General features: G+C 72.3%; 52 protein-coding genes and 1 pseudogene. 33 read left to right on the top strand and 20 right to left on the bottom strand.

Going from position 1 to position 57671, the window contains the following annotated elements; translation table 11 throughout:
• Positions 1 to 421: 421 nt before the first annotated feature.
• From ABT025_RS23485 to ABT025_RS23465, 5 genes and pseudogenes are all read left to right on the top strand, one after another.
• Positions 422 to 811, top strand: a pseudogene (locus ABT025_RS23485) (DNA primase); the annotation flags it as partial.
• A gap of 58 nt (positions 812 to 869) precedes the next feature.
• Positions 870 to 1136, top strand: a complete 267-nt coding sequence (locus ABT025_RS23480; protein WP_350997781.1) for a hypothetical protein — start codon at positions 870 to 872, stop codon at positions 1134 to 1136.
• 107 nt (positions 1137 to 1243) lie between these two features.
• On the top strand, positions 1244 to 2521 hold the full coding sequence (gene pcaDC, locus ABT025_RS23475) for a bifunctional 3-oxoadipate enol-lactonase/4-carboxymuconolactone decarboxylase PcaDC (protein ID WP_350997778.1): 1278 nt from the start codon (positions 1244 to 1246) through the stop codon (positions 2519 to 2521).
• A 13-nt stretch (positions 2522 to 2534) separates the two neighbouring features.
• Positions 2535 to 3197, top strand: coding sequence for an MBL fold metallo-hydrolase (locus ABT025_RS23470; protein ID WP_350997735.1), 663 nt, complete (start codon positions 2535 to 2537; stop codon positions 3195 to 3197).
• 48 nt (positions 3198 to 3245) lie between these two features.
• The gene (locus ABT025_RS23465; RefSeq protein WP_350997732.1) at positions 3246 to 4025 is read left to right on the top strand and encodes an exodeoxyribonuclease III; all 780 of its coding nucleotides are present in this window, start codon (positions 3246 to 3248) and stop codon (positions 4023 to 4025) included.
• A gap of 13 nt (positions 4026 to 4038) precedes the next feature.
• Here ABT025_RS23465 and ABT025_RS23460 read toward each other — a convergent pair whose 3' ends face one another.
• Complete coding sequence (locus tag ABT025_RS23460; RefSeq protein ID WP_350997730.1) at positions 4039 to 5226, bottom strand: Cmx/CmrA family chloramphenicol efflux MFS transporter; 1188 nt, start codon at positions 5224 to 5226, stop codon at positions 4039 to 4041.
• Between the two features lie 565 nt (positions 5227 to 5791).
• Here ABT025_RS23460 and ABT025_RS23455 point away from each other — a divergent pair.
• The 5 genes from ABT025_RS23455 (at position 5792) to ABT025_RS23435 (ending at position 9566) form a co-directional block, all read left to right on the top strand.
• Entirely contained in the window at positions 5792 to 6232 is a 441-nt protein-coding gene (locus ABT025_RS23455; RefSeq protein WP_350997727.1) for a DUF6278 family protein, read from the top strand.
• A gap of 133 nt (positions 6233 to 6365) precedes the next feature.
• The gene (locus ABT025_RS23450) at positions 6366 to 7109 is read left to right on the top strand and encodes an amino acid ABC transporter ATP-binding protein (RefSeq protein ID WP_350997721.1); all 744 of its coding nucleotides are present in this window, start codon (positions 6366 to 6368) and stop codon (positions 7107 to 7109) included.
• Between the two features lie 14 nt (positions 7110 to 7123).
• Positions 7124 to 8035: a glutamate ABC transporter substrate-binding protein gene (locus tag ABT025_RS23445; protein ID WP_350997716.1), complete on the top strand. Its 912-nt coding sequence runs from the start codon at positions 7124 to 7126 to the stop codon at positions 8033 to 8035.
• Between the two features lie 17 nt (positions 8036 to 8052).
• The gene (locus ABT025_RS23440) at positions 8053 to 8697 is read left to right on the top strand and encodes an amino acid ABC transporter permease (RefSeq protein WP_350997713.1); all 645 of its coding nucleotides are present in this window, start codon (positions 8053 to 8055) and stop codon (positions 8695 to 8697) included.
• Entirely contained in the window at positions 8694 to 9566 is an 873-nt protein-coding gene (locus tag ABT025_RS23435) for an amino acid ABC transporter permease (protein WP_350997710.1), read from the top strand. Before ABT025_RS23440 ends, ABT025_RS23435 begins: the two co-directional genes overlap by 4 nt.
• A 139-nt stretch (positions 9567 to 9705) precedes the next feature.
• On the opposite strand, the gene ABT025_RS23430 is transcribed toward ABT025_RS23435, so the two are convergent.
• Entirely contained in the window at positions 9706 to 10929 is a 1224-nt protein-coding gene (locus ABT025_RS23430) for a L,D-transpeptidase (protein WP_350997775.1), read from the bottom strand.
• A 243-nt stretch (positions 10930 to 11172) separates the two neighbouring features.
• Between ABT025_RS23430 and ABT025_RS23425 the strand changes: the two genes are divergently transcribed.
• From ABT025_RS23425 to ABT025_RS23410, 4 genes are all read left to right on the top strand, one after another.
• The gene (locus ABT025_RS23425; protein WP_350997707.1) at positions 11173 to 12336 is read left to right on the top strand and encodes a lipid II:glycine glycyltransferase FemX; all 1164 of its coding nucleotides are present in this window, start codon (positions 11173 to 11175) and stop codon (positions 12334 to 12336) included.
• Positions 12333 to 14024: a murein biosynthesis integral membrane protein MurJ gene (murJ, locus tag ABT025_RS23420; RefSeq protein ID WP_502972004.1), complete on the top strand. Its 1692-nt coding sequence runs from the start codon at positions 12333 to 12335 to the stop codon at positions 14022 to 14024. The genes ABT025_RS23425 and murJ overlap by 4 nt, the downstream gene beginning before the upstream one ends.
• 273 nt (positions 14025 to 14297) lie before the next feature.
• Complete coding sequence (locus ABT025_RS23415; RefSeq protein WP_350997769.1) at positions 14298 to 14792, top strand: hypothetical protein; 495 nt, start codon at positions 14298 to 14300, stop codon at positions 14790 to 14792.
• A 302-nt stretch (positions 14793 to 15094) separates the two neighbouring features.
• Complete coding sequence (locus tag ABT025_RS23410; RefSeq protein WP_350997704.1) at positions 15095 to 16531, top strand: FAD-dependent oxidoreductase; 1437 nt, start codon at positions 15095 to 15097, stop codon at positions 16529 to 16531.
• A gap of 32 nt (positions 16532 to 16563) precedes the next feature.
• On the opposite strand, the gene ABT025_RS23405 is transcribed toward ABT025_RS23410, so the two are convergent.
• Positions 16564 to 17385: an NAD-binding protein gene (locus ABT025_RS23405; RefSeq protein WP_350997702.1), complete on the bottom strand. Its 822-nt coding sequence runs from the start codon at positions 17383 to 17385 to the stop codon at positions 16564 to 16566.
• Between the two features lie 224 nt (positions 17386 to 17609).
• Here ABT025_RS23405 and ABT025_RS23400 point away from each other — a divergent pair, with 224 nt between their 5' ends.
• Positions 17610 to 19223, top strand: a complete 1614-nt coding sequence (locus ABT025_RS23400; RefSeq protein ID WP_350997700.1) for a class I adenylate-forming enzyme family protein — start codon at positions 17610 to 17612, stop codon at positions 19221 to 19223.
• 21 nt (positions 19224 to 19244) lie between these two features.
• Entirely contained in the window at positions 19245 to 20087 is an 843-nt protein-coding gene (locus tag ABT025_RS23395) for a DUF4437 domain-containing protein (protein ID WP_350997698.1), read from the top strand.
• Between the two features lie 149 nt (positions 20088 to 20236).
• Here the strand turns inward: ABT025_RS23395 and ABT025_RS23390 are convergent, their stop codons facing one another.
• On the bottom strand, positions 20237 to 21685 hold the full coding sequence (locus ABT025_RS23390; protein WP_350997695.1) for a dihydroorotase: 1449 nt from the start codon (positions 21683 to 21685) through the stop codon (positions 20237 to 20239).
• Between the two features lie 148 nt (positions 21686 to 21833).
• Between ABT025_RS23390 and ABT025_RS23385 the strand changes: the two genes are divergently transcribed.
• From ABT025_RS23385 to ABT025_RS23375, 3 genes are all read left to right on the top strand, one after another.
• Positions 21834 to 23054 (top strand): CaiB/BaiF CoA transferase family protein, encoded by a 1221-nt coding sequence (locus ABT025_RS23385; protein ID WP_502972008.1) that lies wholly within the window; start codon positions 21834 to 21836, stop codon positions 23052 to 23054.
• Positions 23055 to 23170: 116 nt separating this feature from the next.
• Positions 23171 to 24013: a cyclase family protein gene (locus ABT025_RS23380; RefSeq protein ID WP_219569843.1), complete on the top strand. Its 843-nt coding sequence runs from the start codon at positions 23171 to 23173 to the stop codon at positions 24011 to 24013.
• Positions 24010 to 25527, top strand: a complete 1518-nt coding sequence (locus tag ABT025_RS23375) for an MmgE/PrpD family protein (protein WP_350997688.1) — start codon at positions 24010 to 24012, stop codon at positions 25525 to 25527. Before ABT025_RS23380 ends, ABT025_RS23375 begins: the two co-directional genes overlap by 4 nt.
• Positions 25528 to 25560: 33 nt before the next feature.
• On the opposite strand, the gene ABT025_RS23370 is transcribed toward ABT025_RS23375, so the two are convergent.
• The 11 genes from ABT025_RS23370 to ABT025_RS23320 form a co-directional block, all read right to left on the bottom strand.
• Positions 25561 to 26412 (bottom strand): HpcH/HpaI aldolase/citrate lyase family protein, encoded by an 852-nt coding sequence (locus ABT025_RS23370; protein ID WP_350997685.1) that lies wholly within the window; start codon positions 26410 to 26412, stop codon positions 25561 to 25563.
• Between the two features lie 4 nt (positions 26413 to 26416).
• On the bottom strand, positions 26417 to 27580 hold the full coding sequence (locus tag ABT025_RS23365) for an acyl-CoA dehydrogenase family protein (RefSeq protein ID WP_350997683.1): 1164 nt from the start codon (positions 27578 to 27580) through the stop codon (positions 26417 to 26419).
• 3 nt (positions 27581 to 27583) lie between these two features.
• Positions 27584 to 28033, bottom strand: a complete 450-nt coding sequence (locus tag ABT025_RS23360; RefSeq protein ID WP_350997680.1) for a Zn-ribbon domain-containing OB-fold protein — start codon at positions 28031 to 28033, stop codon at positions 27584 to 27586.
• Positions 28030 to 29178: an acetyl-CoA acetyltransferase gene (locus ABT025_RS23355; RefSeq protein WP_350997677.1), complete on the bottom strand. Its 1149-nt coding sequence runs from the start codon at positions 29176 to 29178 to the stop codon at positions 28030 to 28032. The genes ABT025_RS23360 and ABT025_RS23355 overlap by 4 nt, the downstream gene beginning before the upstream one ends.
• Positions 29175 to 29621: a MaoC/PaaZ C-terminal domain-containing protein gene (locus ABT025_RS23350; RefSeq protein ID WP_306106010.1), complete on the bottom strand. Its 447-nt coding sequence runs from the start codon at positions 29619 to 29621 to the stop codon at positions 29175 to 29177. The genes ABT025_RS23355 and ABT025_RS23350 overlap by 4 nt, the downstream gene beginning before the upstream one ends.
• On the bottom strand, positions 29618 to 30160 hold the full coding sequence (locus ABT025_RS23345) for an FAS1-like dehydratase domain-containing protein (protein ID WP_219569838.1): 543 nt from the start codon (positions 30158 to 30160) through the stop codon (positions 29618 to 29620). Before ABT025_RS23345 ends, ABT025_RS23350 begins: the two co-directional genes overlap by 4 nt.
• Positions 30157 to 31206 carry a RidA family protein gene (locus ABT025_RS23340; RefSeq protein WP_350997673.1) on the bottom strand — a complete coding sequence of 350 codons (1050 nt, stop codon included), beginning with the start codon at positions 31204 to 31206 and terminating at the stop codon, positions 30157 to 30159. The genes ABT025_RS23345 and ABT025_RS23340 overlap by 4 nt, the downstream gene beginning before the upstream one ends.
• Positions 31207 to 31244: 38 nt before the next feature.
• Positions 31245 to 32744 carry an MmgE/PrpD family protein gene (locus tag ABT025_RS23335; RefSeq protein WP_350997670.1) on the bottom strand — a complete coding sequence of 500 codons (1500 nt, stop codon included), beginning with the start codon at positions 32742 to 32744 and terminating at the stop codon, positions 31245 to 31247.
• A gap of 88 nt (positions 32745 to 32832) precedes the next feature.
• Complete coding sequence (locus ABT025_RS23330) at positions 32833 to 34059, bottom strand: CaiB/BaiF CoA transferase family protein (protein WP_350997667.1); 1227 nt, start codon at positions 34057 to 34059, stop codon at positions 32833 to 32835.
• Positions 34056 to 35096 carry an LLM class flavin-dependent oxidoreductase gene (locus tag ABT025_RS23325; RefSeq protein WP_350997664.1) on the bottom strand — a complete coding sequence of 347 codons (1041 nt, stop codon included), beginning with the start codon at positions 35094 to 35096 and terminating at the stop codon, positions 34056 to 34058. The genes ABT025_RS23330 and ABT025_RS23325 overlap by 4 nt, the downstream gene beginning before the upstream one ends.
• Positions 35093 to 35689, bottom strand: coding sequence for a MaoC family dehydratase (locus ABT025_RS23320; protein WP_350997661.1), 597 nt, complete (start codon positions 35687 to 35689; stop codon positions 35093 to 35095). Before ABT025_RS23320 ends, ABT025_RS23325 begins: the two co-directional genes overlap by 4 nt.
• Before the next feature lie 460 nt (positions 35690 to 36149).
• Between ABT025_RS23320 and ABT025_RS23315 the strand changes: the two genes are divergently transcribed.
• From ABT025_RS23315 to ABT025_RS23290, 6 genes are all read left to right on the top strand, one after another.
• A complete protein-coding gene (locus ABT025_RS23315; protein WP_350997658.1) occupies positions 36150 to 37763 on the top strand; it encodes a hypothetical protein in 1614 nt (537 codons plus the stop codon).
• A 155-nt stretch (positions 37764 to 37918) separates the two neighbouring features.
• The gene (locus ABT025_RS23310) at positions 37919 to 38935 is read left to right on the top strand and encodes a WxL protein peptidoglycan domain-containing protein (RefSeq protein WP_350997655.1); all 1017 of its coding nucleotides are present in this window, start codon (positions 37919 to 37921) and stop codon (positions 38933 to 38935) included.
• On the top strand, positions 38932 to 40119 hold the full coding sequence (locus ABT025_RS23305; protein WP_350997652.1) for a COG1361 family protein: 1188 nt from the start codon (positions 38932 to 38934) through the stop codon (positions 40117 to 40119). The genes ABT025_RS23310 and ABT025_RS23305 overlap by 4 nt, the downstream gene beginning before the upstream one ends.
• Positions 40116 to 41990 carry a hypothetical protein gene (locus ABT025_RS23300; protein ID WP_350997649.1) on the top strand — a complete coding sequence of 625 codons (1875 nt, stop codon included), beginning with the start codon at positions 40116 to 40118 and terminating at the stop codon, positions 41988 to 41990. The genes ABT025_RS23305 and ABT025_RS23300 overlap by 4 nt, the downstream gene beginning before the upstream one ends.
• Positions 41987 to 42646, top strand: a complete 660-nt coding sequence (locus ABT025_RS23295; protein ID WP_350997647.1) for a neocarzinostatin apoprotein domain-containing protein — start codon at positions 41987 to 41989, stop codon at positions 42644 to 42646. The genes ABT025_RS23300 and ABT025_RS23295 overlap by 4 nt, the downstream gene beginning before the upstream one ends.
• Positions 42646 to 43377 (top strand): hypothetical protein, encoded by a 732-nt coding sequence (locus ABT025_RS23290; protein WP_350997644.1) that lies wholly within the window; start codon positions 42646 to 42648, stop codon positions 43375 to 43377. The genes ABT025_RS23295 and ABT025_RS23290 overlap by 1 nt, the downstream gene beginning before the upstream one ends.
• 77 nt (positions 43378 to 43454) lie before the next feature.
• Here ABT025_RS23290 and ABT025_RS23285 read toward each other — a convergent pair whose 3' ends face one another.
• Positions 43455 to 44096: an isochorismatase family protein gene (locus tag ABT025_RS23285; RefSeq protein ID WP_350997641.1), complete on the bottom strand. Its 642-nt coding sequence runs from the start codon at positions 44094 to 44096 to the stop codon at positions 43455 to 43457.
• Between the two features lies 1 nt (position 44097).
• Positions 44098 to 45291, bottom strand: coding sequence for a CaiB/BaiF CoA transferase family protein (locus ABT025_RS23280; protein WP_350997639.1), 1194 nt, complete (start codon positions 45289 to 45291; stop codon positions 44098 to 44100).
• A 64-nt stretch (positions 45292 to 45355) separates the two neighbouring features.
• Between ABT025_RS23280 and ABT025_RS23275 the strand changes: the two genes are divergently transcribed.
• Together ABT025_RS23275 and ABT025_RS23270 are read left to right on the top strand one after the other, a co-directional pair.
• A complete protein-coding gene (locus tag ABT025_RS23275) occupies positions 45356 to 46297 on the top strand; it encodes a hydroxymethylglutaryl-CoA lyase (RefSeq protein WP_350997636.1) in 942 nt (313 codons plus the stop codon).
• A 71-nt stretch (positions 46298 to 46368) separates the two neighbouring features.
• On the top strand, positions 46369 to 47061 hold the full coding sequence (locus ABT025_RS23270) for a hypothetical protein (RefSeq protein ID WP_350997633.1): 693 nt from the start codon (positions 46369 to 46371) through the stop codon (positions 47059 to 47061).
• Between the two features lie 46 nt (positions 47062 to 47107).
• On the opposite strand, the gene ABT025_RS23265 is transcribed toward ABT025_RS23270, so the two are convergent.
• Entirely contained in the window at positions 47108 to 47893 is a 786-nt protein-coding gene (locus tag ABT025_RS23265; RefSeq protein WP_350997631.1) for an IclR family transcriptional regulator, read from the bottom strand.
• A 239-nt stretch (positions 47894 to 48132) separates the two neighbouring features.
• Between ABT025_RS23265 and ABT025_RS23260 the strand changes: the two genes are divergently transcribed.
• From ABT025_RS23260 to ABT025_RS23240, 5 genes are all read left to right on the top strand, one after another.
• Positions 48133 to 49410: a flavin reductase gene (locus tag ABT025_RS23260; RefSeq protein WP_350997628.1), complete on the top strand. Its 1278-nt coding sequence runs from the start codon at positions 48133 to 48135 to the stop codon at positions 49408 to 49410.
• Positions 49411 to 49581: 171 nt separating this feature from the next.
• Positions 49582 to 50865: an acyl-CoA dehydrogenase family protein gene (locus ABT025_RS23255; protein ID WP_219573256.1), complete on the top strand. Its 1284-nt coding sequence runs from the start codon at positions 49582 to 49584 to the stop codon at positions 50863 to 50865.
• Complete coding sequence (locus ABT025_RS23250; RefSeq protein ID WP_350997624.1) at positions 50862 to 52367, top strand: aldehyde dehydrogenase family protein; 1506 nt, start codon at positions 50862 to 50864, stop codon at positions 52365 to 52367. The genes ABT025_RS23255 and ABT025_RS23250 overlap by 4 nt, the downstream gene beginning before the upstream one ends.
• Entirely contained in the window at positions 52364 to 53587 is a 1224-nt protein-coding gene (locus ABT025_RS23245) for an FAD-dependent oxidoreductase (protein WP_350997621.1), read from the top strand. The genes ABT025_RS23250 and ABT025_RS23245 overlap by 4 nt, the downstream gene beginning before the upstream one ends.
• Before the next feature lie 31 nt (positions 53588 to 53618).
• The gene (locus ABT025_RS23240; RefSeq protein WP_350997618.1) at positions 53619 to 55076 is read left to right on the top strand and encodes an aldehyde dehydrogenase family protein; all 1458 of its coding nucleotides are present in this window, start codon (positions 53619 to 53621) and stop codon (positions 55074 to 55076) included.
• 55 nt (positions 55077 to 55131) lie between these two features.
• Here ABT025_RS23240 and ABT025_RS23235 read toward each other — a convergent pair whose 3' ends face one another.
• Complete coding sequence (locus ABT025_RS23235) at positions 55132 to 56058, bottom strand: alpha/beta hydrolase family protein (protein WP_350997615.1); 927 nt, start codon at positions 56056 to 56058, stop codon at positions 55132 to 55134.
• Positions 56059 to 56331: 273 nt separating this feature from the next.
• Between ABT025_RS23235 and ABT025_RS23230 the strand changes: the two genes are divergently transcribed.
• A complete protein-coding gene (locus ABT025_RS23230) occupies positions 56332 to 57327 on the top strand; it encodes an alpha/beta hydrolase (protein WP_330828028.1) in 996 nt (331 codons plus the stop codon).
• A gap of 58 nt (positions 57328 to 57385) precedes the next feature.
• Here ABT025_RS23230 and ABT025_RS23225 read toward each other — a convergent pair.
• Positions 57386 to 57671: Dabb family protein (locus tag ABT025_RS23225; RefSeq protein WP_350997611.1), on the bottom strand; the 286-nt coding region annotated here is incomplete at its 5' end.

Raw genomic sequence — 57671 nt, 5'->3', positions numbered from 1 at the left:
TGACGCGGCGATACGGAGCAGGGGAGTGCCATCCGGCCAACAAGCGTTTCCAGGGCACAAGATGGCCGATTCGAGAGCGGGCTACGGACGGTGACGCGATCTGCGGCTCAGGACATGTGACCGCAGCCACATGGTCTGGGCTTCCTTGCCGCCGCAGCCTGTCCGGAACGCGGCGACGCGAACGACCGAGGCGGCCCAGCCCGTAGACAGGTGCACCCGTACCGGAAAGACCTGTGGGAAGCGCCCCACGAAGACCGCGTCGCCCCGTGATCGATGACCCGCCCGACTGGGACAGCACGGACGCCCCGACTGGACGCCGGTACGCCAACCAGACGGCAGGACGGCGCATTGAGCCGGACGCGTGTGCTGCAGCAGGTGCGGGCCGAGCTTGTTGGTGGGTGCGGGATCGGATCACGGTGTCATGGGTCAGCAGTGTGGTGACGGTTCTGGTGCGGGCGTGGTCCCTCCTGCCCGGAAAGCGACCCGGGAGGTCAGGGAACCGGCGCCCCCTGCTCCTGGTGCCCCGCCGGCCGGGCGGCCTCCCCGCGACCTCACCGACTGTGCCAGCGCGGAGCTGTTCGCCTTCCTGTACTCGGGACAGTTCCGCTACGTCGCAGGAAACGGCTGGTACGGCTGGGACTCAGGCCGGTGGAAGCTGCGTGGCGGAGAAACCGCCGCCACCTGGGCAGCCGGAGGCATGGCCGACCAGATGCCCACCTACGACCCCACCGGCCGCTTCTCCCAGCAGGAGGTGACCCGTCACCGCCGCTACTCGTCATCCACCGCTGGGGTGAAGGCGATGCCGCACCAGGCCGCAGCCGCCCCACCCCCTCCCTCGACGCGGAGGAACTCGACGGAGACGCCTACAACTGTGCATGCCGAACGGGATCGTCGACCTGCGCACCGGCGAGGTCCGCGCGGCCGACCCTCTGCGCGACTTCAACTCCTGCAGCACCGGCATCGGCCCGCGGGCCATACCCACCCCGCGCTTCTTCCGCTTCCTCACCGACACCTTCGACGACGACGTGCTCGTGCGTCGTGCTTCACCTGTCCGGCCAACCATGGGGTGCCGGATTGCTTGCTGGCACCATGGGTGGGGCACACCGACGTCAAGACCACCAAGCGTTGGTACGTGAAGCCGGACGTAGAGGATCTTCGTGGAGCCGCTACGTCATGGGGCGGTCTTCACGGTGCTCAGGAGGGGGGTGTGAGAGATGGCTGTGAGACGTGGGAGCGTAGGACTGTGAGCCAGACAGACAACAGAACGTTGAAGTACCAGGTAGACGGGCCGGAGGACGCGCCTGTGCTGGTGCTCGGACCAAGCCTCGGTACCACATGGCACATGTGGGACCGGCAGATACCCGAGCTCACTCAGCACTGGAGAGTCTTCCGCTACGACCTCCCGGGACACGGCGGCGCGCCCGCGCACCCCGCCACCGCCGTCGGGGAGCTCACCGACCGGCTGGTGGCCACCCTCGACAGCCTCGGGGTCCAGCGCTTCGGGTACGCGGGCTGCTCCATCGGCGGCGCGATCGGCGCCGACCTCGCGCTGCGGCATCCGCAGCGGGTCGCCACGCTGGCGCTGGTCGCCTCCTCGCCCCGGTTCGGCAGCGCCGACGAATTCCGCCAGCGCGGGGTGATCGTCCGCACCAACGGGCTGGAGCCGATGGCCCGCACCGCGCCGGAGCGCTGGTTCACGCCGGGCTTCGCCGCCGCTCAGCCGGCCATCGTCGAGTGGGCCGTCCAGATGGTGCGTACCACCGACCCCGGCTGCTACATCGCGGCCTGCGAGGCACTCGCCGCCTTCGACATCCGGACCGATCTCGGCCGGATCGGCGCTCCCACACTCGTCCTGGTCGGTGCGGAGGACCAGGTCACAGGTCCCGGCGATGCCCGGACCCTGGTCGCGGGCATACCCGACGCACGGCTGGCTCTCGTCCCGGGCGCCTCCCACCTGGCCCCGGTCGAGCAGCCGGGAGCCGTCACCGACCTTCTGCTCACTCACTTCTCCACGGCCTGGCAGGACACCCAGGCCGCCATTCCCGTGCCCTCGTTCGTACCCAGGCTCTCCGCCCCCGTGCTGCCCGTCGCGGAGCTCACCGCCGGCACCGCGCAGCCCGAGGCGGAAGCCGGTGGGCGCCCCGATCCGTACGGGCCGGGGATGAGGATTCGCCGTGAGGTGCTCGGTGACGCCCACGTCGACGGAGTCATGGCCGCCGCCGACGACTTCACCGGCGACTTCCAGGAGCTCGTCACCCGCTACGCCTGGGGTGAGGTCTGGAACCGGGAGGGGCTCGACCGGCGCACCCGCAGCAGTGTCACGCTCACCGCTCTGGTCGCCTCCGGACACCTGGAAGGCCTGGCAGCACACGTCAGCGCCGCCCTGCGCAACGGCCTCACCCCGGTGGAGATCAGGGAGGTTCTGCTGCAGACCGCCGTGTACTGCGGGATCCCCGCCGCGAGTGCCGCATTCACGATCGCCCAGTCCGTGATTCAGGCCGAAACGACACCGCCCGCGTAGCAGGATGGGCCGTATGAACGTCCAGAATCCCGAGCCGCTCGCGCTCACGCTGACCAAGCAGTCCCATTCCTGCATCCGGCTGGAGAAGGACGGGCGCACGCTCGTCATCGACCCGGGCGGGTTCTCCGAGCAGGACGCCGCGATCGGCGCCGAGGCGATCCTGGTGACGCACGAGCATCCCGACCACTTCGACGAGGAGCGGCTGCGGGCCGGTCTGGAGGCCGATCCGGCGGCCGAGATCTGGACGCTGCGCAGCGTGGCCGAGAAGCTTGCGGCGGCGTTCCTTGGACGCGTCCACACCGTCGGGAACGGCGACACCTTCTCGGCCGCCGGGTTCGACATCCAGGTGCACGGCGAGCTCCATGCCGTGATCCACCCGGATCTCCCGAGGGTCACGAACGTCGGCTTCCTGGTGGACGGATCCGTCTTCCACCCGGGCGACGCCCTCACCGTGCCCGAGCGGCCGGTCGACACGCTGATGGTCCCGGTGATGGCCCCCTGGAACAAGATCTCCGAGGTCATCGACTACGTGCGCGAGGTCAAGCCGCGTCGCGCCATCGACATCCACGACGCGCTGCTCACCGATCTGGCCCGCCCGATCTACGACACCCACCTCGGCAACCTGGGCGGTGCCGACCATGCCCGGCTGACCCCGGGAGAGTCGACCGGCGTGTGACGGGCGCCGCCCCGGCCGCTGTCAGTGGGAGCCGCTAGGTTTACGTACATGCGCATCGCCACCTGGAACGTCAATTCGATCACCGCCCGCCTGCCGAGGCTGCTGGCCTGGCTGGAGAGCACCGGCACCGACGTGCTGTGCATCCAGGAGACCAAGTGCACGGCCGAGCAGTTTCCGGCCGAAGCGCTCCGTGAGCTCGGCTACGAGTCCGCGGTCAACGCCACGGGCCGGTGGAACGGGGTGGCGCTGGTCTCGCGAGTCGGCCTGGCCGACGTCGTGACGGGGCTGCCCGGCGGCCCCGAGTACGACGGCGTGCAGGAGCCCCGGGCGATCAGCGCCACCTGCGGCCCGGTGCGTCTCTTGTCGGTGTACGTGCCCAACGGCCGCGAGGTCGAGCACGAGCACTACGCGTACAAGCTGCGCTGGTTCGAGGCGCTGCAGAAGGCGGTGGCGGCGGACGCCGCGGGGGCGCGGCCGTTCGCCGTCCTCGGTGACTTCAACGTGGCCCCGACCGACGAGGACGTCTGGGACCCGGCCCTCTTCGAGGGGGCCACGCATGTCACCCCCGCCGAGCGGGCCGCCCTCGCCACCCTGCGCGAGGAGGGCCTTGCCGATGTCATGCCCCGCCCCTTGAAGTACGACCGTCCCTACACCTTCTGGGACTACCGTGAGCTGCGCTTCCCGAAGAACAAGGGCATGCGCATCGACCTCGTCTACGGCAACGCCCCGTTCACCGCCGCCGTCAAGGACAGCTACGTGGACCGCGAGGAGCGCAAGGGCAAGGGCGCCTCCGACCATGCCCCGGTGGTCGTCGACCTCGAACTCTGAGTACGGACACCGCTCAGGCGCCCGCGCGGGGTGCCTGAGCGGTACGGTCCACGGTCCCCAGCAGCCGGCCCCTCGAAGCGGCTGCTGCCGTCCCGAGCGCCAGGACCATGAGCGTCGCGCTCACCCACAACGGCGACCGGAAGCCGAACCCCGCGCCGATCGCCAGTCCGCCGAGCCACGGCCCGACCGCGGCGCCCACGTTGAACGCCGCGGTGGCGAACGAACCGGCCAGCGTCGGCGCACCGTCCGCAAGACGGAACACGTGCGAGATCATCGCGGTCCCGGTGCCGAACGCGAGCATGCCCTGGACGAGGACGAGGGCAACCACCGCCACCGGGCTGCCGGCGCCGGCGGCGAACAGGGCCCAGCCGACGGCCAGCGCTGCCAGGCCGGCCGCGGTCAGCGCGACCGGACGCGAGTCGATGATCCGGCCGCAGACGGCGACCCCGATGAACGAGCCGACACCGAACAGCGCGAGCAGTGCGGGCACCCACGCGGCACCGACTCCGGCGACGTGCCGGGCGACCGGTTCGAAGTAGGAGAACGCGCAGAAGGTCGCTCCCTGGACGAGCGCGCTCGTCAGCAGGGTCAGGAGCAGCCGGGACCCTGCCAGGGTCCGCAGTTCGGCGTACGCGCTCGGCAGGACGACCGCGGGCCGTCCCGCCGGAATCGTCGCCGCGATCACGGCGATGGCCGGCAGCGCGACGAGGGCCACGGCCCAGAACGCCGCACGCCATCCCCACTGCCCGCCCAGCCACGCCCCGGCGGGCACTCCGGCCACACAGGCGACGGTGACACCACCGACCACCACGGACGTGGCCCGCGCCCTTGCCGCGGGTCCGGCGAGGGCGACCGCGGTGACCAGGGCGACGGCCCAGAAGCCGGCATTGGCCACCGCCGCGACGAAACGTGTCGCCAGCAGCACCCCGTAACTGGAGGTGACCGCGCCCACGGCGTGCACGGCGGCGAAGACGCAGAGGAAGGACAACAGGGCGCGACGGCGCGGCCAGTTGCGGCCCAGGAGGGCCATCGCGGGTGCCCCGAGCACCATGCCTACGGCAAACGCCGAGGTGAGCAGAGCCGCGTCGGGAATGGAGACACCCAGGTCCTCGGAGATGCCCGACAGCAGACCGGACAGCATGAACTCGGAAGTGCCCTGGGCGAATACGGCGAGCCCGAGAGCGTAGACGGAAAACGGCATGAAGAACCCCATGGACGGCTGATGGACAGAACCGGTCGGGGATGCGGGCCGCACCCGCTCGTGACGACGAGCGGCAACACGGCAGATCAGCACAACGGCCACAACGGCCGGACGGCTACAGCGCTCACGGCCGTGACACGGCACAGCGGCGAAAGAACCGTGGAGCACGGACCGTGGCGGACGGCCGTGGAGTTCCGGTTGTGGAGTGCCGGGCAGAGCTGCGCCCGTGCGCGGTGCCCGGCGCGACCCGCATCGCATGGGTCCGGGGGCGGCAGTGCGGCAGCCCTGACGCACGAAGTCGGTCAGGCGCGGACGCGGGAAGCCACCGGGGACCGGTGGCTAGCGTCTGTCGGACTCGGGGCTGCTCATGAGGGGGAAACTACCAGCCCGCGGCCCGGCTTCTCCACCCCGTTCCCCCGGTCGCATCGCGGCCTCCGGTTCGTGCGTTGACCGGGCGGGAGCGCGTCCGGGTGAAGCAAGAGGCGTATGCGTGGTGGTCAGCACTCGAACGAAAGGCCGCGCGCCCTGTGGTGCGGATGCGGGCGGGGATGGGACCCTGACTGGTATGAACATCCCTTTCTTGGACAACTGGCGTAAGCGTCACGACGGAACGCGGAGGGCGGGGCTCGCGACCGCCGTCGAGGCCGATCCGGAAGGCGTGGCCGAAATGCTCGCCGAATGTGAGCTGCTCCGCGTCCGGGTGGGGGAGAGAGGCCTCGAACTCGACGACAGCCCGGCCTCGTTGGCGGCGCTCGATCAGTTGCCGCCGCGCTGGCGCGACGATCCGGAGGAGTTGCCCTGGCTGGGCAATGACGCGGGGCTCTACCTGGGCACGGTCCTGGTGCGCAACGTCGCCGGTGCGCTCTGGCACATCTGGCCGAGCGGGCAGCCCGTGGTGCGGCTCGCTTCGGGGCGTGAGATCGATGTGGTCGAGGCCGGCCTGGACTGGGCGATGACGGGCAGCCCCGAGCTCTCGCAGGTCTACTCGGAGTCGGCCGAGGGGTGACGTGGGGCCGCGCGCACCGCGCGACGAGATAAAACGCCTTATGCCCCATTTACGCGTGTCGGGTGTGAAGTCCCTTTCCGGGGTGGATAGTTTGCGCTGACCTCGACATAGCGATAAGTGGGTAGGGCAGCGTATGGCCGTCGATCCGTTGATCGAGCTGCGTGACGTCAATAAGTTCTACGGAAAGTTGCACGTACTGCAGGACATCAATCTCACCGTCGGCCGCGGGGAGGTGGTGGTGGTCATCGGCCCCTCCGGCTCCGGGAAGTCAACCCTCTGCCGGACCATCAACCGGCTTGAGACGATCGAGTCCGGCCACATCTCCATCGACGGCAGACCCCTTCCCGAGGAGGGCAAGGGTCTGGCGCAGCTGAGGGCCGAAGTCGGCATGGTCTTCCAGTCGTTCAATCTGTTCGCGCACAAGACCGTGCTGGCCAACGTCTCGCTGGCACAGCTGAAGGTCCGCAAGCGGAAGAAGGGCGAGGCGGACCGGCGGTCCCGGGAGCTTCTGGAGCGTGTGGGGCTCGTCGGCCAGGCCGACAAGTTCCCCGCTCAGCTCTCCGGCGGCCAGCAGCAGCGCGTGGCCATCGCCCGCGCCCTCGCCATGGACCCCAAGGCGCTCCTGTTCGACGAGCCCACCTCGGCCCTCGACCCGGAGATGATCAATGAGGTGCTGGAGGTGATGCAGCAGCTGGCCCGCGAGGGGATGACCATGGTCGTCGTCACCCACGAGATGGGCTTCGCCCGCTCCGCGGCCAACCGGGTCGTCTTCATGGCCGACGGCCGCATCGTCGAGGACCGCACCCCGGAGGACTTCTTCACCGCTCCCGAGAGCGACCGGGCCAAGGACTTCCTGTCCAAGATCCTCAAGCACTGACGGGAGGCCCTGTGTTGCGTACGAGAAAAGTACTGGCCGCCTGTGCCGGCCTCCTGCTGGCCGTCCTCGCCGCGGCCTGCGGCAAGGACGGCAGCCCTCCGGTGAAGGGACCGCAGCCCGAGGCGCTGCCGGTCTACAAGGTGGACACGTCCTTCCGCCTGCCTGACTCCAAGACCTGGACCAACGCGAAGAAGCGCGGATATCTGCGGGTGGGGGCCAAGGAGGATCAGCCCTATCTCGGCGAGAAGGACCCGGCCACAGGCATCTACTCCGGGTTCGACATCGAGATCGCCCGGATGATGGCCGCCTCGCTGGGCTTCGACCCGAAGACGATCAGGTTCAAGACCATCGCCTCCGCCAACCGCGAGACCGCCCTGCAGAACGGGCAGATCGACTACTACGTCGGCACCTACACCATCAACGACATGCGCAAGAAGCTCGTCGGATTCGCCGGCCCCTACTACATGGCCGGTCAGGGGCTGCTGGTCCGCACGGACGAGAACGACATCCACGGGCCGCAGGACCTGGCCGGCAAGACGGTCTGTTCGGCTGCCGGTTCGACCCCGTACCAGCGGATCGCCGCCGACTTCCCGAAGGCGAAGCTGGTCGCCTACGACACGTACTCGATCTGCGTCGACAACCTGCTGACGTACCAGGTCGACGTCGTCACCACCGACGACGCGATCCTGCTGGGATTCGCCGCGAAGGCACCGGACGAGATGAAGGTCGTGGGCAAGCCCTTCTCCGAGGAGCCGTACGGCATCGGGGTTCCGCGCAGCGACAACGTGCTGCGGTTCGCGCTCAACGACGCGCTGGAGGCCAACGAGAAGAACGGCAACTGGAAGAAGGCCTTCGAGGCGACGCTCGGGCTCTCCGGGGTGCCCGCGCCGAAGCCGCCGCCCATCGACAACTACCCGGCGACCTGAGGGGACGGCCGCGACACATGGACGTACTCACCGACAACTTCTCGCTCTACGGCAAGGGGTTCCTCGGGACCGTCGAGCTGACCTTCTACGCCTCGATCCTGGCCCTGGTCCTCGGTTTCGTCATGGCCTCCTGCCGGGTGGCGCCCGTCGGCTCGCTCCGGGTGGTCGGCACGGTCTGGGTGACCGTGCTGCGCAACACCCCGCTCACCCTGCTCTTCTTCGCCGTGCTGCTCGGCCTCCCGCGCTTCGGCCTGGTCCTGCCGTTCAACGTCTTCGCGATTCTCGCCCTCGGCTGCTACACCTCCGCGTTCATCTGCGAGGTGCTGCGCTCCGGCATCAACACCGTGCCCACAGGGCAGGGCGAGGCGGCGCGGAGCCTGGGCATGACGTTCGGCCAGACGCTCGGAAACGTGGTGCTGCCGCAGGCGTTCCGTTCGGTGATCCCACCGGTCGGTTCGACGCTCATCGCACTCGCCAAGAACTCGGCGATCGCGGGGGCGTTCAGCGTCACCGAACTGCTCGGCACCTACAAGACCCTCAACGAACTGGGCTACAGCATCATCTGGACCTTCGTCTGGATCGCGGTCGGGTACCTGATCATCACTCTGTCCATCAGCGCGATCTTCAACCTGATGGAAAAGCGCTGGGGAGTCGCCCGATGACCGCCCACTCCGCACCGAGCGCGACCGTGCTCTACGACATCCCCGGTCCGCAGACCCGCAAGCGGCACCGCGTCTACGGGATCGTCTCGACGATCCTGATCCTCGCCCTGGTCGGCTGGGTCATCTATCTGCTCTTCGACACCGACCAGTTCACCAGCGCCAAGTGGACTCCCTTCGAGTACAAGGGAATTCAGGAACTGCTGCTGCGCGGGCTCGGCAACACCCTCAAGGCGTTCGCCTACGCCGCAGTGCTCTCGCTGGCACTCGGGGCCGTACTAGCGGTGGGACGACTCTCCGACCACCGGCCGGTGCGCTGGGTGGCGACCGTCCTCGTCGAGTTCTTCCGCGCCATGCCCGTCCTGGTGATGATCTTCTTCATCTTCGTGGCGCTGAAGGTGCAGCCCCTGCCGGCTCTGGTCGCCGGACTGACGCTGTACAACGGCTCGGTGCTCGCCGAGGTGTTCCGTACGGGCATCAAATCGGTGGAGCGCGGTCAGGGCGAGGCGGCGTTCGCCCTGGGCATGCGCAAGACACAGGTCACGACCTTCGTCCTGGCCCCGCAGGCGGTGCGTGCGATGCTGCCCACCATCATCAGCCAACTGGTGGTGGCGCTGAAGGACACCTCGCTGGGATACCTGATCACCTACGAGGAGTTCCTCCACGCGGGGAAGCTCATCGCGTCCAACCTCGACTACGATCTGCCCTTCATCCCCGTGGTGATGGTGATCTCGCCGATCTACATCGGGATGTGCATGCTGCTCTCCTGGTTCGCCACCTGGGTGGCGAAGCGGCAGCGGCGCAACCCGAAGACGGAAGCGACGGGCGTCGCTCCGGCCGAACCGGGGGCGCTGATGCCGGGAGCGCAGTAGCCGGGACCTGCCGTGGGGCAGACCCGGGGAGCGGTACCCGTCCGGCAGCAGCCGGTGATCACTTCGCGCGCACGGCACGGACGCCGACGAGGGTCCGTGCCGGGCGGGGAGAAGGTCAGCTGCGTGCCGGGCGTTGCCGTCAGCCGAGAGCGCTCCTGGTCCGCCAGTCGGCCCAGGAGACGTTCCACGCCCCGTAGCCGTTGCCCTCCGCGACCGTGCCCTTGGCGTCCGCGCCGGTGATCTCGAACGGGTCGCCGACGTGGGCCTGGCGGTAGAGGGAAGCGGCGTCGGCGTCGCTCATCCCGACACAGCCGGAACTGTGGTTCGCCACTCCGAAGTACGCGGCGTTCCACGGTGCGGCATGGGCGTACATGCCCGACCACGTCAGCCGCATCGAGAAGTCGACCATCTTGTCGTAGAGGTCGCCGAGGCCCACCGTCTCGGAGCGCATGTTGATCGTGCCCTCCTTCGCCATCAGCACGGCCGTGCCCCGCCAGGACGCCCTGTCGCCACCCGGTGTCCCGGCGGACATGGGCACGTCCATGACCGTCCTGCCGTCCCGCTTCAGCGCCAGCCGGTGACGGTCCAGGTCGACCTTGACCACCTGGCTGCTGCCGACGGTGAACGTCGTCGCGTAGTCACGTACGAACCAGCCGCCCGACGGACCCGAGTCGACGCCGTTGAGATCGGCGTCGAGCGTGATGCGGGTGCCGGACTTCCAGTACTCCTTGGGCCGCCAGTCCACGCGGTCCCGGCCCGAGTAGTCCTGCAGCCACCCCCAGGAGCCCTCGGTGTTGTTCGAGGTCGAGACCTTGAGCGCCTTCTCGACCGCTGCCCTGTTCTTCACGGGGTGGTCGAACACGATGGACAGCGGCTGGGCGATGCCGACCGTGGTGTTCTTGCCGGGAGCCAGCGTCAGCTTGTTCACCCGGCCGGCCGCCGCGGTGGTGAAGCCCGCCGTGTCACTGCCACCGCCGGTGTCCTTCGCCTCGACGCGGTACGTGGTGCCGGGCGCGGCCACACGGTCGGACGTCCAGGTCCTGCCGTCGGTGGACAGGCGGCCGGTGAGGGCCTCGCCCCCGTCGGCCGAGACCGTGACGGCACGCAGCTTCCCGGCGGCCAGCGTCACCGTCACCGGCTTGCCCGCAGCGGCTGCGGTGCCGTTGAGGTTCACCGAGATCCGGGTGTCCGCAGCCGGCGACGGGCCGGCGTCCTGCTCCCGGTCCGCGTCATGGCCCGAGGCCGCGGCGCCGCCGGAGCAGGCCGTGAGCGTGAAGCCGAGCAACGCGGTGCCGGCGATCAGGGCGAGCCGGGCAGGACGGGCGGGCGGCGCGTTCCGGACGGTGCCCCGAAGGGCGGATATGAGAGGGACGGGGATCAACGGAAAAACCTCCTGGGCCTTGCTCTGTCGTCTGTGGAGAGGCATTCACCGGAGCCTAAGTTCCGTAAATCCACGGAAAAGCGGGAATGCGGTGTGTGACAAGGAACGCAGCGCAACGGTCATCGTCCGGTCACATCCGGCGCGCAGCCCGGTCATGGTCCGCTGTGAGCATCCTGTGCAGCCCCGCAGAGCAGACCGCGGGGCCCACGAGGGAGGGCCACGGACATGTCAGCGCTGCTCGCGACCGGAGAACGCAGCCGTGATCAGGAACTACGGATACGCGGACTCACTCCCGCCGAGCACCGGGCACACGTGGCCACGCATGCGGACGCGAGCTTTCTCCAGTACCCGTCCTGGGCCGGTGTGAAAGACCAGTGGACGTCGGAAGCGGTCGGCTGGCTGAACGACCATGGTGAATTGGCAGGCAGTGCGCTGATTCTCTACCGGCAATTCCCGGGCACCCGAAAGTACTTCGCCTATATACCCGAAGGGCCGGTGGCGGACTGGGCCGATCCCGGAATCGACCGCTGGCTCCGGCCGCTCATGGCCCATCTGCGCGGCGCGGGGGCGTTCGCCGTACGCATCGGGCCGTCCCCGGCCTACCGCCGCTGGGACACCGCCCGGCTCAAGGCCGCCACCGGCCCCGGCCGCACCGTGGGCGACGTACTGGCGAGCGAGGTCGACCCGCTCGGCGCGGCCGTGGCCGACCGGCTCCGGGCCCGCGGCTGGCGGCGCTGCGGCGGGGACGGAGACGACGCGGACGCCCAGCCCCGCTACGTCTTCCGGGTGCCCCTCACCGGACGGTCCCCCGACGATCTGTGGTCCGGGCTCAACCAGGAGTGGCGCCGCAACGTCCGCAGGGCCGGCCGGGCCGGGGTGCGCATAGTCACCGGCAGCGCGGCCGAACTGCCCGATTTCCACCGCCTGTTGCGGATCACCGAAGAGCGCGACGGCTTCCGGCTCGGCCGCTCACTGGCCTACTACCAGCGCCAGTACGCCGTCCTCAACGCCGAACAGCCCGGCCGCATGAAGCTCTGCCTCGCCGTGCACCAGGGCGAGATCCTCGCCGCCCACACGATGATCAGCACAGGGCGCCGGGTCTGGTACCAGACGGGCGCGTCCGCCGACCACCGCCGCGAGGTCCGCCCCAGCAACGCCCTCCAGTGGCAGATGCTCCTCGACGCCCAGGCCCAGGGCGCGGAGGTGTACGACATGCGCGGGGTATCCTCCACCCTCGATCCCGACGACCGCCCCTTCGGGCTGCTGCGCTGGAAGTTCGGCACCGGAGGACAGGTCGTGGAGACCCTCGGAGAGTGGGAGACATCGGTGGGCGGAGCCGCCAACAAGACGCTGTACCGGGCGTTCCAGGCCTACCTGGCGCACCGGTGACGGCCGCGGACGCGACCACCGGCACGGTCGCCCCCGAACAGCGCGAACGGCACGGCTCCACCTCGGTGCTGCGCAGCGGCGCCGTCATGGCCGCCGGGTCCGTCGTCTCACGGGCGACGGGGTTCATACGCTCGGCGGTCGTCGTCGCCGCCCTCGGCACCGGACTGCGGGCCGACGGCTACACGGTCGCCAACACCGTCCCCAACATCCTCTACATGCTGCTGATCGGCGGCGCACTCAACGCCGTCTTCGTCCCCGAACTCGTCCGGGCCGCCCGGGAGCACACCGACGGCGGGGCCGCCTACACCGATCGTCTCCTCACCCTCTGCACGGTCGGGCTGCTCGCCCTCACCGCGCTCGCCGTCGTCGGCGCCCCGCTGATCATCTCGGTGTACGCGCCCACCTACGACGACGGACAGGCCGAACTCACCATCGCGCTGGCCCGCTACTGTCTGCCGCAGATCCTCTTCTACGGGCTCTTCACCCTCCTCGGACAGGTACTCAACGCCCGTAACCGGTTCGGGGCGATGATGTGGACCCCCGTCCTCAACAACCTCGTGATCATCGCGGTGTTCGGGCTGTACCTCTGGACGGCGGTGGGCTCGGACGGCGAACTCACCTCCGCCCAGGCGCAGTGGCTCGGCTGGGGGACCACCGCCGGGATCGCCGTTCAGACCCTCGCCCTGGTGCCGGCACTGCGCGCCGCGAGGTTCCGCTGGCGGCCGCGGTTCGACTGGCGCGGCAGCGGACTCACCCGTCCCCTGCGGGCGGCCGGCTGGCTCGTCATGCTCGTGCTCACCAACCAGGCCGCCTACTGGGTGGTGACCCGGCTCTCCACCGCCACCGGGCAGCACGCGGCGGACCAGAACCTGGCGGGCGGCGCCGGTTACACCGCGTACAGCTATGCCTTCCAGCTGTGGGTGGTGCCGCAGGGCATCGTGACCGTCAGCCTCGTCACCGCACTGATGCCGCGGATGAGCCGGGCGGCCGCCGACGGCGATCTGCCGGGGGTGCGGCGCGACATCTCGTACGCGCTGCGGACCTCCGCCGCCGTGGTGATCCCGGCCTCCGCCGCCCTGTTGGCGCTCGCCCCGTGGGTGATGGGATCGGTCTTCGGATACGGACGCACCGGCCCGGCTGACATCACCGTCATGGCCGGCATGATGGCCGCCTTCGCACCGGGACTCATCGCCTACTCCGGGCAGTACGTCCTCTCCCGGGGCTTCTACGCGATGAGCGACACCCGCACCCCCTTCCTCCTCAACCTGGTCATCGCCGCGCTCAACGCCGGCCTCTCGGTCGCCGCCTATCTGCTGCTGCCCGCGCGCTGGGCGGTGACGGGGATGGCGGGCGCGTACTCCGTGGCCCTGTTCGCCGGTTTCACCGTCACCGCGTACGTGCTGCACCGCAGGGTCTCCGCATTCGGGGCGCAGAGGCCTTCGCTGCTGCGCTCGCCGGGGGTGGGGGCACATGCCCGGCTGGTGGCCGCGTGCGTGCCCGCGGGGCTGCTGGCGTACGCGGCGGCCCGCGCCGTCGACACGGACGGGCCGGGACTCGGGGACTTCGCCGCGGCCGGGACCGGAGTGCTCGTCCTCTTCCTGGTCGTGGCACTGCTCGCCCGCCCACTGCGGCTCACCGAGGTCGCCACCGCGCTGGCCGCCGTCCGGAGCAGGCTGCGGCGCACCTGAGGCGGAACGGCCCCGCCCGATCGCACCGCGGAACGGGCCGGGGCGCACACATACGCGCAAATCCGCCCGCTCACACTTCCGAATCCACTCCTTGACCGCTGGGATACTGACGCCATGCCTCGCGTGCTGCTGATCGGAGACGACGCCTGGCGATCACGCGGGAGAACGTCCGGCTGCACGGCGGCACGGTCCATGCCGCGAACGGATCGGCCGGCGGCGCGGTGTTCACCGTCGAAGTGCCGTTGGAGGGGCGGTGAGGAGCGGGCGCGCGCGCTGCTGGCCGCCGGATGCGGTATCCGGGCGACGGAGGTCGTCGAGGCCGGCGAACCGGCGCTCGTGCAGGTCGCGCCCGCCGGACAGATGGGCACGGTCCTGTACTTCGTGTCCTCGTCGACGGCGGCCCGGCTGATGCCGGTCGTGCGTTACGCCGAGCCGTCGGGGGAAGACAGCGGCGGGTCGGTTTCCGGCTCGGCCGGCCCGCCTGCCGGAGCAGCCAGAACCCTCAAACTGCTCTTCGCCGGTCCCTCCCGGGCGGAGCGGGACGCGGGCCTTCGTTCCGAACTCCCCGACGGACGGGTGGAGCTGAGCGTCGAGCTGAGTGCGCAGGGGGTACAGGTCAGGATGGACGCACGGGTCACCGGAATGTCCGAACCCGCGCGCCAGCAGCTCATCTGCACCGCCGCGCGGGCCCGCACCGCAGACCGGAGCGAGGCGGTGACGGTGACCGGCTCCGACGGCGTCATCGGGCCGGCCCACTGCTCCGTCTGACGGCGCGCGGGCCCACTTCCCGCGTCGGTGTCGACCTTCACGCCGGGCGGCAGCAGCGACTGCGGGTTGGCGGCCGTCCGGCGGTTCGCAGACGCGTTCCAAGGGGCCAACCTTGAACTCGGGTGCCATGACGTCACTATCCACCGCGGGTTGTGGCCCGGCCGACGGTCGCCACGCGTCCGCGTCGATCGTCTTCTCATCGGCATCTTGACCGATCCGCCTCCGGTCGGAAACGGTGTCTCCTGGAGCGGAACGCTTCTCGGTTGGCCGGCCGCCGGTCCGATAGCGGGGAGAGGTTGTCTGTGGGCAGGGAAGCGGACATCGTGGTGGTCGGTGCGGGCCCCGGTGGGATCGCGTGTGCGATCGCGGCGGCCGAGGGCGGATCGCGCGTCGTACTCCTGGAGAAGACCGCCGACATCGGCGGGGCCCTGCCGTGGTCGGGCGGCCATCTCTCGGCCGGGGGCTTCTCGCTCCAGCGTGCGCGGGGTATCGAGGACGATCCCGAGCAGCACTGGCAGGACATCGCCAGGATCAGCGACGGAACCGGGCGCGAGGACCTGACCCGGCTGTCGCTCGCGGAGCAGCCGTCCGTGCTGGAGTGGCTGCTCGACGCGGGTTTCGCCGTCGACCCGACGACGCCGCGCATCGTCCACGGACACGAGCAGTACCTCGTCCCGCGTACGGTTCACGCGCTCGAAGTGCCAGGTGGGCCGGCCCTGTTGACGGTGCTGCGACGGCTGCTCGCCCCGCACCTCGCCTCCGGGGCCGTCCGGCTCCACTGCAGGGCCCGGGTGGCGGAGCTCTGTGCTGCCCCGGACGGCCGGGTGGCCGGGGTGCGGACCGAGGACGGCCGGATCTTCGGCGCGCCGGCCGTCGTCCTCGCGACGGGAGGATTCGGCCATGACCCGGAACTCTTCGCCGAGTTGGACAACGCTCCGCTGACCACGTCGGCGGCGCCGACCGCGACCGGTGACGGGATCCGTCTGGGCCGCTCGGTGGGGGCCGGTATCCAGGGCCGGGGGAAGTACCTGCCGACCTTCGGCGGCCTGCCGCCCGAGCCCGGAACGCTCCGTGTGGACTGGGTGCACCGCCCTCAGCTCGTCGCCCCCGAACGGCCGCCGTGGGAGGTGTACGTGGATGTGCACGGGCGGCGCTGGGCCGCGGAGGACGATCCGTCCATCGACCGCAAGGAGCGCGCGCTGGCCCGTCTGGACGGGATGACCTTCTGGACGGTCTTCGATGCCCGGGCGCTGCGTACGTCTCGGCCCATGGTGCACGGCTGGACCCCGGAGGAGTTCGACGCGGTCTGCGGCCGGCGCCCCGGCCTGCACCGTGCGCCGGATGTCCCCGGCCTCGCCCGCCTGGCCGGCATCGCACCGGGCGGCCTGGCCGGGCAGGTGGCCCGCTACAACGGTTTCGTCGCAGCCGGGCGTGACCCGGAATTCGGCCGGACCCACCTGCCCGCGCCTCTGGTGGAGCCGCCGTTCTACGCGGTGGAGAACCGGCCGGTCACTGTCATCACCTTCGCGGGACTGGACGTCGACACCCGCCTGCGGGTGCTCCGTGAGGACGGTCGTGCGCTTTTGGGTCTCTACGCGGTGGGCGAGGTCATCGGGTCGGCGGCGGTCAACGGCAACTCCTTCTGTTCCGGGATGTGCCTCACTCCCGCCATGGCCTTCGGTCGCATCCTCGGACGTGCGCTGGCGGGCCGGCCCGCCACCCCGGGGCCGGCGGCTTGAGACCCGGCGGGGTCCGGCCGCCGGCGGTGGTCTCACGAGTGCTGGAACGTGAACCCGGCCCGGCGCAGCAGTGCCGAGGAGATCGGGTGCGCCGGAGTGCGGATCTGCTCCCCGAAGGTGAGCGGGGGAAGGCCTGCGGCCGCGCACACCTTGCCGAAGGACTCGGCGTTGGTGGGCGGCACCGTGGTGTCGGGCACGGCGTTGTAGAGGCCGATCAGTTGCTCGGTCAGGACGAAGGCGAGCGCGCCCGCGGCGTCCTGGTGGTCGATGCGGTGGCGCAGGGCTCCGGCCGCGAACGGGACGGTGCCACCGAGGTGTTCGTGGGCAAGTCTCACCCGCGCGGTGTCGTCCAGGTCTCCGGGATGCCCGGTGACGTCGGGGAGCCGTACGACCGCGCCACCGGGCAGCGCCAGCACGGCGGCCTCGGCCGCCCGGAAACTCCGCGGGGATACGTCCTCGCTCGTGGTCGGCGCCGTGTTCTCGTCGACGACCGGGCCGGCGGCGTCGCCGTAGACGGAGACCGACCCGGCCATCACCACCCGGGGGTGGGCCGTCGCGGCCGCCCATGCGGTCGCGACCAGCGCGTCGGCGTACTCGGCTGCCCGGGCGGCCGGGTCCAGGGCCCGTCGCAGCCGGGGGCTGACCGTGAGGACCAGCCCGTCCGCCCCCTCGGCGACCCGCCGGATCGCCTCGGTGTCCCGGCCGGAGAGCACCACCGCCTCACCGCACACCTCGGCCACCTCCGCCCGTCGCTCCTCGGAGGTGGTGGTGCCCACCACCTCGTGCCCGTCCGCGCGCAGCAGCCGCGCGACGCCCCCGCCGACATTGCCGCAGCCGATCACGACATAGCGCACCCGACACACCTCCAAAAGGAAACAGTGTTCCACTGTGGCGTACGGGACGTCGACGCGCCAGTGCCGGAGTGCTGTTGACCGAGACGTCGGTCCTGTGCCGCCGGGGTGCACGATGCGTATTCACGTTTCCTGTAGGGAAACAGTGTTGACGTGAGTGGAACCATGGCAGTAGACAGGAGAGGTGCTCATCTCCGATCACCGCTGGGCCCGCGGAGGACGTCGTCATGCCTGATGCACCATCCTTGCCCGACCCGGTCCGGCGGATCATGGCCGGCGGTGTCACCGTCACGATGGCGGACGGCGTGCGCGATCGCGCCCTCGACTCCGCCGGCCGGACCGCGGTCGTCGACGGGGAACGCACTCTGACCTTCGCCGCGGTCCACGCGCGGTCGAACCGGCTCGCCCAGGCGCTGCTCGGTGCCGGCCTGGTACCGGGCGATCCGGTCGCGGTCCTGCTGGGTAACCGCCTGGAGTACCCCGAGGTGGCCGCCGCCCTGGCCAAGGCCGGACTGCCGATGGTGCCCCTGGGTATCCGTCAGACCGGCCCCGAGGCCGCCTGGATCGTCGGGCACAGCGGGGCGCGCGCCCTGATCGTCCAGGGCGAGCGGGCCGAGGAAGTGCTCGACGCCCTTTCGGCGAGCGCCGACCGGATCGCCCTGGTGCTCACTGTGGGCGCGCCCGGCCCCGGGCGTGCGTACGAGGAGGCGCTCGCCACCGCACCCGACCGTGACCCGCTGGTGCGGGTCGGCGGCGAAGACGTCTTCTGTATCCAGTACACCTCCGGGACCACCGGCCGTCCCAAGGGCGCGCTGCTCACCCATCGGGGCCGGGCACTGACCGCGCTGCTCTCGGCGCACGAGTGGGGGCTGGGGGCCGGCCGGACGAGCCTGGCGGTCGCTCCGATGAGCCATGGGGCGGGGTTCATGTTCGGCTTCGCGCCGGTCCTGACCGGTGGCACCGTCGTGATGCTGCCCCGCTGGGACCCCGCCCGCATGCTCTCCCTGGCCGAGGAGCACCGGGTCCAGTCCGTGTTCCTCGTGCCGACCCATGCGCAGACCCTTCGGGCGCTGGGCGAGGACGCACCTGCCCGGCACCGTCTCGACGCCCTGGACACGCTGTACTTCAACGCCGCAGCTCTGCCGGTCCAGTTGAAGGAGTGGGTGCTGGACGCGTTTCCGCTCTGCGGGGTGCATGAACTGTACGGATCGACCGAGGGCGGCGTGGTCACCGACCTGCGTCCGGTGGACGCCCGTCGCAAGGCCGGTTCGGTCGGGCGGGCCTGGTATCTGACCGAGGTCCGCGTGGTCGACGACGAAGGCCGCGCCGTGGCGCCCGGCGAGCCCGGCGAACTGTTCAGCAAGTCCCCCTTCCTGATGGCCGGATACCTCGACGACCCCGAGGCGACCGCCACCTGTACCGCCCCGGACGGCGCGCTGTCGGTGGGCGACGTCGCCACCATGGACGACGAGGGGTACGTGACCATCGTCGACCGCAAGAAGGACCTGATCGTCTCAGGCGGGCTCAATGTCTACCCGCGCGAGGTGGAGGAGGCGCTCCTGCACCACCCGGCCGTGGCCGAGTGCGCGGTGGCGGGAACGGCCGACCAGGTGTGGGGCGAACGGGTCACGGCCTTCGTGGTGTGGGCGCCCGGCGCCGTCCCGGCCGCAGTCGAGGACCTCGCGGACTTCCTGCGTCCCCGACTGGCCGGATACAAGCTGCCGCGTCGGCTGGAGGCCGTGGACCGGCTCCCGCGCAACTCGGCGGGCAAGGTGCTCAAACGCGAACTCCGCGACGGGGCAGCCCCGTCGCGGCCGCAACAAGATCCCAGTACGGCATGAGAAGCGAAAGGCGGTGGCGCGGTGCGCCCGCATGTGGAACTCATCCATGAGGACGACTACGTATGGCACGTGGCCGAATTGCCGGGAGGTACGGGCGAGGTGCGCGAGCGACGGCTCAGCACCGACGAGGAGGACGGCTCCAGCGCGCTCTCCCTCGAGTTCGACACCGACTGGTCGCGAGGAGCGGGTGTGCCCGCCGCCGACACCGAGTTCTTCGTCGTGTCGGGCCGGCTGACCTACGGCGACACCCCGCTGGGGCCGGGAGGGTACGTCCAGGTGCCCACCGGGGTGCCGATGGAAGCCGTGTCGATCGACGCGGGCAGCCGGGTGCTGCACTGGCGCGAGTACGGCCCCGCCGACTTCGCCCTGGACGGTGAGCGTGCGGTGGAGACCGACGGTGAGGTCACCGTGCGGGACCCTGAGGACATGGAGTGGGTGGCCGCCCCGACCGTGGGGCCCATCTCGCCGCTGTACATCAAGCTGCTGCACCGTGACGAGAAGACCGGCTTCTACACCCGGCTGATCCTCGCTCCCAAGGGCTGGACGGATCACCGCCTGGCCCACCACCCCTGCTACGAGGAGTTCTACACACTCGCCGGGCGGATGACCTACAACTTCGGCGACATCGACCCGGGCACCTACTGTTTCCGCCCGCCGTTCGTCAAGCACGGCCACTTCGTCGCGGAGGAGGACACCACGTGGATCATCCGCTCGGACGGTGAACTCATCAACTGGTACACCACCGAGGAGTGGATCAACTGGGGCGGTGAGGCGGAGAACTACGAGCCCCACCAGGCACCGCAGCCCTCCACCATGCCGCTGCGTTCCCGCTCCCGGGGTGAGTGGACCCGCGACGGCATGTGACGGACCCTCCGGCGGGGCGGATCGCGGTGACGCGGCCGGCCCCGCCGGATGTTGTACGTTCCGGCTGATGACCGCACAACGAACGCCCCTGCCCAGACCGGCTGTTGTGCCGGTCCGGGCAGGGGCGTCGACCGTGTCGGTCTGCCGGGTCAGCGGGAGAGGTACCGGCCCTGCGGCGCCCCGGTGACCTCGCCGTCGCGGTAGGCGATCTGCCCGCGCAGCACCGTCGCGGTCGGCCAGCCGCGCACGGTGCGCCCGTCGAAGGGGCAGTGGTCCTGGCCCGACAGCAACAGCTCCGGTGTGACGGTGTGCTCGGCGTCCAGGTCCACGACGACCAGGTCCGCGTCGTGCCCCACCATCAACGAGCCCTTGCGGCCGGCCAGGCCGTAGGCGGCGGCCGGCGAGGCCGAGGCCAGCTCGGCTATCCGGCGCAGCGGCACGCCCCGCCGGTGGTAACCCTCCGACAGCAGCAGGGGGTAGAGCAGGGCGGTCCCGCCGAACCCCGGCAGGGCGGGCCACAGCGCGTCGCCCTTGCTCTCCTCCATGCAGCACGCGTGGTCGGAGGCCACCCAGTCGACCGTGCCGTCCGCGACACCCGCCCACAGCGCCTCGTTGTCCGCGGACGTACGGATCGGTGGATTCACCTTGCCGCCGAGACCGGCGCCGGCCGCATCCAGACTTTCGTGGTCCAGGCACAGATGATGGAGGGTCACCTCCGCCCGGATGTCCGTTCCGGGTGCGGCGGCGCGGGCCGCACGTGCCGCGTCGAGCGCCTCCCCACTGGACAGGTGCAGCAGGTTGACCGGGCAGCCGGTGGCGTGGGCGAGTGTGGCCGCCTCTCCGATGGCCACGCGCTCGGTGAGTGGCGGACGGGCCTCACTGTAGGCGCGCAGCGTCTGCGGATCGCCCGCCGCGCGGACCCGGTCGATGAACAGCCGCATGAGCTCGGCCTGTTCGCAGTGGAGCGAGAGCGAGACCCGGCCGTCCGGACGGGCGGCGTCGGCCGCCGCGACCGCCTCCATCAGCTGGTAGAGGTGGCCGAGGTCGTACTCCTCTCCCTCGCCGGTCATCCGGAAGCCGGGGGCGTCGCGGGAGTCGGCGGAGAGGTTGAACCCCTTGTAGAACATGTAGTACTTGAAAGAGCTCACCCCTGCGTCGGCCACCAGCGCCGGGATCTCGCCCGTCTGGGCGGTGTCCATGGGGGCGAGGTGGAAGCCGTAGTCGGTGTGCGCCCGGCCCTCCACCGCCTTGAGGACCTCGGGCAGGATGTCCGCGTACGGCCCGGTCCGGTTGAGGTAGTGCTCCCCGGTGCGGAAGTACGACAGCACGCTGGTGACGCCGCCGACCAGCGAGGAGCGTGTCTCCTCCGCGGCGTCGACGCCCAGCTGCCGGTAGATGCCTAGGTGGAAGTGGGCGTCCACGGCGCCCGGGAACACCATCTTGCCCTGTGCGTCCAGCACTTCCTCGGCGTCCGATGCGGGGAGGTCGTCGCCGATCGCGGCCACCACCCCGTCCCGGACCGCGAGGTCGGCGCGGATCTCGCCGGTCCATGGCTGGACCAGCGTGCCGTTCTTCACGAGCAGGTCGTAGCGTGCCAAGTCCTCTGCCGCCTTCCGGTCCCGGATCCCCTGGGGGAAACATCGTTTCTCTTCTGTGCGAGCGTGCCGCATGCTAGCTTTTGGTAACGCTGTTCCGCAAGGAGAAACAGGCTTGACTGAAAAGGTGTGAGCCGCTGTGCCGTCCCGCATCCCTTCCGGAGCCGGCCCCGTGCCCCCTCCGGGTCCGCTCGCCGGACTGACCGTGCTCGACTGCGCCACCTTGTTCGCCGGACCGCTCGCCGCCACCCTCCTGGGCGATTACGGGGCCGACGTCATCAAGATCGAACACCCACGGCGCCCCGACCCTGCCCGCACCCACGGCCCCGCCCGCAACGGCACCGGTCTGTGGTGGAAGATGCTCGGCCGTAACAAGCACACCGCCACCCTCGACCTCTCCCGGCCGGCGGGCGCCGCACTCCTGCTGCGCCTCGTCGAGCAGGCGGACGTCCTGATCGAGAACTTCCGCCCCGGCACGCTGGAGCGGTGGGGCCTCGCCCCCGAGCGGCTGCACGAGGTCAACCCCGGCCTCGTGATCGCCCGGGTCACCGGCTTCGGCCAGTTCGGTCCGTACGCGCGCCGGCCCGGCTTCGGCACCCTCGCCGAGTCGATGAGCGGCTTCGCCGCCGTGACCGGGGAACCCGGCGGGCCGCCCACCCTGCCTCCGTTCGGCCTGGCCGACGGCATCGCCGCCCTGGTCGCCGCGTCAGCCGTCCAGACGGCGCTGCTGCACCGGACGCTCCAGGGCGGCCAGGGGCAGGTCGTCGACCTCGCCATCATCGAACCGCTGCTGACGCTGCTCGGCCCCCAGGCATCCGCGTACGACCAGCTCGGCACCGTACCGACCCGCACCGGCAACCGATCCGCCAACAACGCCCCGCGCAACACCTACCGCACCCGCGACGACCGCTGGGTGGCCGTCTCCACCTCCGCGCAGTCCATCGCCGAACGGGTACTGCGCCTCGTCGGCCACCCCGAGGTCATCGACGAACCCTGGTTCGCCGGCGGTTCCGGCCGAGCCGCCCACGCCGACCTTCTCGACGCCCACGTCGGGGGCTGGATCGCCGCGCGTGACCTGGACGACGTCATGGCCGCCTTCACCGAGGCCGAAGCGGCGGTCTGCCCGGTCTACGACATCCGTGACGTGTTCGCCGACCCGCAGTACCGGGCGCTGGACTCCATCACCACCGTCCAGGACCCCGAACTCGGCCCGCTGCGCATGCAGAACGTCCTCTTCCGGCTCTCCGCCACCCCTGGCTCGATCCGCTGGACCGGACGCCCGCACGGCGCCGACAACGAAGCCGTGTACGGCGGACGGCTGGGCCTGACGGCCGACGAACTCAAGGTGCTCATCGACGAGGGAGCCGTATGAGCGGCTCCGAGTGAGCGGCTCCGTATGAGCGGCTCCGTATGACAACACTTCGCCAAGCCACCCGCGTACACGGTCCCGCCCACGCACCCACCGAGAAGCCCGATGAAGGGAACTCCATGTCCGGCGCCCCCGGCGTCCTGCCCACACCGCTCTGGCACGCCCTCGCAGGAGCGCGCGTCGTCGACCTCGCGCAGCCGATGCGGCGCGGCATGCCCCAGTCGCCCAACCACCCGCCTTTCCGCCTCCTGCTGGAGCGCCGCCACGGCGACATGGTGCGTGAGGACGGCGGTTCGGCGGCCAACGAGATCGTCATCACCGGCGGACACGTAGGCACCCATGTCGACGCGCTCGCCCATGTCTCCCACGACGGACTGCTGTACGGGGGGCTCGCGGCCGCCGAGCAGCAGAGCCACGAAGGCTTCGCCCGCCTCGGTATCGACGAGTTCACCCCGTACGTCGGCCGGTGCGTCCTGCTGGACGTCGCCCGGCTGCACGGGGTGCCCGTGCTGCCCGCCGGGTACGAGATAACCCCGGACGACCTCGCCGCCGCCGAAAGCGCCGCGGGCGTCACCGTCGCCGCCGGCGAGGCCGTCCTGATCGGCACCGGCTGGTCGCGGCACTGGGCGGACACGGCGGTCTTCACCGGCCAGACCGGCGGTGCCCCCGGGCCCGGCGCGGCGGCGGGGGAGTGGCTGGCCGCCCGCCGCCCCGCCCTCGTCGGCGGTGAGACCATCGCGTTCGAGCACATCGCGCCCGGCCGGGGTCACGCCACGCTGCCGGTGCACCGCACGCTGCTGGTGGAGTCCGGGATCAACATCGTGGAGACGATGCGGCTCGACGCGCTCGCCGCCACGGGCGCCGCCGAGTTCCTGCTCGTCCTCGCCCCGCTGCCGTTCGTCGGCGCGACCGGCGCCCCCGCCCGCCCGCTCGCCCTGCTCCCCGAGGACGCTGCCGAGTGAACGCCACCAGCGCACTGACCACACCCCCCGGCCTGGCCGCCCGACTGGCCGTGTTCGCCGCCGGCTGCCGGGACGGTGTGCCCGAGGAGGTCACCGCCGACGCCACCGGTCGCATCCTCGACTTCCTCGGCAACTGCCTCGCCGCCCTCGGCCCGGACACCGGCGAGAGAGACGAAGCGGCACCTCACCGGGCCGCTCTGCGCACCGCCCGGCGGTCCGGCGGACACCCCGAGGCCGGCGTCATCGGTACCGGCGACCGGTTCCCGGCCGACCGGGCCGCACTGGTCAACGGGACCCTCGCACACGCCCTCGACTTCGACGACACGCATCTGCCCTCCGTCCTGCACCCCACGGCCGCCGTACTGCCCGCTGCCCTGGCCGTCGCCGAGGCGGAGGGAGCGGACGGCGCCGCCCTCACCGCCGCGCTCGCGGCCGGCGGCGAGATCTGCGTACGGCTCGGCATGGCGTCCTACGATCCGGCGCTGCGCAACTCGGTGTTCTTCGAACGCGGGCTGCACGCCACCTCGATCTGCGGGACCGTCGGGGCCGCCGTGGCCTCCGCCATGCTGCTCGGCCTCTCCGCCGAGGGCATCGCCGATGCCATCGGCATCGCCTGCTCCATGGGGGCCGGGGTGATCGAGGCGAACCGGACGGGCGGCAGCGTCAAGCGCGTGCACTGCGGCTGGGCGGCCCACTGCGGCGTCACCGCCGCACAGCTCGCCGCCGAAGGTGTCACCGGCCCGCCCACCGTCATCGAGGGGCGCTTCGGCTTCCTCGCTGCCTTCCTCGGCGACCAGTGGCACGCCGAGCCCCTCACCGAGGGCCTCGACGCGATGCACGACACCGCCAACTGGCAGTACCTGCGCACCGTCTACAAGCCCTACCCGTCCAACCACTTCACCCATCCCGGCATCGACTGCGCCCTCGCCCTGCGGGCCCGCGGCCTGGACCCGGACACCATCGCCACCGCCGAACTCGGCGTCGCCGGTGCGCCCCGCCGCACCATCGGCGAACCGCGCGAGGAGAAGGCCCGCCCCCGCACCCCGTACCACGCCAAGTTCTCCGGCCCGTACACCGTCGCGGCCGCCCTGCTCGCCGGTGAGAACTCCGGACTTGGCCTGCACCTCGCCGACTTCAGCCCCGGCGCGTTCGAGGACCCGCGGCGCCGGGCGCTTGCCGCGCGCGTCGAGGTCGTCCGGGACGCCGTGTGCGACGACGAGTTCCCGCACGCCTTCAGCGCCGTCCTGCGGGTCACCACCCAGGACGGCACACGTTGGGAGCACCGGGTGCCCGGTTCGCGCGGAGGTCCGGCCGCCCCGCTCACCCCGGAGGAGCTGGAGACCAAGTACCGGCTGGGCGCCGAGCCGGTACTCGGGGCCGGGCGGGCACAGCAACTCGCCGCCTACGTACGTGTGTTGCCGGGGGCGGGCAAGGGGTGTGCCCGAGAGCTCGTCGACGGGTGCCGGCCGGAGGTTCCGGAGCCGCCCGAGGTTCCGGAGCCGTCGCGGGGCTGACCCGGAGGCGTCCGAGCCCCCGGGCCGGCCCCTTCAGCGGCCCGCCGCCAGGGTGCGGCGGGCCGCGCGCACCACGGCCTCGTCGATCATGCGGCCGTCCGCGCCGACGATGACGGGCCGGCCGGCGCGCAGCGCGGTGTCGAACCGGTCCACGAGGTCGCGTGCGGCGCCGAGTTCGTCCGCGGACGGAGTGAACACCTCGTGCACCACCGGGATCTGCGCCGGATGGATGCAGGCCCGGGACCGGTAGCCGAGGGCGCGCAGCGCCGTGGTGGAGCTGCGCAACGCCTCGGTGTCGCGGTAGTCGGTGCTCACCGGGCCGACCGGAGGGCCCACCCGGGCGGCCGCGCAGGCCAGTACGAGCGAGACCCGGATCGGCAGCAACTCACGCTCGTCCGGCCCGGGTTCCATGCCGATCTCGGCCCTCAGGTCGGCCTCGCCCGCCTGGAGGTGCGCCACCCTGGGGGAGGCGGCGAGCGCGGGCGCCGCCAGCACCGCCCCGGCCGACTCCAGTAGCGGCGACAGTGCGACGGCCCCCGGCGCGAGACCCAGCGCGGCCTCCCGCCCGCTCACGACCCCGTCCACGGCCGCCGCGTCGGCCGGGCTCTCGCACTTCGCGAGGCACAGGCCGTGCAGGGCGGGCGAGACGACGGCGGCGGCGTCCGCGAGGCCCATCGGACCGGGGTTGACCCGGACCCACACCTCGGTCGGCCCCCCGGGCGAGATCCCGGCGAGCCAGTCGGCGGCGGCCTTTCGCGCCGCGTTCTTGGCGTCCGGGGCGACGGCGTCCTCCAGATCGACGATCACCGCGTCCGCGCCGCGCTCCAGGGCGCGGGCCAGCATCGCCGGCCGGTCGGCCGGCACATAGAGATAGGAACGGGCCACAGGGTCACCCGATCCTGGTCGCGCCGGAGGTCAGCCGGCGGGCGATCACGGTGCGCAGGATGTCGTTGGTGCCCTCCCCGATGCTCATCAACGCCGCGTCCCGGTACAGCCGTTCCACCACGAACTCCTTCGAGTAGCCGTATCCCCCGTGCAGCCGCATGGCGTCCAGCGCCGCCGTGATCGCCGTCTCGGATGCGAACAGCTTCGCCATCCCCGACTCGGTGTCCACCCGCTCCCCGCCGTCCGCCCTGGACGCCGCCCAGTACACGAGCAGCCGCGACGCCTGGAGCCGGGTGGCGATATCGGCCAGCCGCAACTGCACGGCCTGGAAGTCATGGATCGGGCTGCCGAACGCGTGCCGTCCCGCGGTGTACGACAGCGCCGCGTCCAGTGCCGCCTGGGCGATGCCCACCGAACGCGCCGCCACGTTGATCCGGCCGGTCTCCAGCGCGGACAGTGCCTGCTGCATGCCCCGTCCCTCGGCCCCTCCCAGCAGGCAGTCCGCCGGCACTCGCAGGTCCTCCAGCAGCAGTTCGCACGTCTCGGTGCCCTTGTACCCCAGCTTGGGCAGGTCACGGGTGACGGTGAACCCCTCGGTCGCCGTGTCCACCAGCAGGATGCTCATGCCCCGGTGAGCGGGCCGGGCCTGCGGGTCCGTCTTCACCAGCACCGGCAGCACACCGGCGTGGCGGGCGTTGGTGATCCAGGTCTTGGCGCCGTTCACCACGTAGTGACCGTCTTCGAGGCGGGCGGTGGTCCGGATGCCCTGAAGATCGGTGCCGGCGTCGGGTTCCGTCAGGGCGATCCCGCTGCGGCACTCACCGGTCGCCATCCGGGGCAGCCAGCGCGTGCGCTGCTCCTCGGTGCCGTTCCGGGCGATCAGCAGACAGGCCAGGGAGTGCGAGCCGAGGATGCCGGCGATACCCATCCAGCCCCGGGAGATCTCCTCGAAGACCAGCGCGAAGGAGACCATGTCGACCTCCAGACCGCCGTAGGCCTCCGGCACGGTGAGCCCGAACAGGCCCATCGCGCGCATGGTTTCGATGATCTCGGCGGGATGCCGGCCGGACTCCTCCCACTCGGTGGCGACCGGCTCGATCTCCCGGGTGACGAAGTCGCGCAGCGTGCGACGGAACAGTTCCTGCTCAGGGCTGAGGGTGAAGTCCACGGTTCACGGCTCCGGTTCGTCGGGGGGCGCGTCGGGCGCCGGGGTGAAGGCGGGCTGGCGCCGGCCGTCGGGCAGGGGCAGCCAGACGAGGCGTACGGGCTGGTCGCAGCGGAACGAGTCGGGGTCGCCGAGCACCGGCACCAGTAGCACCGGCCCCTCGGCGAGCCGCACCCGGCCCACGGTGTAGGGCACCGCGCGGCTGTCCGGTGCGCGGTGCACGGTCGTGAACGAGTCCAGCACCGCCGCACCGCGCACCGGCACCTGGCGCAGACCGTCGATGCCGCCGCAGTGCACACACAGCACCCGCGGCGGATGCTGGTGGCCGCCGCACGCCGGGCAGTGCTGGACACTGAGCGTCCCCTCCCGCGTCGCCTGCCAGAACGCCTCGGTGACGGCGTCGGCGGGGGCGGGCAGTGGACCGGGCAGGGAGGGTGCCCCTGTCGTGCCGCTCATCGCGCGTCCTGCCGGGCGAGCACCACGGTGGCGTGGGTCGAGAGGATGCCCCCGGTTCCGTGGGCCACAGCGTTCCGAGCCCCCGGGACCTGGCGGGCCCCGCACTCCCCGCGCAACTGCCGTACCGCCTCGATCAGCAGGAACAGTCCGAACATGCCGGGATGGCCGTACGACAGCCCGCCGCCCGAGGTGTTGACCGGCAGCCCGCCGCCGGGGCCGATGCGCCCGTCGGCGACGAGCGCGCCGGCGCCCCCCGGCGGGCAGAGACCGAGGGCTTCCAGCGACAGCAGCGTCGTGATGGTGAAGGAGTCGTACACCTGGACGACGTCCATGTCGTGCGGGCCGAGGCCGGAAGCGGCCCAGGCCCGGTCCGCGGCGGCCCGCGCGCCGGTGTCCAGGAGGTCGGCGGGGCCGGCCGACCCGGCGTGGGAGGTGGCCTCGCCGTAGCCCAGCACCAGCACGCCGGGACGCGGCAGGTCGCGGGCCCGTTCGGCGGTGGTGAGGACCAGGGCGCCGCCGCCGTCGGTGACCAGGCAGCAGTCGGCGGTGGTGAGTGGACTGGACAGCATCGGCGCGGCCAGCACCTGCTCCACCGTCAGCGGTCCGGTCGTATGGCGGTATGCCTCGGGGTTGAGCAGGGCCCACGCGCGGGCGGCCACGGCCACCTCGGCCAGCACTCGTCGGTCGAGGCCGTGCACGTGCAGATAGCGCCGGGCGGCCAGCGCGTAGTGCGAGGCGGGGAAGAGCGGGCCGGCCGGCGCCTCGAACTGAGCCTCCGGCGACGCCGCGTCGTAGGGGCCGGTCAGTGAACGGCGGCGGGCCGAGCGCTGGTCGGAGCCGTACGCGATGACGACGGTGCGGCACTGCCCGGCCGCCAGCGCCTGCGCGGCCCGTGCCACGTACATCTCGAAGGCGCTGCCGCCCGCGAACGTGGAGTCGGTCCAGGCCGGCCGGATGCCGAGGTAGTCGGCGGCCTGGGTGGCGGCGAACCGGCCCGTGCCGGCCGTGGCCAGACCGTCCACGTCGGACAGGGCGAGCCCGGCATCGGCCAGTGCCCGGGTGACGCCCTGGGCGAGCAGGGCGAGGGCGGGCAGACCGGTCACGCCCAGATCGGACGTGGCCGCCCCGACGATCGCGGCTGTCACGAGGGGCCGCCGCCGACCGGAGAGGCCGGCGGCGGGGTGAGCGTCAGCGTCGCCCCGGCGGTCGCCACAGCCGTGCGGGCTCTCGGCCCCGAGACCTCGACGCGCTGCTCGACGGTCACGAGGCCGTCGTCGCCGACCGCCGTGACCCGGCCGGTGCACACCACGCTCTCCCCGGAGAACACCGGCTGTGCGAACCGGAAGTGCAGGGTGCGCAGCACACACTGCGGTCCCAGCCAGCGCTGCAGCTGTTCCGCCAGGAGAGCGCCCAGCACCTGTCCGTCGACGACCGGTGCGGGCAGCCCGCGGGCCGTCACGTACTCGGTGTCGTAGTGCAGACGGTGCCAGTCCCAGGTGGCGCCCGCGTAGGCGACCATCCGGGACAGCGGGAAGTCGCGCCGCAACGGTGGGACCACGGCACCGGGCATCAGCTGCGGGCCGGTCATCGGCTGCTCCCCTCGTCCGCGGCGGGCACGTCGTCGGCCGGGGCGAGGGCGATGTACAGCACGGTCTCCTCGTTCTCCGCCAGCAGTTCGTCGCCGGACGTGTAGGCGCAGTGCGAGCGCACCACGAGCATCGGCAGACCGTCGCCGGTGGTGCGCTCCGTGACGGAGGTGAGCGTCCAGGTGGCGGTGATCAGGTCGTCCGGCCCCACCGGCCGGTGGAACGTGTAGGAGTTGCCGCCGCGCACGGTCCGGGTGCCGGGCAGGGAGATGCCCCAGGTGTGCCCCGGGTAGCCGTCCTCGTCCGGGGGCAGGCCCGCGTACTGGTTGGTCTCGCACACCAGGGTGGGCGGGGCGATCACGTCGGGGTGGCCGTGGGCGCGCGCGTAGTCGGGGTCCAGGTGGAGCGGGTCGGCGTTTCCCGTGGCGAGCGCGAAGTAGCGGATCGCGGCCCGCCCCAGGACCTCGGGGGCTGTGTAGACGGCGGTGCGTCCGGTCAGTTGGGCGCGCAGTTCCTCGGTGAGCAGTTTGGGTGTGGTCACCTCGTACCTTCCTCTGCGGGAGCGGGCAGGACAGCTGTGGGGAACAACTCGGTGAGGAACTCACGCCGCAGCAGGGTGGCGCAGCCGACGGAGGTGACGGCGGGCCGGGACGCGGCCCCCAGGATCCGCGTACGGGCGGCGGTGACGGCGGCCCGGTCCGCGACGGCGGGCGGGCAGAGGTACTCCTCCACGGAGACCAGGTGCTCCGGACCGCCGCCGGCCGCCGCGACCACCTCCAGGACGGCGCGCAGCACCGTCTCGGTCTGCGCCACCACGTCGCCCTGGTGCAGTGCCTGCTGGGTCTCCATGTCGAGCGCGGCGAACCCCGACATGTGCAGGGTGCGGCCGGCCAGCACACCGGGGCTGTAGGTGAGTGTGTCGTAGCGGCTCCAGCCGGGATTGACGGAGCTCAGTGGGTGCCGGGACGCGGTGACGTCGAGCGCCACCAGGATGCCCGGTGCGTGCAGCCGGCTCATCAGGATGCCCCCGGCTCCCGGGAACACCCCGGCGCCGCCCAGCAGTTCGCGGCGCGGTCCGGAGCAGGCAGGATAGGCGCGGCGGGTGGCGGGGGTGGTGTAGTCGAACGTCGTGACGGCGTGGTCGAGGCTCAGCCCGGCGCTCTTCAGCAGCCGTCCGGCCTTGCGCAGGCAGTACGCGTACTGGGCGGGGAAGTCGTCCGGATGGGCGACGTCGCCGTGGTCGTCGACGGGCAGCACGGTGGGGAGGCGCACGGTGCCGTCCCCGGCGGCGGTGCGGGACCCCGCCCGTACCGCCAGCAGCGCTTCGGGATCGGGGAGGGACTCCACCACCACGGTGCGCGCGGAGCCGGCCGCGTCCGGGAAGTGCGCGGCGCGGATCGCCGCGAGTTCCTGGTGGGCGTCGAGCGCGGCGACGGTGACGAACTCGGTGAGCGGGGCGTTGTGCGGGTCCGTGAGCCTGGCGCTCAACGCGCCGTATGCGGCCCGGGCCTGGGCGGCAGGTCCCGCCCCGCGTCCGAGAACGGTCACGTCGGCCGGGCGGGCGGCCGGGGGAGTTGTGGCGGTCAACGGGGCCTCCGGAGGGGGACAGGGGAGCGAGGGGCGGTTCACGGGACAGGAGGGGCGGCGAGGATCGCCGAGGTGAGAGCGAGCACGGCATCGATGCCGTCCTCCCGGTCCAGGCGCAGGACGCGTTCGGCGAGCTCGCGCGTGAGGACGCTCTCGCCCCCCGCGTTGGCATGGAACCCGGCGACCACGCGCGCGGTGTCCGGGGGGCGCACGGGGCCGCCCTCGATCCGGACGTCGAGGGCGGTCCCGTCGTGCAGTAGCGCCCGCAGCACCCCGGGCGCCTCGGCGTCGGGACCGTCGTACGCCCGGACGGTGTGGGTGACGCGGGCGGCGAGTGCCGTCACATCCGGCCGGAGCAGGGCGTCGGCGCGGTAGCTGGCGAGGGACAGTGTGCCGTCGCGCAGCATCAGCGCGGTACTGAAGGGCAGGGAGAACTTGGCCTCGTAGGCGGTGCGCGGCGCGACGCGGTGCGGGCGCGGTACGCAGACCACGGGCTCGGTGCCCGGGGGAACCTCCGCGACGACGGAGGCGAGCGCCGACGTGCCGCCGTACGGGATCAGCCGTGCGTGCAGCGAGGCCGCCGCGTCGAGGGTGCGGTGCAGCAGGTGACAGCACGGGTAGAGCTTGCTCTGCACCGCGCTGACGTGCCACATCTCGCCCAGGTCGCCCACGATCTCGTCGGCTGTGACGGCGTGGCCGGCCAGTGCCGTGTACACCCCGTGGCGTCCTTCGAGAACAGTGGAAGGGCCTTCGGCGCCGGCCGCGGCGAGGCGAGTGGCGAGCAGTCCGGCGTGCGCGGCGAGCCCCGGGTGCAGGGACTTGGTGTCGCTGCCCGTGTCCAGGAACTCCAGCAGCCCGCCCGCACTGCTGCCGGCGATGCCCAGCGCGTGGGCGGTCACCTCGGCGGACCGCCCCTGAAGGACCGACGAGGTGACCGCGGCGGCGAAGACGGCCGCGACCTGGGTGGCGTGCACGCCCCGGGCGTGGAAACGGTAGGGGGCGCCGAGACCGACCCGAAGCGCGGTCTCGTAGCCGGCCGCGGCGGCGGTCAGCAGGGCGGGACCGTCCGCCCGGGCGGCTGCGGCCGAGGCGAACAAGGCGGGCAGAACGGCAGCCGTGGCGTGCACGAGTGCCCCGGGGTGGGTGTCGTCGCAGTCCAGGGCGTGCACCAGCGCGCCCAGCGCGAGTGCCGCGGCCGGTGACCCGACCGGTGCGGCGAGACCCGGGACCACGGCTTCCGGCGGGCCGCCGAGCGCGGCGGCGACGGTCAGCGCTGGTGCGGCGTGGCCGCCGCGTGCCGCGGCGAGCACACAGCCGAGGCCGTCGAGCAGTTGGCGGCACAGGGCGCGGCGGATCACGCTGGGGATCTTGGCCGGTGTCAGTTCCACCGCCCAGCGGGCGAGTTGGACGGCTGCGGGTTCGCGCGCCAGGTCGTCGGGGTGCGTATGGGAGTGGCCGTGACCGGCCCCATGAGGGCCGTGCGCGTGCGGATGTGGATGCGCGTGGCCGATCGCCTCGGCGGTGGCTGTTTCGGCCACGGCTGGATCGGCCACGGGTGGTTGGGCCACAGCTGGTTGGGCCACCACCGGGGCCGCCACGGCCGGGACGGTGTGTGGCCGGCCGGTGTCAGTCACCGAAGGCCCCCTTCGCGCGCAGGCCCGCCGCCCGGTCGGCGTCGTAGCCGAGCAGGTCGCGCAGGACGGTGTCGGTGTGTTCGCCGCGCTGCGGCGCCCGGGGCGCCTTGCCGGGGGGCCGCTCGCCGACCCTGACGGGGCTGGCCACGGAGCGCACGGTGCCGTAGCGCGGGTGGTCGCTTTTGACTACCAGGCCGCGCGCTTGCGTGTGCGGGTCGGCGAGTGCCTGAGGCACGGTGTGCACCGGCCCGCACGGCACCTTCGCCGGGGTGAGGATCTCCAGCCAGGCGGCGACGGTCCGGGTTGCGAAGAGGGCCTCCAGCTCGGGCACGAGGGTGTCGCGGCGTTCCCCGCGGCCCGCGAAGTCGGCGTACGGATGGCCGGGTTCGGCCCACTCGGGATGTCCGAGCACCGCGGCGAGGCGCTGCCAGAACTTCTCCTTGGCACAGCCGACCACCAGCCAGCCGTCCGAGGCCTCGAAGGCCTGGAAGGGCACCAGGGAGGGGTGGGCCGAGTGCCGGGTGCGCCGGGGTTCGTAGCCGGCGCTGAGGTGCCACGTCGCCGGGTACGTGAGCATGGAGACGGCCGTGTCGTACAGGGAGACGTCGCAGTCGCAGCCCACGCCGTCGCGGCGGGCCGCGTGCAGCCCGGCGAGCAGCGAGAGCGCGGCGACGAACCCACCGGAGTAGTCCACCAGCGACAGGCCGGACTTGGCGGGCGGACCGCCCGGCTCGCCGGTCAGGTCCATCCAGCCGGCCAGGCCCTGCAGGACGTAGTCGTAGCCGGGCTGGGCCGACCGCGGCCCGGTCAGCCCGAAGCCGCTCAGGGAGCAGCAGACCACGGCCGGGTTGAGGTGGCGCAGATCGGCGTAGGTGATGCCGATCCGGGCCGGGACGTCACCGCGCAGGTTGGAGTAGACGGCGTCGCTGTGGCGTACGAGATCCTCGAAGACCTCCCGGCCCGCCGGGTTGGCGAGGTCGAGGCGGACACTGCGCTTGCCGCGGTTGAAGGTCTCGAAGAACAGCGAGTCCTCGCCCTCCTGGTACGGCGGGACATAGCGGCCGACGTCCCCGCCGGAGTGGGGTTCCTCGATCTTGATGATCTCGGCGCCCAGTTCCGCCAGGTGCCAGGTGCCGAACGGTCCGGCGCCGTACTGCTCCACAGCGATCACCCGGACGTCCTCCAGGGGGCGTCGGGCGGGGGAGGGGGCGGTGGTCATGGGCGCAGCTCCCGGATGAGGTCGAGGACATGGGCCTGGGACTCGCGGATCTGATGGCTCGTCAGGCCGTGTACGGGCACGGTGAGTTTGAGGCTGTCCGCAGTGCCCGCGTAGCCGGTGAGGAGCTCCGCGACCTGCTCCCGGGTACCGCACAGGGTCAGCGCGCGGGTCATCGCCGGGTCCACGGCCGCGGCCAGCGCGCCCGCACGGGCACCGGGCCTGCGGAACTCCTCCGCGACCCGGCGCTGCGGCTCCTGCAGACCGTGCGCGGCGAACAGCGGTGCGTACGTACGGACCGAGGCGTAGAAGCCGACGTTGCCGGCGGCACGGCGCAGGGCCTCGGCGGGGTCGGGGTGGACCGAGACACACACCGACGCCACCACCTCCAGGTCCTCCGGCTCGCGGCCGGCGGCGGTCAGCCCGGTGTGCAGGTCGGGCAGCACGGTGTTCCGCAGATGGTCGCGGGAGCCGAGTTCGTGGCCGATCCAGCCGTCGGCGATCTCGCCCGCGAGCCGGAAGGTCAGCGGACCGGCGGCCGCCAGGTGGAGCGGGACCCGGGTGCGCACGGGACGGGGCCGGCGGTAGCCGCGCACCCGTAGCGAGGCGAGCGGACCGCCTGCCTCGAAGGGCTCGCCGTCCGCGCAGCGGGCGATGAACGTCCGTACGCAGTCGACGGTTTCGCGCAACCGCTGTGCCGGGTGGTCGAACGGTACGCCGTGCCAGTCCTCGTTCAGCCGGCGTACCCCCGTGCCGAGACCCAGTACGGCCCGGCCGCCGGAGAGTTCGTCGACGTCCATGATCTCCAGTGCGCAGATCATGGGGGAACGGGTGAAGGCCAGCGCGACGGCGGTGCCGATGCGGGCGGTGGAGGTGGCACAGGCCAGCGCGGCGGCGGTGACGGTCGCGCTGCGGTGGAGTTCCGATGCCCACAGGGTGTCGGCGCCCGCTTCCTCGGCGGCCCGGCCGGCGGCGGTCAGTTCGGCGAGATCCTCGCCCCACGGGGCGTAACCGAGGCGGGGCGTCGGCGGGGCGCTCACTCCGGAATCCGGGCGGCGGCCGGGCGCGGGCGCTCCGGTCGCGCGGGAGCGGGGTGCGCGGTCAGTGCGGTGGCGGGCCGGGGGCGTACGTCCACCAGGGCCGAGGCGCCCCGCTTGTGGACGTAGAAGGTGCGCAGGAACGAACACACCTCCGTGCCTCGCTGGTTGATGGTCCGGGTGCGCACGGTGACGATGCCGGCCTCCGGCCGGGAGGCGGACTCGCGCTTGGAGACCACCAGGGACTCCGACCACAGGGTGTCACCGGCGTGCACGGGGGCGGTCATACGGATGTCGTCCCAGCCCAGATTGGCGAAGGCGTTCTGGGTGAGGTCGGTGACGCTCTGGCCGACGGCGATGGCGACGGTGAGGGTGGACACGACCAGCGGGCGGCCGAACTCGCTGTGCTCCGCGTATGTGCTGTTGAAGTGCATCTGGCTGGTGTTCATCGTCAACAGCGTGAACCAGGTGTTGTCCGCTTCGCTGATCGTGCGGCCGAGTGGATGCTCGTAGACGTCACCGGGGCTGAAGTCATCGTAGAAGCGCCCGGTCCAGCCCGGACGGACGACGGGTTCGGGCTCGGCGGTGGAACTCATGGCGTCCTCTTTCGGATGCGGGCTCCCGGGGCCGCGGCGAGAGGCTGTGCGCCGCCCGGACGTCGGACCGGAGCGGGCGGCCATGCGGCGGCGATGCGGTGGAGAAACAGGTAGGCCCCGGGTGCGGCGGGGCGGTGACGGACAGGACCCGGTTGCCGGGCGGTCCGGGGCGGTGTCCCGTCTCGACCCTAGGAGGGCGCCAAGCCCCCGTCAAGAGGAATGTTTCCCTGTGCGGTCCAGTGTTTCCCTTCAGGGGTGATGGCTCGACTCCCTTCGGAAACAGGAGTTTTACCACCGCAGGCCGCCCGTGCCTTGACAGCGGGGCGCGGCGGTGGCTCCATGTGACCCACTGATTCGAAACACCGTTTCCCCATAAGAAACACTCCGGGTGCCGTCGGCGCCCGGCTCCCACGGCACGTGCGAGTGCACGTGCCGCACATGGAGGGGGCAGTTTCCCGCTATGAGAGCCAAGACCATCGCACCGTGTTCGACCCGCACCGCGGCAGCGCTTGCCGCGCTGGTCGTCGCCGCGGCCGGATCACTCGTGCTCGGTGGCGCCCGGCCGGCGTTCGCCGGCAGCGCCGAGGTGTCCTACGACTGCGTGTTCTCCTCGTCCCACTCGCTGTTCAACACGACGGCGACCCTGACGGCCGCGGACACGACCACGGCCGGCACTCCTGTCGACCTCACCCTGGCCTTCGCCGACGGACCCGCCAACGGCCCGGTCGCACTTACCGCGAACACCGTCGCCGTCTCCGCCAAGGTCGGTGTCTCGGGCCAGGACGCGGTCAACGTGAGCGCGCCCGCCTCCAACGCGGCCGTTCCCGCCTACGCGGAGATCCCCATCCCGGAGCTCACCGGACAGCTCACCGTCGCCCAGCCCGGCACGGTTCAGCTCACTCCCGGTGACATCACGCTCAACATCACCAACTACGGCCTCACCATCGCGTGCACGGTCCAGGGCACACCCCCGGTCCTGTCCACCGTGACCGTCACCGACGGCAGCGTCGGCTCCGCCGCCGCGGCCGTCGAATCGATCTCGGGCCGGCCCGCCGCCGACACCACCGGGGCCCGCCGGGGTGACGTCGTCACCCTCGGCGGCACCGGCTGGACCGCCGGCGAGGCGGTCGACGCCGAGCTGTGCGCCCTCGACGGCACCGCCTGCGCCGCGGGTGCTGTCACCCCCGCACTCACCGTGGACGGCGACGGCAAGCTCGCGGGCACCGTCGAGATAGGCGCCGGCGCCACCCCCGGCCCGCACAGCCTGGTCCTCACCCAGGGCTCGCTGAGCTCCACCGTTCCCCTCGGTGTCCTCGGCACCCGCGCCATCCAGCTCAGCCCGGCCACCGGCGGGCCCGGCACGACCACCACCGTCACCGGCGCCTCCTTCGACCCGGGCGACGAGGTCACGGTCACCGGCGTCGACGCCGACGGCAATCCCGTCGGTGACACGCTCACCGCACCTGTCAACGCGCGCGGCGGCTTCACCGCCTCCCTCACCCCGCCCTCGGGCACCGTGAAGATCCTGGCCACGGAGAAGGACGGCACCGCCGCGGACTCCGCCGAGCTCGCCTGGACCGCGCTCGCCGACGGCGGCAGCTCGGAGCAGACCCTCAAGGTGGTCGTCTCCGGCGGGGCACTGACCATGGCCCAGGAAGCGGGCGAGGTCACCCTCTCGCCCGTGTCGGTGGACGGTACGGAACACGCGTCGACCGGTGATCTCAAGGCCGTCGAGGTGAAGGACTTCCGCGGCAGCACCCGCGGCTGGTCGCTGGTCGGGACCGTCACGGACTTCACCAACGCCGCGGGAGCCGCCATCCCGGCCGGCAACCTGTCATGGACGCCCACCTGCGCCGTCCACGACGGCGCCGCCGCGGCCTCCACCGTCACCCCGGGCAGCGCCGGAGCCCTCAGCTCCACCACCGCCGTCCCGCTGTGCACCCAGGCCGCGAGCGACGATCCCGCCTCCGTCACGGGCGGCGACTTCGACGCCGGCGCCGCGCTCGATCTGAGCGTGCCGGCCATCACCCAGGCCGGCGAGTACGCGGCCGTCCTGCGCCTGACCCTCTCCTGAGGCGCACCCGGCTCCGCCCGCGAGCGCGGTACTCCTGGCGTTCGTGCGAACTCCGCCTGTGAACGCGGTACTCCTGGCGTTCGTGCGAACGACCCCAGCCCGCCGCGGGCCCCGTACCACGGGGTCCGCGGCCGTCCGGAGGATCTGACAGACCGATGCGTCCTACCGCCCGCGGCCGCATGGCCGCCCGTTCGGTCCCGCTCGCCGTGCTCGCGGTGCTCACCGCCCTGGCCGGCTGGCTGCTCGCACCTGAGGCCGCTGCCACGGCCGGCACGGACGGGAAGTCCCAGGCGTGGTCGGTACAGCCCACGGACAAGGGCTCCGGCGGCGCCCGGCGCCTGGTGTTCCAGTTGGACGCACCGCCCGGCGCCGTCATCCGCGACTCGGTGCGCGTCAGCAACCTCTCCAGCGAGCCGATCTCGTTCCAGGTGTACGGCGCCGACGCCTACAACACCCCCCGCGACGGCGGGCTCGCGTACCGCCAGGCAGGCGAGGCCCAGCGCGCCATCGGCGCGTGGGTGAAGCTGCGGACCAACGCCCTCGTCATCCCCGCGCGCCGTGCCGCCGACATCCCGTTCACCGTCACCGTTCCCCGCGACGCGACCCCCGGCACCCACACGGGCGGAGTCATCGCCCTCGACAACGCCCTGCGAGGCGCCGGCACCACCGACTCCGGCGTGGACGTCAGCATCCAGCGGGCCATCGCGGTCCGCCTGGAGCTCACCGTCTCCGGACCGCTCACCCCGGGACTCTCGGTGAGCGGGGTCCGCCTCGACCAGTCGTCCGGCGACACCCCCTTCGAGGCGGGTCGTGCCACCGTCCACTACACCGTCACCAACACCGGAAACACCCCGGTGCAGGGCAAGGCCGCCATCGCGGTCACCGGCCTCTTCGGCCGTACCGTCGCCACCCGCACCCGGTCCCTGCCGCTGATCCTGCCCGGCCAGCACACCGAACTCACCCTCGACACGGGCCGCTCGCCGCCCGTCGACCTGCTCACCGCGAAGGTCACGGTCTCCGCGACCGGGACGCCCGACACGACCGCCCGCGTCAACCGCCTGGCCCTGTCCTGGCCCACGCTCGGCGCCGTGGCCGTCGCCGCCGCCCTCGTCGTCGCCGGGCTGTCCCAGCTCCGCCGGCGTCGCCGCACCCTCGCGCTGGAGCACGTATGACCGTTCGCCGGGCCGTGGCACCGCCGGCCGCTCACCGCCTCCTCTCCCCGCTTCCCGGCGCCCTCGCCGCGGCCGTCGTCGCCGTCGCCCTGGCCGCCGGCCCGTCAGTGGCGGCTGACGGGCCGGACGCTGCCCGGCCGGCGATCAGCACCGATACCGGCCGGCTGGTCCCAGGCCGTCCCGTCACGGTCGGCGGCACGGACTGGCCCGTCGGCGCCACCGTGCAGACCGAGGTGTGCGGGCTGCGCGCCGTCCATGGCAGCTCCGACTGCGACACCACCCGCGGCGCGGTCGCCCTGGTCGCGGCCGACGGAACCTTCAGGCTGACCCTCCTGGTGGGCGCCCCGCCCGCCGACTGTCCGTGCGTAGTCCGTGCCACCACAGGAGCGGGCCAGAAAGCCCGCAGCGCCACGACCGACATCGAGGTGGCCGACGTCCCCGAGGGTGTGGTGCCCGATCCCGGCACCAGCACCCCCCAAGTGGCCGTCGTCGACGCCGAACTGACTGGGGACGGCGGCCTCGCCGAGCTCTTCGGCGGACGCCCTCACCGAACCCTCGTCGTCACCGTCCGCAACACCGGCACCGCCACACTCGGACGTACCCCGCTCATCGTGCGCTGGGGCGGGGGCAGCAGCATCGACACCGACGTCGCCGCCCCTCTCACGTCCCCGCTGAAGCCGGGGGAGCAGGCCACCTACCGCGTCCCGGTGGCCATGCCACTGGCCTCCTTCGGCCGCTACTCGGTGGGCGGCCGCTACGACTCCCGGTCGTTCGTCGTCACCACCGACCTCTACCCCTGGGGGCTGATCTCCGTGGCCGGCGCCTCGGTCCTGCTCACCGTCTTCTCCGCCGGCTGGGCGATCCGCCGTCGGCGGAACCGGCCGCCCGCCCCGGTCCCGCCGCCCGCCCCCGCCACGTTCCCCGCCCCGGCGGCGGTCCCGGTCACAGCCGAAGGACTCCACTCCATGCTCGCCATGCTGCCCGCGGCCCCCGCCCGTCCCGACGACCCGGCGGTCCGGTCCGAGCCCCTCGGCATGGAAGGGCTGCTGCGCCGCCTGGCAGGCCGGCCCGCCCTCATCGATCCCGTACGACTGGACACGTTGGAAGCCTTGTTGGCATCGACCCCGCCTCCTGCTTCGCAGGGTGACGCGCCGGTGGTCACCGAGGCCGGGAGGCGGACATGAACCGGCTCTCCCTCACGCACCGGTCTTCGGCCGCCGCGCACGCCGCCGCGGCGGGAGCCGCCACCGGGCTGGTGACCGGCGGCCTCGTGCTCGGCGCCCAGCAACTGGGCGGAATCCTCGGCATGCCCGGCGCCGCCGTCCGCTACGTCCTGCTCACCGGCGCCCTCCTGGCCCTGGCCGGGCTGCCGCTGACCCGGCGCCTGGTCGCACGCTGCGGCGGTCATCCGCGCGGCGCCGCCCGCTGCGCGCTGGCGGCCTGTCTGCTCGTGGTCCTCGCGGGCGCCGTGCCGCACGTCGCCGTGTTCTGCGGGGCGGTCCTGCCGGCCGCGCCCCTCGGCGCCGCCGCCTTCGTCCTGCGTACCCACGGAGCCTGGTACCCGGCGGCGCTGACCGGCTTCGCCGCGAGCGGCGCGGCCGTGTGGCTGCTCCCGGACCGCCCCGAGAGCGCCCTGCTGCTGTGCGCGGTGGCCGGTGTACTGGTTCTGGCACCCGTGGCCCTGTCCGGGGCCGTGCAGGACCCGGTCCCGGAACCCGTGCCGGGCCTGCCCGGGGCGGGCTCCCGCACCGTTCGCTCCGCCCATGCCGCCGTCGGCTTCGCCGCCGGGGCGGGCGCCCTGGCCACCCAGGACTTCCTCACCTTCCGTTTCGAACTGCTCGGGGCGCAGCAGGCCACGTACTTCGCCGCGGCCGCCGCCGGAGCCGCGCTGCTGTACCTGCTGTTCCGCCTCCCCGCCGACGGTGTGCCCGCCGCCGACGCCCGCCGGGGAGCCGCGACGCTCCTGGCGGGTGCCGGCGCGGCCCTGCTCGCACTGGCCACCGCGGCAGGCCCGGACCGGCTGGCCGTCTCCTTCGGAGCCCTCCTCTGCTGCGTTGCGCTCGCCGGCCGCCTGCTGGACCGGGCGTTCACCGGCCGGCGCCTCGACACGGACGCCGGCTGGGTCCTGCTGGGCGCGCTGGCCGGAATGGGCACCCTGTCCGGCCTGCGCGGCGCCCTGGACGCCGGTGACGCGCTCGTCCTGTGCGCCCTGCCGCCTCTGCTGGGGACCGTCCTGCTGACCCGCACCGCCGGGGAGCCAGCGACCGAAGCGGCCGCGGCCGAACTCCTTTTGCGGGTGCAGGATCTGACCGTACGAAGAGGCGGCCACACCGAGATCCGGCGGCTGCGCCTGGCCGCCGCGCCGGGCGACGTCCTGGTGCTGCGCGACGAGAGGTCGGGCCGGCGGGCGGTCGCCCTGCTGCGGGCCCTGGCGGGTCTGGCCCGGCCGGCCGCCGGCCGCGTCCGCCTGCACGGCCAGGACGTGCGGCGGATGAACACGCGCTCGCGCTGGCTGCTCGGCCTGTCGGCGGCCGTGGACCCGGTGAACGCCACCGGCGTCGGCGTACTGCCGCAGATCGCCTCGGACCGTACGGTCCGCGAGGCACTGCGCGCCGCCGCCGAGCGCCACGGACCTTCCCGTGTGGTGGAGTTGGAGCAGAGCGCACTTGCCGCGTTCCCGGCGCTGCACGCGAGGCTCGACGATCCCCCGGCCGAACTCGAACCCGCCGAGCGCTGTGTGCTGGGTCTGGCGCAGACGCTCCTGGCCCGGCCCCGGCTGCTGCTGCTCGACCTGACCGCCCCGACTGCCGCGGCCCTCGCCGACGACCCCCAACTGGCCTCGCTCGTGCGACGGATCGCCGGCCAGGGGACCGTGGTGCTGGTGGCCACATCCGGCAGCGCCGCGACGCTGCTCGGAGGCCGGCCGATCGACCTCACGGAGCGCCGCCCCTCCCGCGCCGGCCGGTCCCGCCGCCGTCCCGCCTCCACCGACGTGCCGCGGTCCGGGCCGGCCGTGGTCGAAGGAACGGCCTCACACGAAAGGAAGCCGGTATGACCCACTCCGCCCGGTCGCGTGCGCGCCGAGCCGCCATGGCGGCGGCTGCCTGCGGCCCGCTGCTGATCCCCCTGTTCGGGCCGGCCGCCGTGGCGGGCGCCGCGGACGCGGGTGCCACCGTCACGGTTTCGAGGGCCACCGGACTCGTCGAGGGCGGACACATCACCGTCACCGGCGAGGGATTCCGGCCAGGACTCACCTCGGTCGCGGTGGGCCTGTGCAAGCAGGGCTACCACGACAACAAGGACTGCGAACTCACCGGAGGCGCCGCCCTGGTCAACATCGACGCGCACGGACGGCTGCCGAAGGTCACGCTCACCGTGCACCGCACGGTCGCCGGCGCCGACTGCCTTACCACCCAGTGCGTCGTAGGAGTCTCCCCGCTGCCCGCCGGAACCCCGGCCTCGCTGCGCCCGCCCAACACCGTCGACATCCCGATCGGTCTGAAGGGCGGCACCGTCACCGGCGAGCCGTCCGGTGTCGGACACGCACGGACGGCGGCCGCCGGAGCAGGCGGTTCCGACTCCGGCTGGGACGGCCCGTCGACGGGGCTGTGGGCGGCCTGTCTGTCCGTGGTCGTGCTCTGCGCCGGTCTGTCGCGGTTCCCGCACCGCCCGAAGTCCTTCCCTCTCTTCCGTTCTGGAGGTACCACCTGATGCGCACCGTGCTCCGCCGGTCCACAGCACTGGCCTGTGCCGGCGCGGTGGCGTTCGCCACCGCCGTACTCACTGCCCCGACGGCTTCCGCCGCGGGCGTGCTCACCGTCAGCAAGACCACCGGAATCGCGGTCGGTGACACGGTCACCGTGTCCGCGAAGGGGCTGAGCGCGAGCCAGGGCTTCGCGCCGCTCGGCCTGTGTAAGCCGACCCCCGCGGGACCGACCGACTGCGAGACCTCGGCCGACTCCGCCCACATCGGCAAGACCGATGCCTCCGGTGTCTGGCACGCCTCGTCCGACAACGCGACCAGCGTCAAGATCACCATCAAGGCGAAAGCGGGCGGGGTGAGTTGCACGCAGGCGCCGGGCGCCTGCGTGATCGCCGTCTTCATCACCGCGACCAAGGAAATGGTCCAGGTGCCGCTCACGGTGTCAGCCGGCGGCGGTACTCCGTCGACGAGCCCGAGCCCTTCCGCCACCGCGTCGTCAGCCGCCGCCGGTGGGAATTCAGCTTCCTCCGGCGGGGGTTCCGATTCCTCAGGCGGAGGTTCCTCTTCCTCAGGCGGGGGGTCGTCGGACACGTCGGCCGGCGGCACGTCCGGGGCCGACGACAGCCTGGCCCACACCGGGAGCATCGACGGAATCCCGGTCGGCCTGCTGGCCGCCGCGACGCTGGTGCTCTGCGGTGGCTCGGCCCTGCTGCTGATGCCGCGCCGCCGGCGCGACTGACCGGGACTCCCGCTCGTACGTCCGCCCCCATGACATGTTCGGCGTCATGGGGGCGGACGTACGAGCGCAATGGCCCGTCAGCCCGGGGCGTGCGCCGCGAACCGGGCGAGGGCATCGTCCAGGGCGATCACATCCGCGTACTTGGAGTCCAGATCGAAGAGATTGGCCTCGTGGGGTTCCGGGTCACGGTCGGCCGCGGCCTCCCGTACCACCTGCGGCCGGAAGCCGTACTGGAGCGCGTCCAGCGTGCTGGCCCGCACGCACCCACTGGTGGAGAAGCCGCCGACGACCACGGTGTCGACGCCGCGATCGGCGAGCAGCCGGTGCAGGCCGGTGCCGAAGAAGGCGCTCGGGTAGTGCTTGCGCACCACCAGGTCGCCCTCCTCGGGCCGGCAGGCGTGGGTGAAGCCCGCGTAGGGGCTGCCCGCCCGGAAGGCGTCCAGACCCGGCACCTTGCGGTGGAAGTGCGGTGCGTCCAAGGCCGGGTCGCCGTCGTAGTGGACTGCGGTGAAGACCACCGGAGCCCCGGCCGCGCGGGCCGCCGACGCCAGGACTGCCATGGCGGTCAGGGCAGCGCCGGCGGTCTCCAGCCACAGCCGCGAGTCCGGCTCGGCGTAGGCGCGGACCGCGTCGACGAGCAGGAGCGCCGGGCGCTCGCCCCAGCCCACGCGGCGGCCGAAGCCGGCCGCCGCGTAGTCGCCGTCGAGCCGGCCTGCCACCTCAGATCACTCCGTCCGCGGCCAGCCGGGCGCGCTCCGCCTCGTCCAGGCCGAGCACGCCGCCCCAGATCTCCTCGTTGTGCGCGCCCAGTTCGGGGCCCGCCCAGCGGACCTCGCCCGGTGTGTCGGACAGTCGCGGCACCACGTTCTGCATGGGGATCTCCCCGAAGTCGGGGTGCGGCATCCGGACGATGGCCTCGCGCGCGGCGAAGTGCGGGTCGGTCAGCATGTCCTCGGCCGTGTACGTCCGCCCGGCCGGGACGCCCGCCTCGTGCAGCGCCGCGAGCAGCGTCTCGGCCTTCTGGCGTCCGGTCCACTCCGCGATCACCACGTCCAGCTCCACCTGGTGCGCACCGCGCGCGCTGTGGGTGGCGTACCGCTCGTCCGCCGCCAGATCCTGACGTCCCATCACCTCGGTGAGGCGGGAGAACACGGTGTCCTGGTTCGCGGCGAGCAGGACATCGACGCCGTCGGCCGTCGGGTAGACGTTGCTGGGGGCCACGTTGGGCAGGACCGCGCCGGTGCGTTCGCGCCGGTAGTTGCCGATCTCCCATTCCGGGATCAGCGACTCCATGTACGCGAGCACCGCCTCGTAGAGCGCGGAGTCCACGACCTGGCCGCGGCCCGTGCGCTCCCGGGCGTGCAGGGCCATCGTCGCGCCGTAGGCCGCCATCGTGCCGGCCAGGGCGTCGCCGAGGGAGACCCCGGTGCGCGACGGGGGCCGGTCGGGCTCTCCGGTGATGTGCCGGATGCCGCCCATCGCCTCGCCGATGGAGCCGAAGCCCGCCCGGGGGGCGTACGGGCCGGTCTGACCGTATCCGGTGACGCGGACCAGGATCAGCCGGGGGTTCAGGGCGGAGAGTGTCGCGTAGTCCATCCCCCAGCGCTCCAGGGTGCCGGGGCGGAAGTTCTCCACCAGCACGTCGGCCGTGGCGATCAACTCCCTTGCCAGTCGCTGGCCTTCGGCATGTCGAAGGTTGCAGGTGACGGACTTCTTGTTGCGGGCGACCACCGGCCACCACAGGGAGGTGCCGTAGGGGCGTTCGCGCCCCCACTGCCGCATCGGGTCGCCGCGGCCGGGGTCTTCGAGTTTGACGATCTCGGCTCCGTGGTCGCCGAGCAACTGACCGCAGAAGGGGCCGGCCAGCAGCGTGCCGGTCTCCACCACGCGGATATCGGAGAGGGGTCCAGTCATGTGCCGAGTGTAGATTTGGGAAACGCTGTTCCGCCAGAGGAACCAGGCAGGCAGAATGACGGACATGGAGAGAAGAGCAGCCGAGGCGGCCCCGTCCGCCGTCGGCATCGTCGAAGTCGCCCCGCGTGACGGGCTGCAGAACGAGTCCGAGATCCTGACGCCCGCCGAGCGGGCCGAACTGATCGCCCGAGCCGTCGCCGCAGGCGCGCGACGGGTGGAGGCGGTGGCGTTCGTCCACCCCGGCCGGGTGCCGCAGATGGCGGGAGCCGAGGAGGTGATGGAGCTCGTGCCCCGCACCGAGGGAGTGAGCTACTCCGGCCTGGTGCTCAACCTGCGCGGCCTGGAACGCGCGCTGGACAGTGGCGTGGACGAGGTCAACTGCGTCGTGGTGGCGAGCGACACCTTCTGCCGCCGCAACCAGGGAGTGGGTACGGAAGACGCCTTCACCGCCTGGGAAGCCGTCGCCGCTCGCGCCCACGCGGCGGGCGTGGCCCCCTCGCTGACCATCGCCGCGGCCTTCGGCTGCCCGTTCGAGGGCGAGACGCCCGAGGATCATGTGGTGGAACTGGCCCGGCGGGGCGCGCTGACCGGCGCGGCGGAGGTGGTGCTCGCCGACACCATCGGCGTCGCGGCCCCGGACGCCGTGACCCGGTTGCTGCACGGGGTGGCCGACGCCGCTCCCGGCACCGGACTGCGCTGTCACTTCCACAACACCCGGAACACGGGCTACGCCAACGCCGTGGCCGCGCTGCACGCCGGCGCGGGCTGGCTGGACGCGTCGCTCGGTGGCATCGGCGGCTGCCCGTTCGCCCCCGCCGCCACCGGGAACATCGCCACCGAGGACCTCGTCTACCTGATGGAGCGGATGCGGGTGAGCACCGGCATCGACCTGGTGGCCGCCGCGGACATCGGCCGCGGTCTCGGCGACCGGCTCGGCAGTCAGGTGCCCGCGCTGCTCGGCCGCGCAGGCGGCTTCCCGCCCGGCGTCACCGCAGCGGTCAAGTGAGCCGTGCCGTCCCGGAACCGCCCGTGTCCGCCGCCGATTCACCCACACCACGAGGAAATTGAGGGACCGTCATGGGAGCACACCCGCACGGCTGGTGGGTCCTGCTGCACATCGTGCTGTTCGTGTTCTGGCTCGGAGGAGATCTCGGTGTCTACGTCTCCAGCCGCTATGTGCTCGCGCGTGACCTGAGCTTCGAGGCCCGGTCGACGGCCCTGCGCATCATGGGTGTGCTCGACATGGGACCGAAGATCTGCCTGGTCCTGTTCCTGCCCAGCGGGGTGACACTGATGGCGCTCGACCCGCACGGCGCCTCCCTGCTGAACGCGTGGACCGCCACGGCCGCCTGGGGTGCCGCCGCGTGCTGGCTGTGGCTGACGGTGGTCGACCACCATCACCCCGGCCGGTATCCACTGGTGCGGTGGGTCGACTGGACCGTGCGCATCGGGCTGACGGTGGTCCTGCTCGGGGTGGGCGCGTACACGCTCTTCGCCGCCGAGCCGTTCGGTGTCACCACCAGCCCGCACTGGCTGGGCGCCAAGGTGATGCTCTATGCGACGGCCATCGCCTGCGGTCTCGGCATCCGGCTCACCCTGCGTCCCTTCGGGGCGGCCTTCGCCGCCCTGGCCCGGGACGGATCGACACCCGGGACGGAGGACGTCCTGCGCCGAGCGGTCAACGGCTGTGTGCCGTACGTCGCGGGAATCTGGGGCTCTGTGCTCGTGGCGGCGGCGCTGGGTGTCTTCAAGCCCGGCGCGTCCCTGTGATCGCACGGGAGGCGGGGCCGGCCCGGGAGCGGGCCGGCCCGGGAGCTCAACCGGTGCCGGGGCGGTGGCCGAACTCGGCGGAGATCCGTTCCGCGGCGGCCATCAGCAGCGGGACGCATTCGGCCATGCGGGGTTTGAACCGTGACTGCGGCCCCGCGACGCTCAGCGCGGCCAACACGTGTCCGTCGTGTCCGAGCACCGGTGCCGCGGCCGAGACCGATCCGCCCTCGCGTTCGCCCGTCGATGTGGCGTAGCCGCGGCGGCGGATGGCGGTGAGCTCCTTGCGGAGCTTCGCCGGGTCGGTGACCGTCCGGTCGGTGATCGGTTCCAGCTCGTGCCGGCTCAGGTACTCCTCGATCTCGCGCTCCGGCATGAAGGCGAGCACCACCTTGGAGGAGCTCCCCGCGTGCAGCGGGTAGGGGATGCCGAGCGCCACCTCGATGCGCAACTCCTGCTGCGGCACCACCTGGTCGACATAGAGACGGGTGTCCCCGCGCCGGATGGACAGCGTCGCCGTCTCACCGCACTGTGCTGCCAGGCGCCGCAGCTCGGGGGCCGCCATGGTGCGCAGGTCGGTCCGGGCCAGGTACGCGCGGCCCAGTGAGATGGCTGCCGGGCCGAGTGCGTAGCGGCGGGTCACCGGATCTGCCAGAACCAGGTCGCGGTTGCGCAGGGCGGTGAGGATGCGGTGCACCACCGCCTTGGTGATGTGGAGCTCCTGCGCGATCTCGGTGACGCCGAGGTCCGCCCGGCCGCTGCGGCCGAAGAGCAGGAGTACGTCCATGGCCCGCTCGACGGCGGCGATCGACCTGCTGCTGTTCTCCTCGCTCACGCTATTCCTTCTGCGGTGCCGGGCCGTTGGGGGGCCGGTCGGGGCGTTTGCGCCGACCATCGCCCAGCATAGGGCCGGGATTTCCCCAAGGGAAACGCGATCGCCGAGCTGTCACCGTTCGCCATTGACACCGAATGAAGCCCGTCGTTACGCTCATCGTGACACCGTTCCGCTAGAGGAAACAACATGAAGCCCGCTCGGGATGCCACACCTCAACGAACACACCGCCGGGAGGCGCCATGCGAGCCGCCGTCGACGAGTCCACTTTCCGGCAGACGCTGGCACGCTGGCCCAGTGGCGTCGCGATTGTCACGACCGAAGGGGCCCTCGGCCGCCACGGCATGACGGCCAGTTCCTTCTGTAGCCTGAGCCTCGACCCGCCCCTGGTCCTGGTGTGCATGGACCGCAGGATCCGCTCCCATCAACTGATCGAGGAGCACGGTGTCTTCGCGGTCAGTGTGCTCGGCCGTGACCACATCGACCTCGGCCGGCGGTTCGCCGGAATGGAGCCCGGGGTCAAGGACCGCTTCGAGGACGCCGGCTGGGAGACCCGGGTCACCGGCAGCCCGGTCCTCACCGACGCCGCCGCCTGGGTCGACTGCAAGGTCCGGCACGCCTACCCGGGCGGCGACCACACCATCTTCGTGGGCGAGGTGGTCGACGCCCGCGTGCCCCGGCTGGTCTCGCCGCTGCTCTTCCACTCCCGCGCCTGGGGCCAGATCGCCGACCCGCTGCCGGACGCGGTCACGGTCGCCGACGTGGGGTCGGCCGTGCAGCTCGCGCTGCGTGCCGCTCCCCGCCGGCCCGCCGCCCGCCTGCTCGACGCGCTCTCACGCGCCGGGGTGCGCGTCAGGCTGCCGGCCGGTCAGGCTGTCGGTGCGAGGGACGCCGAGGACCGCGCCCTGCCGGTCTCGGTCCTGGTGCCTGGCCCCGACGCGGCCGCGGCGGCGGCTGCCTCCGGAGTCACCGCCGTCGAATTCACGGTGGCCGAACGTCCCGGAGAGCCCGGTGTCCGACTCGCGGATGTGCCCGCGCTGCTGTCCGCGGCGGCCGGATCGGTCACCGTCGTCGGTCGGATCCCCGACGCGCTGAACCCTTCGCGAGCACCCCGTGTGCTCGACCTCGTGGCCGCGCTGCGCTCGGCCGGCTGTGACGAGATCGCCCTGGAGGAGGCCGAGGACACCGGGGGTGAAGCCTCCCCCGACCAGAGCTCGCCGTTGCACCTGAGACTGCTGCTCCAGGACGCCGTCCAACTGGCCGGCGGGATCCCGCTGAGGCTGTGTCTGCGTGACGACCACGGTCTCGGACTGGTCAACGCGCTCACCGCGATGAAGAGCGGCGTCCGCCACTTCGACACCGCTCTCGCCGGCTGCGACGGAACGCTGGACACCGAACGGCTACTGCTGCTCTGCTCCCGCATGGGCGTAGGGGTGCCGGTCGAGTCCGGCCCCCTCGCCGAGTGCCGCACCGAGCTGAACCGCCTCGTGCGGCGCGGCCGGCCCCGCCGCCCCGCCTGAGCGGGCCGCCTCCGCCGGATCCCGGACCGGCCCGGCTCATCCGCCGGGTCGCCGGATCCCGGACCAGCCCGGCTCATCCGCCGCCGTATCCGCACCACCGCTGACCGCACGCGGCGCACCGCGCCATCGCAATCCTTCCTTCGCCCACCCTTCCCGCCGAGGAGTCGACGCATGACAGCACCACGCCTGACAGGCGAGCGTCTTATCGATGCCATGACACCCGAGGAACTGGACCGAGCCCGACGGGTCGAGTCCGTACTGCCCGCCCTGCGCGAGGCCGCTGCCGGAGCCGACGCCGCCGGCGAGTTCCCGCTCGGCCACGTCGCCCTGCTGAGGGAGGCCGGCCTGCTGGGTCTGGTCGTTCCCGAGGAGTACGGCGGCCTGGGCGGCGGACTGCGCGACCTCGCTGCCGCGACCTTCGCCATGGGGACCGCCTGCCCGTCCACCGCCCTGGCCTTCTTCTTCCACAACACCAGCGCCTCGCGCGGGCTGCTGCCCCTGGAAGCGATACGCGCGGGTCTGTTCGAGGCCGGCGAGATCCCTGAGGTCACCGCCTTCGCCGAGCGGGTGCTGAAGGCGATGGCCGGCGGACAGTGGATGGGCAACTTCGCCAGCGAGTCCGTTAAGAGCTCCGGAGCCAACATCTCCATCGCGACCACCGCCCGTCGTACCGAGGGCGGCTGGCGACTGGACGGCGAGAAGTCCTTCGGCTGCGCCACCGGCGTCGCCGACGTCTACCTCGTCACCGCACGTCTGGACGGCGTCGAGGGTACGGACGGCCTCGCCCTCTTCCTCGTGCAGCGGGAGTCTCCGGGCGTGTCGTCCCGCGAGCCGTGGAACGGCATCGGCATGCGCGGCAGCGCCAACCACGGCATCCGCCTCGACGGAGTGACCGTGCCGGACGAGGACGCGCTCGTCGTCCCCGGCGCCTTCACCCGGATGCTCCAGGTCAGCCGCGGCAGCTTCGTGGGCAATCAACTCGCCATCGCCGCGGTGTACACGGGCGCGGCCCAGGCCGTCTACGACCACACCCTGGACCGCCTCACCAGCAAGACCTTCGCCGACACCGGGCGCCCCATCGCCGCCAGCCCCATGCACCAGGTGCTCATCGGCGACATGACCCAGCGCCTGGAGACCGCCTACCTGTGGCTCGGCCGCCAGCTCGAACTCGAGACCTCCGAGCCGCCGTTGCGTCCCAAGCCGGAGGTCTTCCGGCAATGGCGGCTGGGCAAGGGCTCCGTCACCGAGGCGTGCTTCGACGTCGCGCTCGGCGCGCTCAAGGCGTGCGGTACGTCCGGCGCCACCCTCGACGGGATCATCGGCCGCACCCTGCGCGACCTCGCCATGGGGCTGGTGATGACGTTCCCCGCGGAGCGTGGACGGCTGGAGGTCGCCAAGATGGCGTCCGAGGACCGGGCCACCGCACTCTTCGCGACAGTGGAGAGCGGTCGATGACCACGTCCTTCCACCCCGAGCCGGTCGCCGACCTCGTCGACGGGCGGCCGGGGGTCTGCCGCCCGCTCCCCGGCGGCTTGTTCCGGCAGAACCCCGTCACCGGCGAGGACCTCGACCCCGCGCGTGCCAGCACCGACGCCCGAGTGGAGAGCGCGCTGGACGCCGCGGACCGGGTGCACCGCTCCGGGGCCTGGGCCATGCAGCCCGACGCCGCACGGGCCGACGCCCTTGACGCCGCCGCCGGTGCGGTGGAGGCGCGGGCCGCCGACATCACCCTGGCCGAGAGCTTCGGCAGCGGGGTGCCGCACGCGCAGACCGCGGTTCTCGGCGTCATCCTCGGCGGTGCCTTCAGGCTGGCTGCCGCCCGGCTGCGGGGCTCGGTGCTCGTCAGCACTCTCACCCGTCCCGACGGGCGCCTTGTCACCGTGCGCAGGGAGGCCCTCGGCCCGGCCCTGTGTGTGGTCCCCTACAACGCACCGGCCCCGATGGCCGCCCACAAGGCGGCCTCCGCCTTGGCGGCCGGCTGTCCAGTGCTGGTGAAGGCACCCGAACTCAACCCCTACGGAACGCAGTTGATGGTGGAGGCCGCCGTCGCGGGGCTCACCGAGGCCGGCGCGCCGCCCGCTCTGCTCCAGCTCCTGCACGGCGACGCCGCGACCGGCGCCCGGCTGGTCGCCGACGACCGGGTGCGCGCGGTCTCCTTCACCGGCGGCACACCGGCCGGACGTGAGGTCGGAGCCGCCTGCGGACGCGCTCTGAAGCCCGCCCAGCTGGAACTGGGCGGCAACAACGCGCTGGTGGTCATGGAGGACGCGGACACCGCCGCCGCTGCCCGGATCGCCGCCGAACTGCTCACGACCCTCAACGGCCAGTGGTGCCGAGCCCTGGGACGACTCGTCGTGCCGGCCGCCCGCCAGGCCGAACTGGTCGAAGCCATCGGCGAGGTCCTGGCCTCTCTGCGGACCGGCGACCCACTCGGCCCCGACACCGGATACGGGCCGCTCGCGCACTCCCGGCACCGGGATTCCGTGCGCACCTCGGTTGCGGCCCTCACCCGTCTCGGCGCGAAGGAACACACCTTCACGCCGGTTCCCGACCGGGGCAACTGGCTGGCCCCGGCTCTGCTCACCGGCGCCCCCGAGGAGTACGCCCGCGGGGAGATCTTCGGCCCGGTGGCGACCGTCCACCCCTACGACACACTCGACGAGGCCGTCGCGCTGGCGAACTCCACCGGTTACGGACTGGAGGCATACGTGACGGGACAGGACGAGGAGGCCGCCCTCGCCGTGGCCGCCCGGATCCGGGCGGGTGAGGTCAAGGTCAACGGCTCCTCGGTGCTCAGCCTCCACATGGACACCCCGCGCCCCGCCTGGGGCCTGTCCGGCCTGGTCGACGAGGGCACCGACGAGACCCTGCTGCACTTCACCGGCAGCCGGGTCACCGGCGTCGAGGGCGGCTTCGCCCTGCACACCGCGGCCGGGCCAGGCGGAGGCACACGATGAGCGCACCCGCCGACCGCACGGCCTCCCGCGCACCCGCCGACCGGACTCCGGTACTCGTGGCGGGCGCCGGCCCCGTCGGTCTCACCGCCGCGCTCGTACTGGCCCGTGCGGGTGTGCCCGTCACCGTCCTGGAGGCGGGGGGCGCGCTCGCCGCCGAGTCCAGGGCCTCCACCTTCCACCCGCCGACCCTGGAGGTGCTGGACGGCCTCGGCGTGGCCGACGCCCTCGTAGCCCGGGGCCTGATCGCCCGTACGTTCCAGTACCGGGACCGTCACACCGGGCCGGTCGCCGAACTCGACCTAGCCGTGCTGAGCGAGGACACCCCGTACCCCTACCGGGTGCAGTGCGAACAGAACAAACTGACACCCCTGCTGGCAGACGCACTCGCCGAAATCCCAGGAGCCCAACTGCGCTTCGGATGCAAGGTGGCCGACGTCCGGCAGGACGACAGCTCGGTGACCGCCGTCCTCGACGACGGGCGCATCGTACGCGGGAGTCATCTGCTGGCCGCCGACGGCGCCCACTCCGCCGTGCGGCACTCCCTGGGCGTTGGCTTCGAGGGCATGACCTACCCGGAACGCTTCCTCGTCGCCTCCCTGGACGCGGACCTCACCACCGAACTGCCCGGCCTGGCACCGATCGCCTACGTGCTGGACCCCGACGAGTGGCTGGTGCTGCTGCGGACCCCGGACCACTGGCGGATCCTGCTTCCCACCCCGGACGGGACCTCGGACGAGGATGAACTCGCGCGCCTGGAAGATCGGTTGGCCAGGCTTCGGGCCGACATGGGCGTGGCTGGGCCCTGGCGGGTGGCGCATGCCAGTCTCTACCGGGTGCACCAGCGGGTCGCCGCCGGCTTCCGGCACGGGCGGGTGCTGCTGTGCGGTGACGCCGCGCACGTCAACAATCCGCTCGGCGGTATGGGTATGAACAGCGGCATCCATGACGCGGTCCTCCTCGCCACCCCCCTGGCGGCCCTCGTGCGCGGCGAGCCCGGCGCGGACGCCGAGCTCGACGCGGCCGCCGAAGCCCGACGGCTCTGCGCCCTCACCTACGTCGGTGCGCAGACCCACCGCAACTGGGAACGGCTACGGGTGCGCGACCCCGAAGCCCGTGCGGAGCTGCTCGCCGAGCTGCGCGCCACGGCCGCCGACCCTGTCCGTTCGCGCGGCGCCCTGCTGCGCAGCTCGATGATCGCCTCGCTGCGGCCCGTCTCCTGAGCGGTGCGCGGCGCCCGCCCGAGGAGAGGCCATGACTGACCAGAAATTGATTGAACGTCATAATCCTTCCCGTGTGCGGGAGTCCGTCGGAACTGTGCCTGTCGCGCGGGAGGGTGATGTCGGGCGGGCAGTGGCTGCTGCGGGCTCGGCCGCCCGCATCTGGGCGGCGGAGCCCGCGGAGGTGCGGGCCGAGGCGCTGCGTGCCGCCGCCGCGGAACTGGAGCGCCGGTCGGCGGACGCGGCCGTCCTGCTGGCCCGTGAGTCCGGCAAACCGCTTGCCGACTGCCGCGGCGAACTGGCGTTCTCCGCGGCCGTACTGCGCTGGTACGCGGACGCCGCCCCGTCCCTGCTCGCCGACCACGAGGTGGACGACGGGCAGGGACGCCTGGTGGTGCGCCGGCGCCCCTACGGCCCGGTGGCGGCGCTCACCCCGTGGAACGCGCCGGTGGTGCTCACCGTCCTGAAGCTCGCCCCCGCCCTGGCGGCGGGCAACGCCCTGCTGGTCAAGCCCTCTCCACTGGCGCCGCTCGCACTGGACGGGCTGCTGCGGAACGTGGCCGGCTGCTTTCCACCGGGTCTGCTGCACACCCTGCACGGACACGAGTCGACCGCCGCGGCCCTGGTGGGCCATCCCGGCGTGTTCAAGGTGGCGTTCACCGGTGGTGAGCGTGCGGGCCGCGCGGTCGGTGCGCTGGCCGCGGCGGCGCTCACCCCGACGACGATGGAACTGGGTGGCAACGATCCCGCGATCCTGCTGGACGACGCGGCGCTCACCGACGAGGCCATGGACCGGCTGGTCATGGCCTGCCTCGCCACCGCCGGTCAGGTGTGCATGGCCGTGAAGCGCGTGTACGTGCCCCGGCGCGCCCACGACCGCTTCACGGCGGCCTTCACCGCGGCTGCCGACCGGGTCGTCCGGCTCGGCGACGCGCTGCACCCCGGGGTGACGGTGGGCCCGGTGGTCAACGCGGCGGCTGCCGCCCGGCTCACCGCGCTCATCGGCGACGCGCTGCGGCGCGGCGCCCGTGCCACACCCCTCGGCACGGTCTGCCCCGACACCGACGTTGCGGCAGGCCACTTCGTCGCACCGCTCCTGCTCACCTGCCTCGGCGACGACGTCCCGGTGGTCCGTGAGGAGCAGTTCGGCCCTCTGGTCCCGGTGCTGCCCTACGACCGTGAGGACGAGGTGGTCGACCGGGCCAACGCCGGCGAACTGGGACTGGGCGCCTCGGTGTGGAGTGCCGACGAGGACCGCGCGTTCGCGTTCGCCGCCCGGCTGGACGCCGGCTTCTGCTTCGTCAACACCCACAACCGCACCGGCATGTCCCTGCGCGCCCCCTTCGGTGGCGTCAAGCGCAGCGGCCACGGCCGCGAGTACGGCGCGGAGGGGCTCGCGGAGTACACGCAGTCGTGCGTGGTGCACGCCCCCGCGGCCTTCCGGCCGGGCGGTGGCGGTATGGCGCCCGGAGCCTACCCGGTGCCGGGGTAAGCGCGTCCACGTGCCCGGTGCCGGGACGGGGAACCGTCCCGGCACCGGGGGTGGATCAGGAAGCGCCGGTGACCGTCACGCCCGGGTCGGCGGCGTCGCCGGTGTTCCAGATGTAGTCGGCCGCGGCCGCGTCCCCGAGCTCGGCCCGCAGGAAGCGGCCCGCCCAGCGTGCGGCGGCCTCGATGCTCTGGGCCTGCGTCAGGGACTGTGCGGAGGTCTCGCTCTCGGCGGGCGAGGGGCTCTGCACATCCGTGATCCCGTAGTGGTTGGCGCCTCCCACCCGCACGATCTGCTTGGGCGTGTTCTCCAGGTGGTTGTACGTCTGCTCGGCGTCGGACGGCGGCGCGATGCCGTCGGCGGTGCCCTGCACCAACTGCACCGGTATCTGGTTGTCGATATCGGCGAAGATGCCGAGGAAGGCGTTGTTGGTGCCGTAGAACGACGCGGCCTTGACCTGGCTCGGCAGGTCGAAGCTCAGCGCGGGACAGAAGACCGTGCTGCACGAGTCCTCGGCTGCGGCGAGTCCGGCGGCTCCGCCGAAGGAGTGTCCGAGCAGCACCATCTTTCCGCTGTCGATGCGCTTGTACAGCGGTGAGGAAGCGTCGTACTTCGTGTCCTTCATCCAGCTGACCGTCCGCGTGACCTGGTGCTCGGCCGCGTAACGCTCCCACTCGAAAATCATCAGACGGTAGTGGTTGGGCACGACGACGACGAAGCCCTGCCGGGCGATCGCCGTCGCGTACTGGGCGTACTGGGCGCGGTCCACCTTCGCGCCCTGCAGCAGCAGTGCCACCGGCAGGTCGGTGCCGCCCGAGGGGTAGTACACGTCGGCGTCGTCACCACCGTAGGTGGTCTGGTACATGGCCACCGCGGGTGTCGCAGACGCCTGCGCCGCTGTCGCCGACGCCGGCACGGGAGCCGCGAACAGTGCGGCGATCAGGGCCAGTGGTGCGATCAGGAGACGTGCTCTTCGGTTTCTCACGGACTCTCCGATGAGGGGAAGGGAACTCGGCTGTGTTCCTTGCTGGGAAACAGAGTTCCACTCAGGGGGACACTCGCGCCAGGTCTCGGCCCATGCGCAGTCAAAGCTTTCTGGCCGACGGCCCGTCAGGAACGGTGCACAGGCTGACATTCTGGGGCGGCTGCGGGGACGGACTCTTGACAGTGGGCCCGTCTGTTCGCTGTCATCTCCCTCACCCGGGAGTGGAACAGCGTTTCTACAATGGAAACGCCCGCCCCGTACTCGGAGGCCTCCATGCGTGTGCTTTCCCGCCTGAGAATCCTCGTGCCGGCCATCGCCGTGGCGCTGTCAGCTCTCGCCGTCCCGGCGTCCGCGCAGGCGGACACGGCTGCTACCGGCGTCACCTCGGCTTCGACCGACGTCGACGTCTCCTGTGCCGCCTTCACCTACCACCCGGACGCCGACTGGTACTTCCCGTCGGGTGCGGCCAAGGGGCTGATCTGGCTCCAGCACGGATTCGTACGGTCCGGCGCCAACATGGCGGACCTCGCCAACCACTACGCGGCCGCCGGCTACGTGGTGTTCGTCCCGACCCTGCCCAGCGCGGACATCTTCGGCTGCACGCTGCAGAACATCGGCAACAACAAGCCGTTCCTGAACAACGTGGCGACCCTGTTCAGCGGGGCGGACGGTTCGGCCAGCGCACTCGCGGCCAGTTACGCGCGTGCTGCGGCGAAGGTGGGGCGCACGGGCACCTCGCTGCCCACCAAGCTGCTGTTCTCCGGTCACTCCGCCGGGGGTGAGGCCGTCGAGTACGTCGCCGAGCGGCTGCGCGTCACCTCACCGGCGGCGTTCGCCCGGCTCAAGGGCCTCGTGCTGCTCGATCCCGTGACGTCCGTCATCGGTAAGAACAGCGCGGACTCGCTGGCCGGCCTGTCGGCGACCTCGCTCCCCGTGCGTGTCATCGCCTCGCCGCCCTACCTCTGCAACAGCGACGCCTCCGGCACCACCGTGCTCCGCAACGCCTACCCCGCCGCGCCGTTCCTCGGTGTGGAACTGACCACGGGATCACACGTGGACTCCGAGGGCGCGAGCAGTGACGGGGCCGCATCGCTGGCCTGTGGCACCTCGCAGGCCAAGAACATCACCGCTCTGCAGACCCTGGCCGTCGGCTGGGCGTCGGACGCCCTCTCGGGCACGACGACCACGACCTACTACCCCGGCGGTTCCTACTATCAGTCGCTCATCACGGCCGGGACCACCGAGACCCTCGCGGGCAGCGGCAGTTGACGGCCCGGGTGCCGCGAGCCCCGGCTCGCGGCACCTTCGACCCGTTCGCGCGCGGGGGTCAGCCCGCGTCGGACCCGGCATGGTCGACCACGGCCCGGTCGGCGAGGCGCGGACGCAGCCACGAGGCGAGCTCCAGATGTCGCGGATGGTTCTGGTACGCGCTCAGCCCGGCCTCGTCGTCATGCCGGGTGATCATGCACAGATGGAACGACACCGGTGAACCGACGGTGTCGAGGCCGAGTTCGATCGACCGTATCTCCGGTACGAGTGGAGCGAGTTCGGCCAGCCGGCGACGCGCCTCGGGCGCGGCGCCCGGGTGGGGGGAACCCCAAAAAAACAACAAA

Source organism: Streptomyces sp. NPDC002809 (assembly GCF_040295435.1).
Lineage (GTDB): Bacteria > Actinomycetota > Actinomycetes > Streptomycetales > Streptomycetaceae > Streptomyces.
The sequence above is the reverse complement of the archived record's forward strand: the minus strand, read 5'-3'. Positions and strand labels throughout refer to the sequence as shown.

Bases quoted from the DNA above. Each gene is read 5' to 3' on its own strand.
- ABT025_RS23240 (WP_350997618.1), top strand. From the start codon at position 53,619: ATGACTGACCAGAAATTGATTGAACGTCATAATCCTTCCCGTGTGCGG.
- ABT025_RS23280 (WP_350997639.1), bottom strand. From the start codon at position 45,291: ATGACTGGACCCCTCTCCGATATCCGCGTGGTGGAGACCGGCACGCTG.
- ABT025_RS23320 (WP_350997661.1), bottom strand. From the start codon at position 35,689: ATGAGTTCCACCGCCGAGCCCGAACCCGTCGTCCGTCCGGGCTGGACC.
- ABT025_RS23470 (WP_350997735.1), top strand. From the start codon at position 2,535: ATGAACGTCCAGAATCCCGAGCCGCTCGCGCTCACGCTGACCAAGCAG.
- ABT025_RS23350 (WP_306106010.1), bottom strand. From the start codon at position 29,621: ATGACCGGCCCGCAGCTGATGCCCGGTGCCGTGGTCCCACCGTTGCGG.
- ABT025_RS23315 (WP_350997658.1), top strand. From the start codon at position 36,150: ATGAGAGCCAAGACCATCGCACCGTGTTCGACCCGCACCGCGGCAGCG.
- ABT025_RS23435 (WP_350997710.1), top strand. From the start codon at position 8,694: ATGACCGCCCACTCCGCACCGAGCGCGACCGTGCTCTACGACATCCCC.
- ABT025_RS23260 (WP_350997628.1), top strand. From the start codon at position 48,133: ATGCGAGCCGCCGTCGACGAGTCCACTTTCCGGCAGACGCTGGCACGC.
- ABT025_RS23275 (WP_350997636.1), top strand. From the start codon at position 45,356: ATGGAGAGAAGAGCAGCCGAGGCGGCCCCGTCCGCCGTCGGCATCGTC.
- ABT025_RS23425 (WP_350997707.1), top strand. From the start codon at position 11,173: ATGTCAGCGCTGCTCGCGACCGGAGAACGCAGCCGTGATCAGGAACTA.
- ABT025_RS23460 (WP_350997730.1), bottom strand. From the start codon at position 5,226: ATGCCGTTTTCCGTCTACGCTCTCGGGCTCGCCGTATTCGCCCAGGGC.
- ABT025_RS23450 (WP_350997721.1), top strand. From the start codon at position 6,366: ATGGCCGTCGATCCGTTGATCGAGCTGCGTGACGTCAATAAGTTCTAC.
- ABT025_RS23245 (WP_350997621.1), top strand. From the start codon at position 52,364: ATGAGCGCACCCGCCGACCGCACGGCCTCCCGCGCACCCGCCGACCGG.
- ABT025_RS23255 (WP_219573256.1), top strand. From the start codon at position 49,582: ATGACAGCACCACGCCTGACAGGCGAGCGTCTTATCGATGCCATGACA.
- ABT025_RS23360 (WP_350997680.1), bottom strand. From the start codon at position 28,033: ATGAGCGGCACGACAGGGGCACCCTCCCTGCCCGGTCCACTGCCCGCC.
- ABT025_RS23455 (WP_350997727.1), top strand. From the start codon at position 5,792: ATGAACATCCCTTTCTTGGACAACTGGCGTAAGCGTCACGACGGAACG.
- ABT025_RS23330 (WP_350997667.1), bottom strand. From the start codon at position 34,059: ATGACCACCGCCCCCTCCCCCGCCCGACGCCCCCTGGAGGACGTCCGG.
- ABT025_RS23250 (WP_350997624.1), top strand. From the start codon at position 50,862: ATGACCACGTCCTTCCACCCCGAGCCGGTCGCCGACCTCGTCGACGGG.
- ABT025_RS23310 (WP_350997655.1), top strand. From the start codon at position 37,919: ATGCGTCCTACCGCCCGCGGCCGCATGGCCGCCCGTTCGGTCCCGCTC.
- ABT025_RS23290 (WP_350997644.1), top strand. From the start codon at position 42,646: ATGCGCACCGTGCTCCGCCGGTCCACAGCACTGGCCTGTGCCGGCGCG.
- ABT025_RS23300 (WP_350997649.1), top strand. From the start codon at position 40,116: ATGAACCGGCTCTCCCTCACGCACCGGTCTTCGGCCGCCGCGCACGCC.
- ABT025_RS23400 (WP_350997700.1), top strand. From the start codon at position 17,610: ATGCCTGATGCACCATCCTTGCCCGACCCGGTCCGGCGGATCATGGCC.
- ABT025_RS23295 (WP_350997647.1), top strand. From the start codon at position 41,987: ATGACCCACTCCGCCCGGTCGCGTGCGCGCCGAGCCGCCATGGCGGCG.
- ABT025_RS23270 (WP_350997633.1), top strand. From the start codon at position 46,369: ATGGGAGCACACCCGCACGGCTGGTGGGTCCTGCTGCACATCGTGCTG.
- ABT025_RS23440 (WP_350997713.1), top strand. From the start codon at position 8,053: ATGGACGTACTCACCGACAACTTCTCGCTCTACGGCAAGGGGTTCCTC.
- ABT025_RS23305 (WP_350997652.1), top strand. From the start codon at position 38,932: ATGACCGTTCGCCGGGCCGTGGCACCGCCGGCCGCTCACCGCCTCCTC.
- ABT025_RS23465 (WP_350997732.1), top strand. From the start codon at position 3,246: ATGCGCATCGCCACCTGGAACGTCAATTCGATCACCGCCCGCCTGCCG.
- ABT025_RS23230 (WP_330828028.1), top strand. From the start codon at position 56,332: ATGCGTGTGCTTTCCCGCCTGAGAATCCTCGTGCCGGCCATCGCCGTG.
- ABT025_RS23380 (WP_219569843.1), top strand. From the start codon at position 23,171: ATGTCCGGCGCCCCCGGCGTCCTGCCCACACCGCTCTGGCACGCCCTC.